The organism is Arhodomonas aquaeolei DSM 8974 (assembly GCF_000374645.1).
Lineage (GTDB): Bacteria > Pseudomonadota > Gammaproteobacteria > Nitrococcales > Nitrococcaceae > Arhodomonas > Arhodomonas aquaeolei.
Window position 1 is genome coordinate 453,246 of the sequence record NZ_KB894801.1, and the last position, 47,012, is coordinate 500,257.

41 protein-coding genes and 3 tRNA genes (1 of these 44 only partly in view) are annotated in these 47,012 nt (G+C 69.0%); 17 read left to right on the plus strand and 27 right to left on the minus strand.

The window, feature by feature from the left end; genetic code table 11:
• A protein-coding gene (gene cydB, locus C516_RS0104355) for a cytochrome d ubiquinol oxidase subunit II (RefSeq protein ID WP_018717149.1) crosses the window boundary here: on the minus strand, positions 1–126 show its 5' end (the start). Its footprint begins 876 nt before the window's first position; the window shows 126 of its 1,002 coding nt (coding positions 1–126); it begins with the start codon at positions 124–126; its stop codon lies off the left edge, out of view.
• Between the two features lie 6 nt (positions 127–132).
• Positions 133–1,533, minus strand: a complete 1,401-nt coding sequence (locus tag C516_RS0104360) for a cytochrome ubiquinol oxidase subunit I (RefSeq protein WP_026320937.1) — start codon at positions 1,531–1,533, stop codon at positions 133–135.
• A gap of 666 nt (positions 1,534–2,199) precedes the next feature.
• Between C516_RS0104360 and C516_RS0104365 the strand changes: the two genes are divergently transcribed.
• Complete coding sequence (locus tag C516_RS0104365) at positions 2,200–4,158, plus strand: CocE/NonD family hydrolase (RefSeq protein WP_040409230.1); 1,959 nt, start codon at positions 2,200–2,202, stop codon at positions 4,156–4,158.
• A gap of 13 nt (positions 4,159–4,171) precedes the next feature.
• On the opposite strand, the gene C516_RS0104370 is transcribed toward C516_RS0104365, so the two are convergent.
• Positions 4,172–4,612 carry a CBS domain-containing protein gene (locus tag C516_RS0104370; protein WP_018717152.1) on the minus strand — a complete coding sequence of 147 codons (441 nt, stop codon included), beginning with the start codon at positions 4,610–4,612 and terminating at the stop codon, positions 4,172–4,174.
• Positions 4,613–4,758: 146 nt separating this feature from the next.
• On the opposite strand from C516_RS0104370, the gene C516_RS18535 reads away from it, so the two are divergent.
• Positions 4,759–5,409: a phosphoribosyltransferase gene (locus tag C516_RS18535; RefSeq protein WP_018717153.1), complete on the plus strand. Its 651-nt coding sequence runs from the start codon at positions 4,759–4,761 to the stop codon at positions 5,407–5,409.
• Between the two features lie 8 nt (positions 5,410–5,417).
• Here C516_RS18535 and C516_RS0104380 read toward each other — a convergent pair whose 3' ends face one another.
• From C516_RS0104380 to C516_RS0104405, 6 genes are all read right to left on the minus strand, one after another.
• Complete coding sequence (locus C516_RS0104380) at positions 5,418–6,209, minus strand: SDR family NAD(P)-dependent oxidoreductase (protein WP_018717154.1); 792 nt, start codon at positions 6,207–6,209, stop codon at positions 5,418–5,420.
• Between the two features lie 126 nt (positions 6,210–6,335).
• Positions 6,336–6,761: a hypothetical protein gene (locus C516_RS0104385; RefSeq protein WP_018717155.1), complete on the minus strand. Its 426-nt coding sequence runs from the start codon at positions 6,759–6,761 to the stop codon at positions 6,336–6,338.
• A 91-nt stretch (positions 6,762–6,852) separates the two neighbouring features.
• Positions 6,853–7,533, minus strand: a complete 681-nt coding sequence (locus C516_RS18540; protein ID WP_245558735.1) for a cyclic nucleotide-binding domain-containing protein — start codon at positions 7,531–7,533, stop codon at positions 6,853–6,855.
• Between the two features lie 397 nt (positions 7,534–7,930).
• Entirely contained in the window at positions 7,931–8,236 is a 306-nt protein-coding gene (locus tag C516_RS0104395) for a hypothetical protein (RefSeq protein ID WP_018717157.1), read from the minus strand.
• A gap of 41 nt (positions 8,237–8,277) precedes the next feature.
• On the minus strand, positions 8,278–8,802 hold the full coding sequence (locus C516_RS0104400; protein ID WP_018717158.1) for a hypothetical protein: 525 nt from the start codon (positions 8,800–8,802) through the stop codon (positions 8,278–8,280).
• A 57-nt stretch (positions 8,803–8,859) separates the two neighbouring features.
• A complete protein-coding gene (locus tag C516_RS0104405) occupies positions 8,860–9,372 on the minus strand; it encodes an Hsp20/alpha crystallin family protein (RefSeq protein ID WP_018717159.1) in 513 nt (170 codons plus the stop codon).
• 392 nt (positions 9,373–9,764) lie between these two features.
• On the opposite strand from C516_RS0104405, the gene C516_RS0104410 reads away from it, so the two are divergent.
• A complete protein-coding gene (locus C516_RS0104410) occupies positions 9,765–11,372 on the plus strand; it encodes a methyl-accepting chemotaxis protein (protein ID WP_018717160.1) in 1,608 nt (535 codons plus the stop codon).
• A 23-nt stretch (positions 11,373–11,395) separates the two neighbouring features.
• Here the strand turns inward: C516_RS0104410 and C516_RS0104415 are convergent, their stop codons facing one another.
• From C516_RS0104415 to C516_RS0104425, 3 genes are all read right to left on the minus strand, one after another.
• Positions 11,396–11,695, minus strand: a complete 300-nt coding sequence (locus C516_RS0104415; protein WP_018717161.1) for a YrhK family protein — start codon at positions 11,693–11,695, stop codon at positions 11,396–11,398.
• Between the two features lie 115 nt (positions 11,696–11,810).
• On the minus strand, positions 11,811–12,014 hold the full coding sequence (locus tag C516_RS0104420; RefSeq protein ID WP_018717162.1) for a DUF2783 domain-containing protein: 204 nt from the start codon (positions 12,012–12,014) through the stop codon (positions 11,811–11,813).
• The gene (locus C516_RS0104425) at positions 12,014–13,705 is read right to left on the minus strand and encodes an FAD-dependent monooxygenase (RefSeq protein ID WP_018717163.1); all 1,692 of its coding nucleotides are present in this window, start codon (positions 13,703–13,705) and stop codon (positions 12,014–12,016) included. Before C516_RS0104425 ends, C516_RS0104420 begins: the two co-directional genes overlap by 1 nt.
• A gap of 123 nt (positions 13,706–13,828) precedes the next feature.
• Between C516_RS0104425 and C516_RS18545 the strand changes: the two genes are divergently transcribed.
• Complete coding sequence (locus tag C516_RS18545; protein WP_156831115.1) at positions 13,829–14,614, plus strand: helix-turn-helix transcriptional regulator; 786 nt, start codon at positions 13,829–13,831, stop codon at positions 14,612–14,614.
• 20 nt (positions 14,615–14,634) lie between these two features.
• Here C516_RS18545 and C516_RS0104435 read toward each other — a convergent pair whose 3' ends face one another.
• Genes C516_RS0104435 through C516_RS0104445 form a run of 3 tightly spaced genes read right to left on the minus strand, consistent with a single transcriptional unit; the run spans position 14,635 to position 18,249 of the window.
• Positions 14,635–16,383, minus strand: coding sequence for a putative bifunctional diguanylate cyclase/phosphodiesterase (locus tag C516_RS0104435; RefSeq protein ID WP_018717165.1), 1,749 nt, complete (start codon positions 16,381–16,383; stop codon positions 14,635–14,637).
• Positions 16,384–16,429: 46 nt separating this feature from the next.
• Positions 16,430–16,801, minus strand: coding sequence for an ANTAR domain-containing protein (locus C516_RS0104440; protein ID WP_018717166.1), 372 nt, complete (start codon positions 16,799–16,801; stop codon positions 16,430–16,432).
• Between the two features lie 2 nt (positions 16,802–16,803).
• Positions 16,804–18,249 (minus strand): ATPase domain-containing protein, encoded by a 1,446-nt coding sequence (locus tag C516_RS0104445; protein WP_018717167.1) that lies wholly within the window; start codon positions 18,247–18,249, stop codon positions 16,804–16,806.
• Between the two features lie 275 nt (positions 18,250–18,524).
• Here C516_RS0104445 and C516_RS0104450 point away from each other — a divergent pair, with 275 nt between their 5' ends.
• A complete protein-coding gene (locus C516_RS0104450; RefSeq protein WP_026320940.1) occupies positions 18,525–19,757 on the plus strand; it encodes an EAL and HDOD domain-containing protein in 1,233 nt (410 codons plus the stop codon).
• A gap of 91 nt (positions 19,758–19,848) precedes the next feature.
• On the opposite strand, the gene C516_RS0104455 is transcribed toward C516_RS0104450, so the two are convergent.
• The gene (locus C516_RS0104455; protein ID WP_018717169.1) at positions 19,849–20,769 is read right to left on the minus strand and encodes a LysR substrate-binding domain-containing protein; all 921 of its coding nucleotides are present in this window, start codon (positions 20,767–20,769) and stop codon (positions 19,849–19,851) included.
• A 111-nt stretch (positions 20,770–20,880) separates the two neighbouring features.
• Between C516_RS0104455 and C516_RS0104460 the strand changes: the two genes are divergently transcribed.
• On the plus strand, positions 20,881–21,789 hold the full coding sequence (locus C516_RS0104460) for a DMT family transporter (RefSeq protein WP_018717170.1): 909 nt from the start codon (positions 20,881–20,883) through the stop codon (positions 21,787–21,789).
• Here C516_RS0104460 and C516_RS0104465 read toward each other — a convergent pair.
• Positions 21,779–22,699, minus strand: a complete 921-nt coding sequence (locus C516_RS0104465; RefSeq protein ID WP_018717171.1) for a LysR family transcriptional regulator — start codon at positions 22,697–22,699, stop codon at positions 21,779–21,781. The genes C516_RS0104460 and C516_RS0104465 overlap by 11 nt on opposite strands.
• Positions 22,700–22,806: 107 nt before the next feature.
• Between C516_RS0104465 and C516_RS0104470 the strand changes: the two genes are divergently transcribed.
• Positions 22,807–23,859, plus strand: a complete 1,053-nt coding sequence (locus tag C516_RS0104470) for a YeiH family protein (protein WP_018717172.1) — start codon at positions 22,807–22,809, stop codon at positions 23,857–23,859.
• A gap of 139 nt (positions 23,860–23,998) precedes the next feature.
• On the opposite strand, the gene C516_RS0104475 is transcribed toward C516_RS0104470, so the two are convergent.
• Positions 23,999–24,075, minus strand: a tRNA-Glu gene (locus C516_RS0104475).
• Between the two features lie 160 nt (positions 24,076–24,235).
• On the opposite strand from C516_RS0104475, the gene C516_RS0104480 reads away from it, so the two are divergent.
• Positions 24,236–25,696: an SPOR domain-containing protein gene (locus C516_RS0104480; RefSeq protein WP_020608223.1), complete on the plus strand. Its 1,461-nt coding sequence runs from the start codon at positions 24,236–24,238 to the stop codon at positions 25,694–25,696.
• Positions 25,697–26,472: 776 nt separating this feature from the next.
• Here the strand turns inward: C516_RS0104480 and C516_RS0104485 are convergent.
• Together C516_RS0104485 and gltX are read right to left on the minus strand one after the other, a co-directional pair.
• Positions 26,473–26,548: transfer RNA gene (locus tag C516_RS0104485), tRNA-Ala, on the minus strand.
• Positions 26,549–26,589: 41 nt separating this feature from the next.
• The gene (gene gltX, locus C516_RS0104490; protein ID WP_018717173.1) at positions 26,590–28,020 is read right to left on the minus strand and encodes a glutamate--tRNA ligase; all 1,431 of its coding nucleotides are present in this window, start codon (positions 28,018–28,020) and stop codon (positions 26,590–26,592) included.
• A 167-nt stretch (positions 28,021–28,187) separates the two neighbouring features.
• Here gltX and C516_RS0104495 point away from each other — a divergent pair.
• The 3 genes from C516_RS0104495 (at position 28,188) to ftsH (ending at position 33,621) form a co-directional block, all read left to right on the plus strand.
• Positions 28,188–28,262 (plus strand) — tRNA-Val (locus C516_RS0104495).
• Positions 28,263–28,863: 601 nt separating this feature from the next.
• Positions 28,864–31,437, plus strand: coding sequence for a bifunctional lysylphosphatidylglycerol flippase/synthetase MprF (gene mprF / locus C516_RS0104500; protein WP_018717174.1), 2,574 nt, complete (start codon positions 28,864–28,866; stop codon positions 31,435–31,437).
• A gap of 339 nt (positions 31,438–31,776) precedes the next feature.
• Positions 31,777–33,621 carry an ATP-dependent zinc metalloprotease FtsH gene (gene ftsH, locus C516_RS18550; protein WP_018717175.1) on the plus strand — a complete coding sequence of 615 codons (1,845 nt, stop codon included), beginning with the start codon at positions 31,777–31,779 and terminating at the stop codon, positions 33,619–33,621.
• Between the two features lie 6 nt (positions 33,622–33,627).
• Here ftsH and C516_RS18555 read toward each other — a convergent pair whose 3' ends face one another.
• On the minus strand, positions 33,628–34,662 hold the full coding sequence (locus tag C516_RS18555; protein ID WP_018717176.1) for a S1C family serine protease: 1,035 nt from the start codon (positions 34,660–34,662) through the stop codon (positions 33,628–33,630).
• Positions 34,663–34,853: 191 nt separating this feature from the next.
• Here C516_RS18555 and C516_RS0104515 point away from each other — a divergent pair, with 191 nt between their 5' ends.
• Complete coding sequence (locus tag C516_RS0104515) at positions 34,854–36,077, plus strand: S1C family serine protease (protein WP_018717177.1); 1,224 nt, start codon at positions 34,854–34,856, stop codon at positions 36,075–36,077.
• 98 nt (positions 36,078–36,175) lie between these two features.
• The gene (locus tag C516_RS18560; protein ID WP_018717178.1) at positions 36,176–36,934 is read left to right on the plus strand and encodes a Crp/Fnr family transcriptional regulator; all 759 of its coding nucleotides are present in this window, start codon (positions 36,176–36,178) and stop codon (positions 36,932–36,934) included.
• 106 nt (positions 36,935–37,040) lie between these two features.
• Here C516_RS18560 and C516_RS0104525 read toward each other — a convergent pair whose 3' ends face one another.
• Positions 37,041–37,358: a hypothetical protein gene (locus tag C516_RS0104525; protein ID WP_156831116.1), complete on the minus strand. Its 318-nt coding sequence runs from the start codon at positions 37,356–37,358 to the stop codon at positions 37,041–37,043.
• 144 nt (positions 37,359–37,502) lie between these two features.
• Between C516_RS0104525 and C516_RS21605 the strand changes: the two genes are divergently transcribed.
• On the plus strand, positions 37,503–37,865 hold the full coding sequence (locus tag C516_RS21605) for a carboxymuconolactone decarboxylase family protein (protein WP_084594076.1): 363 nt from the start codon (positions 37,503–37,505) through the stop codon (positions 37,863–37,865).
• A 168-nt stretch (positions 37,866–38,033) separates the two neighbouring features.
• Here the strand turns inward: C516_RS21605 and C516_RS0104535 are convergent, their stop codons facing one another.
• Both C516_RS0104535 and C516_RS0104540 read right to left on the minus strand, forming a co-directional pair.
• Entirely contained in the window at positions 38,034–39,461 is a 1,428-nt protein-coding gene (locus C516_RS0104535; RefSeq protein ID WP_018717181.1) for a hypothetical protein, read from the minus strand.
• A gap of 91 nt (positions 39,462–39,552) precedes the next feature.
• On the minus strand, positions 39,553–40,797 hold the full coding sequence (locus C516_RS0104540; protein ID WP_018717182.1) for a TauD/TfdA family dioxygenase: 1,245 nt from the start codon (positions 40,795–40,797) through the stop codon (positions 39,553–39,555).
• Between the two features lie 340 nt (positions 40,798–41,137).
• Between C516_RS0104540 and C516_RS0104545 the strand changes: the two genes are divergently transcribed.
• From C516_RS0104545 to C516_RS0104555, 3 genes are read left to right on the plus strand one after another with little or no spacing between them, the layout of a single operon-like run.
• Positions 41,138–42,022, plus strand: a complete 885-nt coding sequence (locus C516_RS0104545; protein ID WP_018717183.1) for a beta-keto acid cleavage family enzyme — start codon at positions 41,138–41,140, stop codon at positions 42,020–42,022.
• A gap of 4 nt (positions 42,023–42,026) precedes the next feature.
• Positions 42,027–43,004, plus strand: coding sequence for an L-carnitine dehydrogenase (locus tag C516_RS0104550; protein WP_018717184.1), 978 nt, complete (start codon positions 42,027–42,029; stop codon positions 43,002–43,004).
• Positions 42,988–43,488, plus strand: coding sequence for a thioesterase family protein (locus tag C516_RS0104555; RefSeq protein ID WP_018717185.1), 501 nt, complete (start codon positions 42,988–42,990; stop codon positions 43,486–43,488). Before C516_RS0104550 ends, C516_RS0104555 begins: the two co-directional genes overlap by 17 nt.
• On the opposite strand, the gene C516_RS0104560 is transcribed toward C516_RS0104555, so the two are convergent.
• From C516_RS0104560 to gap, 3 genes are all read right to left on the minus strand, one after another.
• A complete protein-coding gene (locus C516_RS0104560; RefSeq protein ID WP_018717186.1) occupies positions 43,463–44,458 on the minus strand; it encodes a GlxA family transcriptional regulator in 996 nt (331 codons plus the stop codon). The two genes, C516_RS0104555 and C516_RS0104560, sit on opposite strands and share 26 nt — an antisense overlap.
• A 68-nt stretch (positions 44,459–44,526) precedes the next feature.
• The gene (gene pyk / locus C516_RS0104565; protein ID WP_018717187.1) at positions 44,527–45,978 is read right to left on the minus strand and encodes a pyruvate kinase; all 1,452 of its coding nucleotides are present in this window, start codon (positions 45,976–45,978) and stop codon (positions 44,527–44,529) included.
• Positions 45,979–46,078: 100 nt separating this feature from the next.
• Positions 46,079–47,012 (minus strand): type I glyceraldehyde-3-phosphate dehydrogenase (gene gap, locus C516_RS0104575; protein ID WP_018717189.1); only part of this gene is annotated, 934 nt, incomplete at its 5' end.

The window sequence follows — 47,012 nt, forward strand, 5'->3', positions numbered from 1 at the left end:
GCGCTCGTCGGGGGCAAAGGGGAAGAGCACCCCCACCCCCAGGTCGAAGCCGTCCATCAGCACGTACATCACCACGCCGAAGGCGATGATGACGGCCCAGATCATCGTGATATCGATCGTTCCCATGACTGCTTACCTCCCGGCCCGGGCCGTGTCCTCGTCGAATGGCGTGTGCGCTGCCGACAGCGGGCGTTTCGGCCGGTCGGACTCGTCCTCCGACTCCTCCGAGATGCCCTGGTGCACCACCCGGGTGAGGTAGTAGCCGCCCGAGACGAAAACCACGGCGTAGACGAGCACGTAGCCGATGAGGCTGAACAGGGCCATGCCGCCGGTGAGCGACGGCGTCACCCCCTCGGCCTGGGTCATCACGCCGTAGACCAGCCACGGCGCGCGGCCGATCTCGGTGGTAAACCACCCGGCCAGCACCGCCAGAAACGGGGCGAGCGCCATCAGCCGCAGCCCCTGAAGATAGCCCCTGGCGTCATACAACCGCCCCTTCCAGCGCAGCCATGCGCCCCAGAAGGCGAAGCCGATCATCAGCAGCCCGAGGCCGACCATCACGCGGAAGGACCAGAACACGATCGCCACCGGCGGCTGCTCGTCACGGGGCACCTCGGAGACCCCCGGGACCTCGCCGTTCCAGTCGTGGGTCAGGATCAGGCTCGCCAGGTTGGGGATGCCCACCTCGATGGCGTTGTCCTGGGCCTGCTGGTCCGGGAGCGCGAACAGCAGCATCGGCGCGCCGGCCTCGCGCTCCCAGTTGCCCTCCATGGCGGCCACCTTGGTCGGCTGGTGCTCCAGGGTCATCAGCCCGTGCAGATCCCCTACCAGGAGCTGCCCCGGGGCGATGAACAGGAGCAGCCACAGCGTCATCGACAGGGCGCGGCGGTTGGCCGGCACGTCGTGCCCGCGCAGGAGGTAGTACGCGCTCACACCGGTGACCACGAACCCGCCGGTGAGGAACGAGGCCAGCGCCATGTGGAAGAAGCGATACCAGAAGGAGGGATTGAAGATCGCCTCGCCCCAGGCGGTGACGTGAAAGACCCCGTCGCGCAGCTCCACGCCTGCCGGCGTCTGCATCCAGCTGTTCGCCGACAGGATCCAGAACGAGGAGATGAAAGTGCCGAGCGCGACCATCACCGCGGCGAACAGGTGGGTGCCCGGCGGGACCTTGTTGCGCCCGAACAGCAGCACCCCGAGGAACGCCGCCTCCAGGAAGAACGCGGTGACCACCTCGTAGGAGAGCACCGGCCCCATGAAGTTCGCCGTGGCCTGGGAGAAGTTGCTCCAGTTCGTGCCGAACTGGAACGACATCACGATGCCCGAGACCACGCCCATGCCGAACACGACGGCGAACACGCGGCTCCAGAAGCCCGACAGCCGTGCCCAGACCGGGTCCTCGGTGCGGTAGAACAGCCCTTCGAGGACCGCGATATAGGATGCGAGCCCGATCGTGAAGACGGGAAATATGGCGTGAAATGAGACAACGAACGCGAACTGTATTCGCGACAGGAGCAATGGGTCGAGTTCCATGACGATACCCCGGTTTCTAAAGAGACATTCCCTGGCGACAGGCCTTGTCAGGACGCCGCGCCCGCCCTCGGAGGTCCGTCGTACCGCTCCTCCCCCTCGATGACATCTATTGTTCTGTGACAATGCGAGCGAACACCCGTTCACTCACCATGGAGGTCATTGCCCGACCCCGCAGGCGGTGCCCTTGCTGCACCGCACCCCCCATGAGACTACGCCGGCTGCAACCGTGACTGTGACTAAGTCACGAACCACCACGTCCGGCGGACCCGCCACCCCGATCCGGCCGCGAGCGACAACGCGAACCCCCTACCCGTCCCGACCACGCACGATACACGCCGCCTGGCCCTTCCCATGATCGGGATGGCAACACCCGCGGCGTCAAGCCTGTCGACCAGACGGTGCCCGCGTTCATAACCGGGCAGGGCCGCCAGCCGGAGGTCCCTGCCGGGCGATTACGGCCTCCCGGGTCATCCTGTAAACCGGGACGCACCGGAGCGCCCACATCGTGAATCCGGGTCCCACAGCGCGGCCGGCGGTGACGACGCGGGCAGGCCTGCGCTACCGTTCCGCGCATAGAACGCACCGCAAGGGAGACCCGACGCCGTGTCTGATACCACTCCGTCCACCGCCGCCGGGGTCCGCAGCATCGAGCACACGAACATCCCCATGCCGGACGGCACCCGGCTCGCCGCCCGCATCTGGCTGCCGGCGGACGCCGGCGACGTGCCGGTGCCGGCGATCCTGGAGTACATCCCGTACCGCAAGCGCGACATCACCCGCGCCCGCGACGAGACCCTGCACCCCTGGTTCGCCGCGAACGGTTACGCGGCGATCCGGGTGGACCTGCGCGGCAGCGGCGACTCCGAAGGGGTGCTCACCGACGAATACCTGCCCATCGAGCAGGACGACGGCATCGCGGTGATCGAATGGCTTGCCAGCCAGCCCTGGTGCGACGGCAGCGTCGGCATGCTCGGCATCTCCTGGGGCGGCTTCAACGGCCTGCAGATCGCCGCCCGCCAGCCGCCGGCGCTCAAGGCGGTGGTGACCGTGTGCTCCACCGACGACCGCTACGCCGACGACGTCCACTACATGGGCGGCTGCCTCCTCGGCGACAACCTCTCCTGGGCCTCGGTGATGTTCGCGTTCAACGCCCTGCCACCGGACCCGGCACTGGTGGGCGACGACTGGCGCCGCATGTGGATGGAACGGCTGGAGGGCAGCGGCCTGTGGCTCGACACCTGGCTGCGCCATCCCCACCGGGACGATTACTGGCGCCACGGCTCGGTCTGCGAGGACTACACCGACGTGCGTTGCCCGGTCATGGCGGTCAGCGGCTGGGCGGACGGCTACACCAACACGGTATTCCGTCTGCTGGAGAACCTGCCCGGACCGCGCCTCGGGCTGGTGGGGCCGTGGAGCCACAAGTATCCCCACGAGGGCGTACCGGGCCCGGCGATCGGCTTCCAGCAGGAGGTCCTGCGCTTCTGGGACCGCTGGCTCAAGGGCCGGGATACCGGCATCGACGCCGAGCCCATGCTGCGGGCCTGGGTCCAGGACAGCACCGCACCCGCGGCCCAGTACGAGCATCGTCCCGGTCGCTGGGTGAGCGAGCGGCAATGGCCGTCACCGGACATCACGGCCACGCCGTACCACCTGAATCCCGGGTGCGACCTCGCTCGGACCGCGGCGCCGTCACCGGGCAGCGAGACCGTGCAGTCCCCCCTCAGCGTGGGCCTGTTCGCCGGCAAGTGGTGCTCCTATGCCGCCGGCCCGGATCTGCCTTACGACCAGCGCGAGGAGGATGGCGGTGCGCTGGTGTTCGACACCGCGCCGCTGGAGGCCCCCCTGGAGCTGCTCGGTGCGCCGGAGCTGGAGCTCGCCTTCTCCGTGGACCGGCCGGTGGCGATGGTCGCCGTGCGTCTCTCCGACGTCGCACCGGACGACAAGGCAACACGCACCACCTACGGCCTGCTGAACCTTACCCACCGCGACAGCCACGCCGAGCCGGAGCCGCTGACACCGGGGCGGCGTTACCGGGTCCGCGTCCCGCTCAACAACGTGGGCCACGCCTTCGCCACCGGCCACCGCGTGCGGCTCGCGATCTCCACCTCCTACTGGCCGCTGGCCTGGCCGTCCCCGGAACCCGTCCGGCTCACCGTGGACCTTGGGGACACGCGCCTGTGGCTGCCGGTGCGCAGCGCCCAGACGAACGCGCCGGCGGTACGCCTGCCTGCACCGGACTACCCGGCCCCGTCGCCGGTAACACGGCTGCACGAGGCGGAGTACCGCTGGCTGGTGCACCGCGACCTTGAAGGGGACTACGCGACCCTGGAGGTGATCAAGGACGAAGGCACCGTGCGCATCGAGGACGCCGACATCGAGCTGACCGACGAGACCCGGGAGTACTACCGCTACACGGGCGACGACTTCAGCTCGCCCAGCGGCGAAGTGGTCACCCGCCAGCGCCTGCGCCGCGAGGGCTGGGATATCGAGACCCGCGCCCGCACCCTGCTCACCGCGGACGGCGGGCACTTCCACGTGCACGCCGAGCTGGACGCCTACGAGAACGGCCGGCGCGTGTTCTCGCGCAACTGGAACCGCCGCATCCGCCGCCAGCTGCTGTGACCGGTGCGGCCCCTCAGGGCCGCTCGTCCACCTCGCGGTCACGCTGGCGCTCGACCACGGCGGCGAGGTCTTCGAGCACCTCCCCGAGCAGGCCGACAACGTCGTCCACAGCGATGATCCCGGCGAGATCGCCAGCCTCGTCCACCACCGGCACCCGCCGCACGCCGCGCCCGCGCATCACCTCCAGCGCGTCGAAGAGGCTGTCGCCCTCGTGCACGAAGAACGCGGAGTGGGTAACGATGTCACGCACCGCGAGCGTCTGAGGGTCGAGCCCCGGTGCCAGGACCTCGACCACCAGGTCCCGGTCGGTGATGATCGCCGCCGGCGGCCGGCCGGGTTCGAGCACGACGAGATCGCCCACGTGGTGACGCCGCATGAGCTCCGCCGCCGCACGCACTGACTCGTCGGCATCGATGGTGATCACGTTGCGGTTACAGTACTCGCCCACCGTCATGCCTCACTCCTCCCTGAGAACATTCCCAGGATGACCGCTCCGGAACCATACTGTTCGGCAGGGCGCGCGCCGACGGTGTCACGCCCACCGCTCAGGCAATAGCACACCACGAAGACAATGCCCAGCATCCGGGGAGGACGCCCGCCATGTTCAGGGATCGCACCGACGCCGCAGAACAGCTCGCCACACGACTCGGCCACCTCGCCGGGACCCATCCGCTGGTCCTCGGCATCCCGCGGGGCGGCGTCCCCATGGCCGCCGCGGTGGCCGACGCACTGGACGGCGAGCTGGACGTGGTGCTCGTGCACAAGCTCGGCGCCCCCGGCAACCCGGAGTACGCCATCGGTGCGGTGAGCGAGGACGGCACCACGGACCTCTCCGAGGACGCACGCCGCCACCTCGGCGCCGATTACGTGGATGCCGAGGTCTCCGCCCAGCTCGACACCCTGCGCGGGCGCCGCCGGCGATATACCCCTGTGCGCCCGCCGGTGGATCCGGCGGGACGCACCGTGGTGATCGTCGACGACGGCAGCGCCACCGGCGCCACGATGGCGGCCGCCCTGCGCGCGGTCCGGCGGCGGAAACCGGCGCGGCTGGTCGCCGCACTCGCCGTCGCGCCGCCGGAGGCGGTCGAGACCCTGGACGCGCTGGCGGACGAGGTCGTCTGCCTCGCCACACCCGGCGACTTCATGGCCGTGGGCCAGTACTTCCGCGATTTCGGCCAGGTCAGCGACGACGCCGTGATCCACTGCCTGGCGGGCCGCGCCGGCCCCCGGCACACCGACGGGCCGGGCTGAGACGGCGCTCAGGCGATGCTGTCCACCACCCCGCCGTCCACGCGCAGCGCCGCCCCGGTGGTAGCGGAGGACAGCGGCGAGGCCACGTAGACCACCATGTTCGCAACCTCCTCGACCGTCGCCGCACGCCGGATGATCGAACTCGGGCGCTCACGGCGCACGAACGAGGCCGCCGTCTCCTCCAGGGACTCCCCCGCCTGCTGCGCGTCCGCAAGCATCGCGCCCACCCCCTCGGAGAGCGTCGGCCCGGGCAGCACGGCGTTGACGGTGACACCGGTACCGGCCATGCGCTTGGCAAGCCCTCGGGAGAGCGACAGATCCGCCGTCTTGGTGACGCCGTAGTGGATCATGTCCGCGGGGATATTGAGCGCGGACTCGGAGGAGAGGAAGATCACACGCCCCCAGCCCCGCTCGGCCATGCCGGGGAGATAGGCCCGGGAGAGGCGCACGCCGGAGAGCACGTTCACCGCGAGAAAGTGCTCCCAGACGGCATCGTCGGTCTCGAAGAAGTCCTGCGGGCCGAAGATGCCCACGTTGTTGACCAGGATGTCCGCCGATGGGGCCTCGGCGACCAGGGCGTCGCAGCCCTCCGCGGTGCCGAGGTCAGCGGCCACACCGCGCACCTCGGCACCCGGGACCTCGTCGCGCAGGCGGGCGACGGCCGCGTCGACGGATTCGCTGCGCCGCCCGTTGACCACCACCGACGCCCCGGCGCCCGCCAGGCCGCGGGCGGTGGCGAACCCGATACCCGCGGTCGAGCCGGTGACGACGGCAATGCGGCCGGTAAGATCGATCTGCATGGCATTACTCCCGGTTGCTGAAAGGCGACCGCGACCCCGGCCAGGGCGGCACGGGGTCATCAGTTTGCAACCGGACTATCGCCTTTCGGACGGCGACCGATCAAGCGGCGATGCACGCCGAACCGGTCATTCGTCGCCGGCACCCATGCGGTTCTCGTACTCCCACATGTGGTTCATGAGGCGCTGCATGCGCTCCGTGCGGTTCTCCATGTAACGCAGCCGCTCGGCATCGCTGGCATTGGGGCCCGGCCCCTGCCCCCGGCGCATCATCTTGAAGTCCTGATCGATGCGCTGACGATAGGTCCGCATCAGGCGCTGGCGTTCAGCGGGATCGTTCGTATTGTGAATCCGGTCGCGAAGCTGATCCAGCTCACGCAGACGGTCCTGGTCCAGGCCGCGAACCCCGCCGCCGCCCTGCCCATCGGTCATCATCTGCCGGTGACCGGAACCGCCGCCACCACCCGCGGCCGCCACGTCCGGCATGGTTAACACCGCCCAGGTCACCGCTACCGCTACCGCGGCCACACGCATACCGCTGCTGACGGTCCTCATCCCGAATTCCTCCTGAAAAATCGTCCCTGCCCCAATCCTCACCGGTCAAAGGCGTTCCGCCCGCCGGGCCGTCACAGGCGGACACGCACGATCAGGAGCCGCCGCCGGAACGCCCCGCTCCGACAGCGCGCAAGGCTTCATCGCCGGAAGACCCTGACGGTACGCGGCGCTGACGCCGGGCCACTGCCCGGATCGCGCCGATATCGAGAAGCTCGCATTCCCGTCCGGTACCATCGAGCCAGCCCTGCTCGCGGAAGCGGCGGAACAGCCGGCTGACCGTCTCCGGAGCGAGTCCGAGATAGCTGCCGAGCTCAGCCTGGGACATGGCCAGACGCAGGGCGGTCGGTGACAGACCCCGGCCCGCGAAGCGCTCGGACAGGCTCACCAGACCCACGGCGAAACGCTCCTCCGCGGTACGCTTGAGCAGGGCCAGCCGCATCTCGTGCTCGGCGGCGATCTGGCGGCTCATCGCCTGAAGGAGGCGGTGCTGCAGGGCGGGCACCTCGCTGAGGAGCGGCTGCAGACGGGCGAAGGGGATGACACCGACACTCGCGGTCTCGAGCACGCAGGCATCCGTCAGGTAGGTGCTGCCGCCGATCGCATCAAGACCGACGATGTCACCGGGGAAACTGAAGCCGATGACGCGCTCCTCCCCGTCCTCGGTGACGGCGCAGGTTTTGACCGTACCCGCGCGGACCGTGTACAGCGCTGCGAACGGCGAGCCGGCGTGGTAGAGGTACTGCCCCCGGACCATCGGGCGTCCCACTTCCACGATCCGGCGGAGCGTCCTCGCCTCGGTACACTCATCCCTGCAGTGGAATACGCACGGTGAGCTGCCGCACAGGGGGCAGTCCGGGCGGAATTCGACAACGGCGTCTCTGCCCTGGCGTGTGTCCATACCGCGTCCCTCCCTAAACGCCACCCCCTCGATGGCGATGCCCTGTCGGCACCCGTGCTCGATCAGGCCCCATCCCTGGTCAAGAAGACACCATCGACGCGGGGACGCTGTCCACCGGCGCGCGCCGGTGGACAGCGTTTCACGGGGTTTCCCGGAAAATATAGACGCATCACGCCACAGGCAAAACGGAATAACTTCTCAGAAATTCAGATCATTGCCGGAATCGACGCGTTAGTGGACCGGTGGCCGGCATACGCCGACGAGCGTTGTATCAGCGCGCCGTCGGCGGCCACCGCATGCGCACGGCGTCCGTTCCATAGCCGCGCTTCAGGGCATACGCCCGGGCACGCTGCGGGGTACAGAAACGCAACGGTGCGCCGTCCTCATGATCAAGCAGGGTCCACTCGCATTCACCCTCCTGCTCCACCCAGGCCCAGAGCACGTAGCAACCACTGCCGTCCCAGGCGGGATGGATCTCGCAGCCGAAGCGCCGACGGCGTCGTGCCGCCAGAGCGGTACGGGCCGTGGGCGCCCGCCGCGGCCACGCAAACACCGCTGTCCGATCGATATCGGGCATGACTCTCTCCTCCCCGGCGATTCGGGGCTTCCGGGTCCCGACTAGCTCTGGGCCGCCGACTGTCCGCCGGTTTCCGACCCCGGTTGTCCACGGGACGCCGTGCGCCCGCCGCGGGTGGCCCGTGTCGACGATTTCGACGTCGTGGCCCCCCTTTCATCCGCCTCGCTCCGGGCGGCCCTGCCTGCCTCTCCCCACATAGCCGGCATCGCACCGGTCAACGCGTTCACGGACGCACCCTCGAGGGCGCGGAACCACGCCGTCCAGAGGCGTTCCCGGGTGTCGATACCCTGCTCAATGAGGCCAAGCGCGGATTCCCAGAGGGCGCCGCTTGCCGGCTGCTCACGGGCCTGGGCTCGCCAGGCGTGAACCATCGCACGCTCGAGCCCGATGGTCCGCTCCACCGCGTTGCGGGCCACGGCGACGCCCTCACGGTAGGCGCGCTCCGGACCGTCCGCCCCGTAACCGAGGCAGGCGGCGCTGCGCATCGCGCCCTCCGAGATATCGCGCCCGACATCCAGCATCTCGTGGTTGAACGTGTTCAGAGATCGTAACGATGATGTCGTCATCGTCCTTTCCTCCATGCGGTCCTCGCCCTAGGGGCGACACGGCGATCAAGCCCGCCCTCAGCGCACCTCGATACGCCGGCGGCGGGCTTCCTTCACCTTGGGCAGCGTGATCTCGAGGATGCCGTCCGCGAAGCGGGCATCCGCCTTGTCCGCGTCGACCTTGGCCGGCAGGGACACCGTTCGACTGAACGCCCCGCGGGCGATCTCGCTGCGAAAAAAGGCCCCTTCTTCCGTACGCTTCTCGCTCGCCGTTGCCCCCCGGATGGTGACCGTGGCGTCCGTCACCGAGACGTCGAGGTCCCTGCGCTGCACCCCCGGCAGCTCGGCGCGCAGCAGCACGTCGCTGTCGCGCTCGAGCAGGTCCACCCGCGGGATCCGGCCCTCGCCGCCCCCTGCGATGCGCTCCCACAGCGGATGTTCCCAGCGGAACGGGCGCATCCACCCGCGTTCGAACACCGTATCCAAGAACCGGTCGACATCGTCGAAGACACCCATCGTGCGACCCGTCGGCGCCGGCGTCTGCTCCGCCGGCACCGCCTTCGGCACGTCCGCCTTCATCTCCTTGGCCATCTCGCATTCCTCCCGGAATCACCCAACATCACGACCCCGGAGTTCCGACTCCGGCGCGCCCCGGTTATCCACCGGCGCGCACTGGGAATCACGTTATGCCCGGCCCTGGTGCGCCGGGGATGACGGCGGTCAATTACGGTGCCTGCGGCCGCGAAGCGCCGATGAGCGGAGACCGCGCCGCCGCCGGCCCCCATACGGCCGCAGCGCCCGCCGCAACCGGCCCGGTGGTATCGAACCGCCGGCGGCCTGTCTCCGAACAGCGACAGCCGCCAAGCTGATCCAGCTCAAGAGGCGGCGGTCCCGGCCCGGTAGAATCCGAAATGGACTAAACAAGGACCCCGACGTGCCGATAAGACCGGGGCAAAGGGACGAGGGGGCAGAAAGGACGGGGCATGCGACGTATATCCATCAAGCTGAAGATCCTGCCGGCGATTGCCGGCGTATTCCTGCTCGCGATGGCGCTGGTGACGGTCTACTCGGCACACCGCCAGCGCGCCCGGGTGCTCGACAACGCCGTGGCACAGGCCGACACCCTGATCTCCAGCCACCTGGACAGCCTCAATGCACTGATGCTGACCGGGCAGATGAAACGCCGCCGTATCCTCTTCCGTAAGCTCGAGTCCCACCAGAACGTAATCTCCGCGCGCACCCTGCGCGGCAAGCCTGTCCAGGCGCTCTACGGCCCCGGCATGGACGAGGAGCAGCCCCGGGACGCCATCGACCGTCGTGTCCTCTCCGGCGAGCGCGTCGTCTCGGTGGCACAGGGCGAGGACGGCCGCGCCCTCACCGTGGCCGTCCCCCACCTCAACCTCACCGACTATCACGGCACCAACTGCACCGGCTGCCATGCGAACGCCGACGAGGGCGCCGTGCTCGGCGCCACGCGCGTCCGTTTCTCCATGGCCGGCATGGACACAGCGGTCTGGCGGGACATCACCACCACGGTGGGCATCAACCTCGCCATTTTCCTCGCCGGACTGGCGGTGCTAAGCGCCGTTATCGGCCGGGTGGTGATCCGGCCGCTGCGGGCCCTGCGCGACACCACCGAGGCCGTCGCCTCCGAGGAAGACCTGCGTCCACGCATCGACGTGCGCGGCAACGACGAGTTCCGCAGCGTGGCCGATGCGGTCAACCGGCTGCTGGAGCACTTCCAGTCCACCGTGCGCAGCCTGGCCGGAGAAACGGAGCGCCTGCGCGACGCCGCCTCCACGCTCACCGAACAGACCCAGCGCACCCGCGAGGGCGCGAACACGGAGGCCGAGCGGATCGAGAGCCTGAATCAGGCGATGACCGAGGTACGCGAGGCCGCACGGGAAGTCGCCGACAACGCCGACGAGGCCAGCCGCGCCGCCGACGACGCCCGGGACCAGGCCAACAACGGCCACGCCCGCGTCGATGAGGTCTCCCGGGCGATCAGCCGGCTCGCGGACGGCGTCGCCGAGGCCGGCCGGATGGTGGAGTCGCTGGCGCAGGGCACGGAGAGCGCCAAGGAGGTCCTCGGGGTGATCGACAACATCGCCGAGCGCACCAACCTGCTCGCCCTCAACGCCGCCATCGAGGCGGCCCGCGCCGGCGAGCAGGGTCGCGGCTTCGCCGTGGTCGCCGAGGAAGTGCGCTCCCTCGCCGCCCGCACGCAGGAGGCCACCGGCGACGTGGCCGAGACCATCGAGAAGCTCGTCGCCTCATCCCGCGAGGCTGCACAGGCGATGGCACGCAGCCGTGACGACGCGGGGACCACGGTCAGTGCAGTCGACACGGCCGGCGAGGCCCTTCGCGCCATCAACGAGGCCGTGGACGCGATTACCGGGATAAACCACCGTATCGCCGACGCCGCGGGCCGCCAGAACGAGACGGTCACCGTCGCCGACGGCCACACCCGGGACATCGCCGAGGTCAGCGAGGAGACGGTGACCGGGGCGCAGCATACGGAACAGGCCGGTGGACAGGTGGCGCAGAGCGCCGAGGCACTGGAGCGGGTGGTCACACGCTTCCGCACCTGAAGGCGGCGGACGGCACGGCGGCGCTACATCTCCCAGCGGCTCGGCGGGACGTGGCGCAGATGAATACGGTGCGCGAGCCGGAGCGTCGGGCGCAGCATGAACTGCGCACTGCCGATAATGAACAGCCACACACCGACCGGCTCCCAGTCCGGGTAAAGGAAAAGGATACTGCCCACCAGGAACCAGCCGGCGACGAGGAAGTCGTTGAAGATGCTGGCCGCCTCGTAGCGCCGGCGGATCACCAGCTGCTCGGGGCCGAGGGTGAGGGTCATGGCGCTCGGATCGTCACCGTCGCCATAGCCGATGTGTCGTGCACGGGCCATGGGGCGCTCCTCTCTGCCGGGTGGGTACCGTGGCAGTCTCCCCTATCACCCGGCAACGCGCAAAGCCCCGCCCCTCGGCGGTGTTGTCCCGGCATACAACGCACGGCGCGGGCGCTCAGTCACCGATATCCCGGGCCGCCTCGTCGATGGCCGCACGGACCCGCTCGCCGTCGCCCACACGGTGGGCAAGCGCCAGGGAGAGCTTGGCCAGGAACAGCGACGTCTGCCGCTCCGGCAACCTATCCAACGTCTCCGCGATTCGCTCGTAGGCCGCCTCCAGCTCCGGGAACGGCAGGTGCTCTTCAGTATGCGACGCCATCAGGACATTCCTCCGGTAGCGGTGGCCAGGGCTCGGTACAGGGCGGCCGTGTCGAGGTCGCGCCAACGCGCGGCGACGTGCCGGTCCGGGCGCACGAGATAGCAGCTCCCGGCCCGCGCGCCGTAGGCAGCGGCGATACCGCGGTCGGGATCCGGAACCGGCGTCCACGGTGCGTGTTCGTCGACCCGCGCGCCCACGACGAGGCAGTGCAGCGGCATCGCCCCGCCGGCGAGTGCCTCCAGTGACTCCCGGTGTGCCGGCTCGACGTCCCCCGCGTCGCTGAAGTACAGCAGGTTGAAGCCCGGGCCGAGGTGATCCAGGAGGTAGTCGTCCTCACCGAGCCGGCGGTTCACCAGCGGTGCCCCCGGCGCAGGCCCCGCCGCGAACCCCGGCACCGTGTCCGGCGTGGTCAATGGGCTGTCGGCGTAGGTGTAGGGTGTGACCTGGCGGGGGTTGGCGAAACCGCCGGCATAGTCACAGCTCAGCGAGAGCGACAGCGCTGCATCGCGCATGAGCCGATAGCCCCGCGTCGGCGGGGTCATGAAGCGGGTGCTGCGCCCGGCGTTGGCGAAGACGTCCAGCGTCGCGCCGCGGCGCTCCGGGGTATAGCTCGCCAGCAGACCATCTCCACCCCAGCCCCGGATCCGCCAGGCGAGCTTCCAGCCCGCGTCCATGGCGTCGGCAAAGCCGTTGTTGAGACCGCGCACGCCGAATATCGGCACCAGGTGGGCGGCATCACCGATGAACATCACCCGGCCGTGGCGGTAATCATCCAGGGCCAGGGTGTAGGCCTTGTAAAGGCTCCACCACTCCAGCTCCCAGTCGTCGGCCTCGCCAAGCATCTCCACGACGGCACCCACGTTTCGCCGGATGCTCGCCTCCTTCAGCGCCTCGTCGGGGTCGTCATCGGGACCGAGCTGGTAGTCGATACGCCAGATGTCGTCCGGCTGACGGTGGACCAGCAGGGTCGAGTCCGGTAGCGCCGGCGGGTTGAAGAACGCCCGGCGTTCCGTGGGGAAGTCCGAGCGCATGCGTATGTCGGCGATGACATAGCGCCCCTCGTAGGCCTCGCCCTGGAGGCCGAGCCCTAACGCCCGCCGTACCCCGCTGCGCGCCCCGTCGGCAGCCAGGACGTAGTCGGCGTCCAGGCGATACCATCCCTCCGGCGTGTCCACGGACAGGCTCACGCCGTCGTCGCCGGCATCCACGTCACGCACCCGGCTGCGCCAGCGCAGCGCTACCAGCCCGGTCTCCTGTGCACGCTCGATGAGGAAGCGCTCGATGTACTGCTGCTGGATGTTGTACATCGGCATGAACCGCTCCTGCTCGGAGTGCGCCATTTCCAGACGGAACACCTCCCGCTCGCCGAAGTAGGTGCGCCCGTAACGCCAGCCCAGCGCCTTGTCGGTGAAGCGCCCGGCGACACCGAGCTGCTGGAGGATCTCCAGGCTGTGACGGGAGATGCAGATGGCTCGGGAGCCATCGTTGACGGTGTCCTTGTCGTCGAGCACCACGCTCGCCACCCCGTGGCGTGCCAGCTCCAGGGCGGCGGTCACACCCACCGGCCCGGCGCCGACGATGGCCACCGTGTGTCGCCGGTGGGTGCCGTCCAACTCCGGTGGACGCTCGAAGGCATAGTATGGATAGTCGAAATACAGCGAGTCGTACTCGCCGCGTCCGGCAGGCCGCATGGCTCTCCTCCCCTGGCTTGCGGTGACCGGGACGGTCGTTTACCAACCTTTCAGGACATATCGTGTCCATGCTAGAGGAGAGAGGGACTTCAGCCTGTCCCGTGAAATGCAGGACATCCCGTTATGGCGACGCTAACCGATAGAGACGACCGCATGGGCGCGACGGCGTTCCGGGCCGCCGGAGCATGCGTGGACGCCATCGGTCGCCCGGAGTTCGAGGACGCCCTGCTCGCGCTGCTGAGGCGCCAGACCGGCATTGAGCAGTGCATGCTCTTCGCCTACGGACACGGCGACCGCATGGGCTGCCTGCTCGCCGCAAACCCGCGCAAGCCGGCGCTCGCCCAGAGGCTCGCCCGGCGCTACGTCGGCGGCGGGTTCCGCAGCGACCCGAACTACCCACGGCTGCGCCAGCTGCTGACGCGCCCCACTGACGATGCCGCGCCGGAGGCGATGCGGACGACGGCGATGCCGGACGCCTATCGCGACGAGTTCTTTGCCCGACCCGCGCTGGTGGACAAGGTCTCGCTGCGGGTGCCCGGCGAGGGCGTGGCCTACTACCTCAACCTCTATCGCGGTCGCGGCGAAGGGGCCTTCACCGGCGACGAGGTCCACGAGATCTCGGCGCTCGCCCCCCTGCTGGCAAGCCTGATGCGCCGCCACTACAGCGACGGCCCACCGACGGAGGGCGCCGGCACGGCGGAGAGCCGGCTGCTGGAGACGCTCTCAACGCGCGAGCGCGAGCTGTGTACGCTGTTGCTACGCGGCCACACGCTCAAGAGCGCGGCGGCAGCGGCCGGGATGAACCCGGGCACCGCCGAGACCTACCGGCGCCGGGCCTATCACAAGCTCGGCGTGCACTCGCGCGCCGAACTCGCCCGGCGCTGCCACCCGCATCCGCCCGCCGGCTGAACCGGCCTCCCACCGGGGGATCACAGCCGCCAGCGCGCACTGCGCTGCTTCATCCAGCGAAGCAGATCCCGCGCCGGCATCGGACGACCGAAGAGAAACCCCTGAACGCTGTATACCTCAAGGGAGCGCAGGTAACGTGCCTCGTCCGGGGTCTCTATCCCTTCGGCGACGGTCTCGAGACCGAAATTGTGCGCGAGCCACAGGATGGTGCGGGTGATCGCGGCGTTGGTCTCGTCCCGGTGCACGTCGGTGATGAATGCGCGGTCGATCTTGAGCGTGGTGATGGGCAGGCGATGGAGGTAGCTCAATGAGGAGTAGCCGGTACCGAAGTCGTCCACGGCGATGCTGACGCCGAGGCCCCTGAGATCGTTGAGCTTCTGGAGGTTCTCGTCAGAGATGTCGAACAGCGCCGTCTCCGTGAGCTCGAGCTCCAGGGACGGCGGCGGCAGCTGGTAATGCTCCAGGGTGTCGCGGATCGTTGCGGCAAACCCGGGGGCACGCACGTCCTCGGCGGAGACGTTCACCGCAACCCGCTCGATCCCCACCCCCTGCCGACGCCATTCGCTCATGGTCGCGCACACGTTCACAAGCATGCAGTGATCGATTCGGGGCATGAGGCCGCACGTCTCGGCAACGGCAAGGAACTCCCCGGGCGGGACCAGCTCCCCGCTGGGCAGACGCCATCGCACCAGCGCCTCGACCCCCAGTATCCTGCCCGTCTCCAGACACAGCTGGGGCTGGAACCACTGCTCGAACTCGCCTTTCTCCAGCGCCTCCAGCAGCCGTGCCTCCGTGCGCACGAACCGTAACGCCTCCTGCTGGACCTGGCGGGAGTAAAATACCGGCCCGACATCGTCGGTCTCCGAGAGGGCGCTGGTCGCCCGGTCGAGGACCGTCGCGGCATCCGCCCCGTCCTCCGGGTAAAGGCCGACGCCGACCCGCGGGGTAATGCGCACGCGCTCGTCACCGATCTCCACCGGCGATTCCGCGATCTGGCGGATTCTCCCGCACACCTCCAGCACCTCGTTCACCGTGGTGCCCGGGCGATGCAGCAGCCCCCATTCGTCCGTGGACAGCCGCGCCAGCGAGGCGGTATCACCCAGTAACGTCTGCAGGCGCCGGGAACAGGCGGTCACCGCCCGTTCAAGCGCATGGTGGCCGAAGGACTTGAGCACCCGGCCCAGGGGGATACGGATCACGGTCACCGGCAGCTGCCGGTTGAGCACCGACGCCTCACGTATGGCGGCGACCAGGCGGTCGAGGAACAGGCTCTTGTTCGGCAGCCCGGTCACACTGTCGTAGTTGACCAGGTAAGCCAGGTGATCGCGCTGGGCGATGGCCATGGAACGGGCGCGTAACAGCATGGCCACGCGCTCGCTGAACTCGCGGCGCTCGATCGGTGTGACGATGAACTCGTCGGCCACATCCCATAACGCCGCCAGCCGGCGATCCAGCTCGGAGCGCGAGAGCAGCAGCACGACCGGCAGGAAGGTCGGCGCCTCGCGCCGCTTCGCCTCCTGTAGCCGGCGGCGCCAGTGCCGGAATCCGCCGACGTCGGCGATGGCCAGATCGAAGCCGTCCTCAGGCAACCCGCACTTGCCCGGCTCGAGCACCGTGCAGTGATCCTGTAGGTGGCCCTCGAGAAGGCGCCGGTTGCCGGAGGCGCCGAGCAGGAGCAGAACGCGGTCGGCAGGCACGGTATCGTCCACCGTGTCCGTCGCCACCCCGCGCCACGCTACCCCGTGGAGATCATCATACCGGTAGTTCAAGCCCTGCCTCCCCGTCGTCCGACGGTGTGCAAGTGGTTACACTGCTTCATCCCGGACCTGCCAGATCGCGGACGATTCGCAACAGGGCCACCTTGGCGACGGGTTTCTGCACCACGGTGCGGGCACCGCTCGCAACGGCACGACCACCGAGAGAGAGTTCCTCGGGCGCGGAGAGCACCACGAAAGGCACCTCGTTCGCCTGGAGGACCGCGCACATGGACCAGACCGAGGGGCCGAAGCCCGAGACGTCCACGAGCGCGAGCGCCGGCATCGGCGGCGCCGCCACCGCATCCGCGAGCGCGGTCTCGTCGTCGATGCCGATACCGCGATAACCGAGGCCCACCAGCGCCTCGCGGATCACGGCGACGTTGCCCGGGCGCTTCATCACGAGAAGGACGTCCTTGCCCCTGTCCGTCATGACTAAGGGTTCCGCTGTCGCGCCTGCGCGGTCATGAGGCCGTCTCCCAGACCACGCAGCGGTTCCCCCCGACGGATGCTGCCCTCGTTCAGCTCGAAGGCGTAGAGCGTGTGGTCGAAATCGCTAAGCCGCTTCTTGAGCACGCTGATCGACTTGCACATCTCACCATCCAGCTCGACATAGCGCAGACAGATCACGTTATCGGCCAGATAGCTGATACTGCGCTCGGAGATGCTGCTCTGCCCGCTCATGGCCTCGATCTCGTTGATCAGCAGCACCGTCACTCCGACACGCGCCAGGGATTTTGCCAGCGCGTGCAGTCGCGCCTTGATGCCCTCGCCGTCCAGGGCCAGCTCGAAGCCGGCGATGCTGTCGAGCACCACCAGCTCCACACCCTCCTTGTCGACGTGTTCGCGCACACGCAGGGCGAACTCGTCGGCCAGGTAGCGCATCGGCTCGATCTGCTCAATGGTGAGCCGTCCTTTACGCGCAGGCTCACGCAACTCGATACCGAACCCCTCGGCACGCGTCAGGTACGAGGCCATCTCCTCCTCGAAGAGATAGATTCCGGCACGCATCCCACGGCGCAGCGCCTGCGCGACGAACAGCGAGGCAAAGGTCGACTTGCCGATACCGGACGGACCCGTGACGAGCGAAACCGTCCCGGCCTCCAGCCCGCCGCTGAGCATGTCGTCGAACGCCGCGATCCCCGTCGACCAGATCCCCCGCTGCTGCTCGGTGAGCTTGCTCTCGGGCGGACTCGGGCGCGGAAACACCTCCAGCCCACGTGCGCTCACGCGCATCTGATGAGGCCCTTCCCGGAACCCGGAACCGCGGAATTTGGTAACGCTCAGGGACGCGCCGATATCGTCACGGCCCAGCGCGATCACACCGTCGGCCATAAACTGGAGGTCGTCGTCGGGCAGGTCCCGGCTGCTCTCCGAGGAGAACAGTACGGTGGCGCCCCGGTCGCGCAGAAAGCGCAGGAACGAAAGCACCTGCTTTCGATACTGGAAAACGTCGCTGGAGAGAAACCGCAGCTGGGTGAGCGAGTCGACGAACACGCGTGTCGGCGTCTCGGCCTCCACCGCGGAGACCACGAGCTCCGCCAGCGGCTGCTGCTCGACGTCCGACGAGGTGAACACATCGTAGCCCTGCTGGCCGGTGAAGAATTCCTCGTCCGGGGCCAGGCTGAGAAACCGGATGCCGTCTACATCGATACCCACCGAGGCGGCATTCGTGCGCAGCTGGTCCTCGGCCTCCTGAAAGCCGATGAACAGTGCGTTGCCCTCATCCCCGGCCGCTGCGAGAAAATTCAGGCCGAGCGTGGTTTTGCCAAGGCCCGGCCCGCCACGCACCAGATACGCCGAGCGCGGCAGCAGCCCGCCGTCGAGGATGGTATCCAGCCCACCAATCCCGGTGGACAGTCGGTCTCCGTCTCCACGCATGCCCCCTCCTTGAACCTGCCCATCGCACAGCTTGCCTTACGATGCCGGCACCTGTTTTTCGCGCTTCCCGCACCTGCAAATTAGTTCAGCACACGAATAGTGCAAATCATTATCGGAAAAGGCACTTAACGCCGAACGACGGTTTTTTCTGCAACCAGTTCAGCAGCGCCCCACCGGCGGCGTTTGCCCCATGCGTTGATTTCCGGATAACGCTCGTCAAAAATCGTCGCGGGGACGTTCACTGCCGCTCGATCGGCGACACAGCAGGGGCATCGATGACGGAGACAGCGACCCAGGTGCTCATGGCCCGCCAGCCTATCTTCGACACCGGGGTGAACGTCGTCGCCTACGAGCTCCTCTACCGCAGTCCGGACGGCCGCGGCCCATGCGGCCTGGTCGACGGCGACCGGGCGACGAGCGAGGTCCTGATCAGCCGCTACACCAGCCTGCACTGGTCCGGCGGCAGCAGTGTCGTGCCCGCCTTCGTCAATCTGCCGCAGGACATGCTCGAGGCCGAGTCTCTGCCCGCCGTTCCCCCGGCGGAGCTGGTCATCGAGGTCCTCGAGGACGCCTCGCCCACACCGGCACTGATCACCGCCCTGAAACGCTACCGCGAGACCGGCTACCGCATCGCACTGGACGATTTCGCCCATGCAGGACACCTCGAGCCCCTGATCGCCCTGGCGGACGTCGTGAAGCTCGATGTGCAGGCGCTCGGCGAACGCGGGCTGGCCGAACAGGTCCGGCTGCTCGCACCCCACAACGTAACGCTGCTCGCCGAGAAGGTGGAGACGCGCGAGGAGTTCGAGCACTGCCGCACGCTCGGCTGCACGCTCTTCCAGGGGTACTTCCTGCGCCGTCCGGAGCTGCTCACCGGGCGTGTGCCCGAGAGCAACCGCATCGTCCTGCTACAGCTGCTGGCCGCATTCGCTGACCCGGACGTGTCCACCCGGCAACTGATCGAGCTCATCGAACGCGACCCGCCGCTGACCTATCGCCTGCTGCGCGTGCTCAATTCCTGCGCCCTGGGTGTGCGTCATCCGGTAAGCAGCCTCAAGGACGCGCTGGTGCTGCTCGGGCGCCGGGAGGTACACAAGTGGGTCGCCCTGCTGGTGCTCGGCGCCCGGGACGGCACGCCCACGGAGCTCGTGCGCCAGGCACTCACCGTCTCGCGTATGTCCGAGTTGCTGGCCGGACGCAGCGGCCGCGCCGATCCCGACCAGGCGTTCTTCGCGGGTCTGCTCCGCCACATGGACGCCCTGCTCGACATCCCGCGGGAGACACTGTTTGCCGAGATCGATATCGGAACGGAGATTCGGGAGGCACTGGAAGGCGGACACAACGACGTCGGCGACGTCCTGGGCAAGGTATGCCTGTTCGTCGACGGCCGCTGGACCGAGCTGCCGCGCGGGGACGACCCGGCGATGCTGCAGGGCTGCTACGCGGACAGCCTGGACTGGACCAACGAGACCATGCAGAGCATGTTTTCGGTGGCATCCGATCCGTAGTCGCCGTCACCGTCACGACCCATTGTGCACCACCCGGCGGGCCTTCCCCGGGCATCCACGCGGAACCGGGCGAAAACACGGCATGGGCCGGCTAGTCGCCCGGATGCCCCTCCCGGAACCGGGCCACTTCCCCCATCAGCCAGTCGATGAAACGAACCGCCAACGGCGGCGGCTCGCCGGCCGCCGGTGTGATCAGGCTATAGCCGAACGGCGAAGGGAATGCATAGCGCTCGCCGAACGGGCGCACCAGTACCCCGCTGTCCAGGCGGTCCGCCGCCACGACCCGTCCCACCAGCGCAACACCGCGGCCGGCGATGGCCTGGTCCAGGGCATGACTGAATAGGGAATAGTGCCACTGCACCGGGGCCGGCACCCCGGCGGCCCCGACGTGGTCCAGCCAGTGCCGCCAGGTGGGAATCGCCGGCTCGGTGCAGGAGACATGAATCAACGTGTGCGCCGCCAGGTCAGCCGGCTCCTGCAGCGGCGGACCACGCTCCAGCAACGCCGGCGAACACACCGGAAACATGGGGTCGGAGAGCAGCGGCCGGTCCTCCACGCCGGGCCATGGCCCGGTACCGTAGCGGATGGCGAGACGGGCACGGCCGTCGTCCCATTCCGGCTGCGTGAGCACCTCGCTTGCCTCCAGCGCGACCTCCTCCCCGCGGGCATCAAAGCCCGCCAGCCGGGGCAGCAGCCAGTGCTGCACGAACGAGGGTGGAGCGGAGATCGACAGGCCGGCGCGCGGCAAGCGCTGGGCCTCCCGGTAGGCCTCGGCGAGCCGGTCCAGCCCTGCCCCGGCACTCTCCGCGAGACGCCGGCCCGCCGCGTTGAGACGCACGCCGTGGGCGTTGCGCTCGAACACCGGAAAGGCCAGCCGGGACTCCAGCTCCTTGACCTGCCGGCTCACCGCACCGGCGGTGACGTGCAGCTCCGCAGCGGCCTGCTGGAAACTCTCATGGCGCGCGGCAACAACGAACGCACGCAACGCATTGAGTGGCAGGCGCTCGATCATAGGTTGAGTATTCCTGACCCTCGTGCGGTGAATATATCGTTCGTCCGGCCGTCGGGCCAGTGCTAGCCTTCCCCGGACAATGGTCGAACCCAACAGAGGAGAATCGGCATCGTGGCGGAGCAGGCTGGCGGAGGTGTCGCGATAAGGCAGGGACTGGACGGTCAGGCCATCGCGCTGATGACGGTCTTCTGCATCGCCCTGGGTCTGCAGCAGGTCGCCATCAAGGCCGTGGCCGGGGACGTCGCGCCCCTCGCCCAGATTGCGCTGCGCTCAACCGCTGCCATGGTTCTGGTATGGATTCTCGCCCGCCTGCGCGGCCTGACACTGTTCGATCCCTCGCGCTTTGGCCCCGGCGTGCTGGTAGGGCTCGGCTTCACCAGCGAATTCGCCTTCGTCGCGATCGGACTGAACTACACGCTGGCCTCGCACATGGTCGTCTTTCTCTATACTGCGCCGGTGTTCGCGGCACTCGGACTGCACCTGCTCGTTCCCGGCGAACAACTCGCGCCGCGCCACTGGCTCGCGGTCGCGCTCGCCTTCATCGGCCTGGTCATCGCGATAGCACCTACTGCCTCCGACGGCGACGGCACGAGCGCCATCGCCTTCGGCGACTTCCTCGGGGTCCTCGCCGGGCTCTGCTGGGCCGCCACGACCCTCGTGGTCCGCCGCAGCGGGCTCTCCGAGGCGCCGGCGCTACAGACGCTGTTCTACCAGCTCCTGACCGCCGCCACACTGCTTATCCCCGCGGCCTGGATCGCCGGCGACCTCGCCGGGGCACGCCTGACCGGCGAAGCCATGGCGAGCCTGGGCTACCAGACGCTCATCGTCTCCTTCGCCGCCCTGCTCATGTGGTTCGCCCTGCTGCGGCGCTACCTCGCCTCCCGGCTCGGCGTGCTCTCCTTCCTCTCGCCCCTGTTCGGCGTGGCCTTTGGCGCGCTGCTGCTCGGCGAACCGCTGAGCATGAACTTCATGGTCGGCGGCGCGGCGATCCTCGCCGGCGTGGTCTGCATCAACCTGTAGGCGGCCCCCCATCGCCTGTATCGAGCGCGGCATCCAGCGCCCGCAGAAAGCGCTCGACCACCGGCGAATGGGCCGGCACGGCACGCCGGACACACCACAGGGGGCGTCGCAGCGAGAGCTCCGGCACGTCGACGAAGCGCACCCCGCCCCGGACACTCGCCTGGGCCGCGGCCAGCCGGCTCACACAGGCCAGCCCCGCGCCGGACGCCACCGCACGCACGATCGCGCCGCTGTCGTCCATCACCAGGCCACCCCGGGGCACCGGGTGCCCGGCAAGTGCCAGGCTCTGCTCGAACACCGCCCGGGTCCCGGACCCGGGCTCGCGCACGACCCAGGGATGCTCGGCCAGCGTCGCCGCCGACAGCCCCTCCACCGGATAGTCGGCCGGCGCGATCACCTGCAGCGCATCGGTACGCCAGGCGGAGACGTCGACATCGTCCCGCTGGGCCGGTCCCTCGATGAAACCCACGTCCGCCTCCAGTGCAGCGACGCGCGCCTCCACCGCCGCGCTGTTGCCCGAGAGCACCGTAATCCGCAGGCCCGGGTGCTGCTGGCCGAGCCGTGCCAGCGCGGCGGGCAGAACGTAGCGGGCAATGGTGTTGGAGGCGGCAACCTGCACCTCCCCGCTCAGCTCTGCCGCGGCATCCCCCGGCGCGAGCTGCGCGGGGACGTCCTCCAGCGCCGCCATCGGGGCCGCCACGAGTTCCAGCAGCTGACGCGCCGCCGCCGTGGGCACGATCTCCCGGCCGCGACGCTCGAACAGCGTGATCCCGAGGGCGTCGGCGAGCTCGTGCACGGCCTGGCTGACCGCCGCCTGACTGAGGTGCAGCGTCGACGCCGCACGCTTGACCTGGCCGGTGCGCACGACCGTCGCGAATATCTCGAGCTGGCGCAGGGTGAAGCGGTTCATCGGCACAACAATTCGGCGTCACCTAAGTTATAAATAAATAATAATCGATTTTGCGAAATGATTCCCGCCGGTACCGTCTCGCCATCCTTTACCGACGGAGACTGGACATGCCCGCCGACACCACTACCGCCCGCCGGCCGTCCCCGGCGCTGGATCGCTTTGCCGCCGTCGCCCCGGGGCTCGCCCTGTGCGCCGTGCTCGCCGGCCTGTCCTACGCCATCGCCGCCTGGCCGGCGCTCAACCAGGCCGTCCCCCTGAGCGCGTTGACCGTGGGCATCCTCGCCGGTGTGCTCGTGCGCCTGTGCGTGCCGATCCCGGCGTCCATGGAACCCGGGATCCGCTGGACGCTGCACTACGTGCTGCGCACCGGCATCGTACTGCTGGGCTTCCGGCTGGTGCTGCAGGACATGCTCTCGGTCGGCATGGGCGGGCTCGCACTGGTGGTGCTCGCGGTGGGCAGCACCCTGACCCTGGCGGTGGTGCTCGGACGGGCGCTCCGGCTGCCGGACACCCTGAGCGTGCTCGTCGGCTCCGGCACCGGGATCTGCGGCGCCTCCGCCGTGGTGGCGGTGGACGGCGTGGTCCGCGGCCGGGAGGAGGATGTCGCCTGCGCCATTGCCATCGTCACCGTCTTCGGCACCATCGCGATGTTCCTATACCCGGCCCTGGCGCCGTCGCTGGGGCTCAACGAGGCCACGTACTCCGCCTGGGCCGGCAGCTCCATCCACGAGGTCGCCCAGGTCGTGGCCGCCGGCTTCGCCTTCAACGACCAGGCCGGCGTCGACGCGAGCCTGTACAAGCTCTCCCGCGTCGCCATGCTGGCCCCGGCCTGCGCCGCCCTGGCGATATGGTGGCGCCGCCGGGAGCGGGACACGACGAAGGACACCACCACGGCCCGGCGCGCGCCGGTACCGCTGTTCGTCGCCCTGTTCGTCGTGATGGTGGGCGTGAACTCCTTCGCCCCGGTTCCCGCACAGCTCCATGACACCCTCGTGACCGTCGACTCCGGCCTGCTCGCCGCCGCCATGGTCGCCATGGGCCTGCACACCCGGCTGGTGGCCGTCGCGCGTCTCGGCTGGCGGCCCCTCGCCCTGGGCCTGGCCATGGCGATATGGATCAGCCTGCTGGCACTGGCAGGTGCCGTGCTCACAACCGGGTGAGACCACCGGAATGGCAATAAAGGCCGCATGACCATGCGGTCTTTGAATTCCGTCACTTAAGTGCTGAATCCCCGGGGGAGCGGAGGTTCGCGACGCTCGCCCTCGCGGCATTAGGATCGCGATCACGGAAGGAGGGAAATGGCGTCCCCAACGGGATTCGAACCCGTGTCGCCACCTTGAAAGGGTGGTGTCCTAGGCCGGCTAGACGATGGGGACGCTGCCGTGCAAGCGGGCGAAATACTAGGCGGGCGACCCCACGGTGTCAAGCGACGCCGGACCGCAGTGCCCGGCGCTGTCGAGGGGTGCGACCTGCCCCACGGAAACGCCCCGTTGCCCTGCTACACTCGTCGCCGCAATACCGCGACAGAGGACCACCATGCAGGACGCTGACAGTCTCCTCCAGGAAAACGGCGACATCGCCGCACGTCTCGACCTGGCGTGTTACCTGCTGCGGTGCACGAGCAATGTCGTCATCGTCACCCTGGACGGCGAACTGACCGCCAGCGGAGTGGCTGCCCAGCTGGCCCGGGCCCTTGCCGGCGGGAGTGAAACAGCGGCCGCGATCATCGACGTGACGACGGCGCACAACAACGACCACCTGGCCGAACGCCTGCTCCTCGACCCGGGCACGGACCCGGGGGAACCGGCAGCGGCGGATCAGCTCTCGCGCCGGCTCAGGAGCCGTAATCTCTCCCTGGCCGTGGTCGTGGAGGATGCGCACGGGCTCTCGGCACGCATCCTCCAGTCCCTGCTCACCCTGAGCCGACTCGTCAGCCAGCGCGACGCGAACATGCCCATCGCCCTGCTCTGTCCCGAGGCGGAGGCGGACCGGCTGGAGGTCCTCGCCCAGGAGGCCGGACGGGCGGCGGACCAGATCCAGCGCATCCGCCTGGCGCCGCCGGAATCAGAAGCAACCGCAGCCGCGGCAGCACCCGTGACGCGGCGCCGCCGTATTCATCCCGTCTGGCTCGCGCCGCCGCTCGGCGCGGTGGCGGTCGCCGTCCTCACCTACGCACTCCTCGCCGGCGGACCGGACACCGGGGACACCAGGACCACCTCGCTCGATATCGAGCCGGAGCCGGCGTCCAACACCGCGAGCGCAACGGTCGCGGACGACTCAACTACCGACGGAGACCAGGGCTCCGCCGATCCGGTAGCCGGCGCCGATACGAAGCGCGTCGACGTCCCCGACACGGGTGACACGCCGCCCTCGGTGAGCCTCCCGCCGGAGATCGCCGCGGGCAGCGCCCTGCTCAACCGGCCCATCCCGGCGCTGCCCGACGCACTGATTGAGACGATCGAACGCAACGAGACCGACACAACCGACAACGGCGAGGGGGAGACCGCCACCGAAATCGCGAGCGCGGACGCCGCCGCACCGCCAGCCAGCGGCGCGGGTTCGAGTGACGGCGAGACCGGGACGTCCGCAGGTGAGCCCACGCCGGCCGCCGAGGAGAACGGGACACCGGAGACGCAGACCGCCTCCACCGACACGGCGGCAGAGCCCGCGCCGGAGACGGCGAAGGAAGAGCCTGACGAGGAGGCACCCGCCGAGCAGCCCCGGACAGGCGAGGACTGGCTGGCCAGCCGCGACGGCGGACGCTACACGCTGCAGCTCATCGCCGGACGGAAGAAGCAGACCACCGCGAACTTCCTGGACGCCCACCCGGAGGTCCGCGACTCGGCCCGGGTGGTCACGGTGAGCGGCGACAACGGCACGTGGCATCTCGTACTGCTCGGCGACTACCCTTCCCGATCGGCGGCGATGCGGGACGTCCCCGCAAGCATCGGGGCCGACAACGTCTATCCCCGGCGCTTCTCGTCAGTGCGCAACTGAGCGCCCACGACGGACGCCATGACCAGACAGGGACGTCGCGCACGGCCTAACCTGCTTCGCAGCCACGAGCAGGTCGGTTGCCAGGGGCAGCCGACCCACGGACGTGCCACGCCCCTCTCCCCCTGCGGGAGAGGGGCCGGGCGAGAGGGGGTCTCCCAGGGCCGACGGGTCTTGTGAACCCCGTGCCCGTGAACGGCCGGTGCGGTAGGTTGACTGCTCCTGGCAGCCAACATCCCGTCCCGCGTGCGCGGGCAACATCGGCAGCCTTGAGCGGCCGGCCTTATAACCCTGATGTCCGCGCGTTCCTCCAGCGTCTAAGCAGGCGGGGCGAAGCCAGCATGGCCGCGTTGGGGCGGCCATGCGCAAGCCCGTCCACATATGTTCCGGCGTCATCAGGGACAGACCCTCTATACTCCGCAAATCGCCTGATCCGCGAGACAGTCCCTACCTGAACGTCGGGATCACGAGCAGGCCGATTGCCCGCAGGCAACCGACTTCATGTAACGGCCTTACCGGCCACCCCCGCGGGTCGGGCGCTGAAGGCGCGCGACCCCGCCGAGCGGTTTACGGGAAACGTCGCACGCGGCCTGAACCGCCGTGCACGACCCCGCCGGATACACCGTCCCGGGCACCATGACGGCCCGCTGCCTCGCCATCCTGAATGAAGGGGAAAGGTAATGATTCCGGAGGTCCAAAACAAAACGGGCGGATCCGAGGATCCGCCCGTCTTAAAGTAGAAACGCCCTGAGGTTCAGGGCGTAACCACCGGTTTTGTTTGGTGGAGCCAGGCGGGATCGAACCGCCGACCTCCTGCATGCCATGCAGGCGCTCTCCCAGCTGAGCTATGGCCCCGTGCGTTGGAGTGCGTATCCTATCGACCGGCCCGGGGGTCGTCAACCCTCCTGGGGCTGATCGACCACATTCTCCGCGATCCACGCCTCCGCGGCCTCGATACGGCGCAGCGTGGCCTCGCGACCGAGCAGGGCCAGGGTCTCGTCGATCGGCGGCGAGACGGGGCCGCCGGAGACCGCGACGCGCAGGGGCTGCGCCACCTTGCCGAGCTTGAGCTCCTGGCCCTCCGCCACCCCGCTGACCGTCTCGTGGATCGCCTCGGTCTGCCACTGACCGAGCCCGGACAGGGCCTCGCGCAACGCCGCGAGGACGGGTGCCGCCCCGGCCTTGAGGTTCTTGCGTGCCGCCTTCTCGTCGTAGCCCTCCGGCTCACGGAAGAAGAACAGGCTGTTCTGCGCCATCTCCCGCAGGGTCTTTGTACGCTCGGCCTGCGCACTGACCAGGGCCTCCAGCGACGGTCCCCCGGCCGGATCGACACCCATCTCGCCCAGGTGCCAGGCCAGGTGGCGTGCCACGTGGGCCGGGTCGCCGGTCTTCATGTAGTGCTGGTTCAGCCACTGGAGCTTGGAGCTGTTGAGGCTGGAAGCGGAGTGGTTGATGTCGTCGATGTCGAAGAGCTGGATGAGCTCATCCAGGGTGAAGATCTCCTGGTCCCCGTGGGACCATCCCAGCCGCGCGAGATAGTTCAGCACCGCCTCGGGCAGGTAGCCCTGATCGCGGTAGTCCATGACGCTCGCCGCGCCGGTGCGCTTGGACAGCTTCTTGCCGTCCTCGTCCAGGATCATCGGCACGTGGGCGTACACCGGCGGCTCCACGCCCAGGGCCTGGAGGATGTTCACCTGGCGCGCGGTATTGTTGACGTGGTCGTCGCCGCGGATGACATGGCTGATGCCCATGTCCATGTCGTCCACCACCACGACGAAGTTGTACGTCGGCGAGCCGTCGGCACGGGCGATGATGAGGTCGTCGAGCTCGCGGTTGGCGAACACGATGCGGCCCTTCACCCGGTCGTTGACCACCGTCTCCCCCTCCAGCGGGGTCCGGAAACGGATCACCGGGTCTCCACTCGCGTCCGCCGGCGGCTCGGTGAGGTGACGGCAGCGCCCGTCGTAGCGGGGCTTCTCCTTGCGCGCCATCTGCGCCTCGCGCAGCGACTCCAGCCGCTCGCGGGAGCAGTAGCAGCGATACGCCCTGCCCTCCTCCAGGAGGCGGTCGATCACCTCCGCGTAGCGGTCGAAGCGCTCGGTCTGGTAGAACGGCCCCTCGTCGTAGTCGAGTCCGAGCCAGGCCATGCCCTCGAGGATCGCATTGATCGCCTCGGGGGTGGAGCGCTCACGGTCGGTATCCTCGATGCGCAGCACGAAGTGGCCGCCGTGCCGCCGGGCATACAGCCAGGAGAACAGCGCCGTGCGTGCACCACCGATATGGAGATAGCCGGTGGGACTGGGGGCGAAACGGGTCTTTACGGTCATGTGCGCCTTCCGGAAAAGGGGGTTCGAACTCGGGCCCGCTCGGCAGGGCCCGCCGCCGCTGAAAGGCCCGTTATGCTAGCAACTCACGGAGCAAAGGCGAAGCGCGAACGCGCACCCGAGCGTTGACAGCGCGGCGGCGGCCGAAGTACTCTACGCCCCGCGCTTTCGGGCGGTTAGCTCAGCGGGAGAGCACTGCCTTCACACGGCAGGGGTCGCTGGTTCGAACCCAGCACCGCCCACCAGAATATCAAGGGCTTGGGAATCAACACCCAAGCCCTTTTTTATTGCCCGCTCTCACCGGAGACGCGGGGCGCCTACTCGGGGCCGGCCGCAGACGGCACAGGGCTGCGGCTCCGTGGTGACAGGATAAGCTCCGGCGACACCTCTTCCCATCGGCCGGGGCCGCTACCCGGACACCGGCATGCGACGACAATGCGGCTACCGGTGAAAACGTCATCCCCGCCGCGGCGCCCCCGAGCGCACAGCGGGACGAGGCCTACCTGTCTCACGTCACGGGTAAAACCACCAACTCGCCGGCCCAGAACCTCCACGACCCGGATTCCTCCGCGCCACCATCCCCGGGCGCACCGTCAGTCCCCCGGTTTCGACCCTTCGCGGCATTGCCTTCCCGTTACCCCGGCATACGGACGGATAAGCGCAACGGCCTGTCGCGATTTCCGATAAGCTGTCATGCACGCCACAGGGACGTCGCCGTGGGCCCTTCCGCCGCACACTTGGCGAAGGGCCGCCGGCACCGGACCGGCACGGGCAGGCCAGCCGCTGAGCCGTGACGCAAACAGGCCCGGAAGCGGGCAACAGGGGGAGGCCACTGGAGGGCAGCCAATGCCAGCTGGGTCCGCCGGCCAGAACGTGAACCGGCATCACCTCGTATGGAGTGGCATCTCCCTCGTGCTGTTCCTGGCTGCCCTGGCGGCACTGCATCATCTGCTTGCCGAGGTCCGGATTCGGGACATAGGTGCCGCCCTCAAGAACGTGCGACCGCTTCTTCTCGGCATGGCGCTGGCAGCGACAGTGGCCTCTTACTGCGTCCTCACGGTGTACGAGGTGCTGTCTCTCCATTACGTACGAAAGCCCCTGCCGTACCGGCAGCTCGCGGTCACGGCCTTTATCAGCTACGCATTCAGCCACAATATCGGGCTACCATTGCTCACCGGAGGCTCGATCCGCTACCGGATCTACTCCGCTGCCGGCCTTTCGGGGGCCGAAATCGCGACCGTCACGGGCTTCTCCACGCTCACCTTCGGCCTGGGTGCGATACTCCTCCTGGCCGTGGCGCTCACGTTCGAACCAGCCACCCTTGCGCAGATCCTGCCCCTCCCTGCGGCCGTGGCCCGGCTGGCAGGCATCACCCTGCTCGGCGTCACCGTGTCTTACACGCTCTGGACCGCGCTGCGCCGATCACCGATACGACTGCACCGTTGGCAACTGGCTGTACCCGCCGTGCCGGTCACCCTTACCCAGTTCGCCCTTGGGGTGCTGGACATCGGGTTCGCCGCAACCGCCCTCTACATACTCCTCCCTGCTGACGCCACCCCGACCCTGCCCGCTTTCGTCGGGATATATACCGGCGCGATGGTGATCGCCATCCTCAGCCACAGCCCCGGCGGCGTGGGTGTGTTCGAGGCACTGATGCTGATCGCGCTGCCCGACGGCGACAGCGCCGCCGTCGTGGCCGCATTGCTGGTGTACCGGGTCATTTACTACCTGCTGCCTTTCGCGTTGGCGGCGATCCTGTTGGCTAGCCGGGAAGTCACGCTGCGCTGGCCGCGTGCGGCGGAGCGCCCGTCATGGCCACTCGGTGCAATCGACGCACTGGTACCTCCGGTCATGGCGGCCGCCGTATTTCTTGGTGGACTGGTTCTCCTCATATCCTCGGCAACACCGACGCTCGGTGGCCGGCTGGCAATGCTCCGGGACGTGCTGCCCCTGCCCTTCGTCGAGGCGTCCCACCTGCTGAGCAGTATCGTCGGCCTGTGGCTGCTGCTTCTCGCACACGGCCTTCTCCGGCGGCTCGATTCCGCCTGGCAGCTCACGGTGCTGCTGCTCACCGCCGCGATCCCGTTCTCGCTACTAAAGGGTCTCGACTGGGAGGAGGCGCTGATTGCGGGCGTGGTCCTGACATGCCTGGTGATGGCCCGAAGCGCGTTTTTCCGCAAAGGCTCCCTGACCGGACACGCCTACACCCGGGGCTGGCTGGCCCTGGTACTGGGCGCGATCGCCCTCACGGGCTTCGTCAGTGTCCTCGCGCTGCGCCACGTCCCTTACGAGGACTCGCTTTGGTGGCAATTCGCCTTTCACGCGGACGCCTCGCGCATACTCCGCACTCAGCTGGTCGTGGTGGTCCTGACCAGCACCTGGGTCCTGCGCGAGCTGATACGCCCCGCACCACCCTTTGATACCGGGAAGGTCGGGGAGACAGCAGATGTCGCCCGGCTGGTGGCCTCTGCCACGCGAACCGGCGCGGCCCTGGCCCTGACCGGAGACAAGCGCTTTCTTCTAAACCCGGATCGCAACGCCTTCATCATGTACCGGATACAGGGGCGCAGCTGGATCTCACTCGGCGATCCCGTCGGCCCTGACTCGGCATGGCCCGATATCGTCTGGCGATTCCGGGAACTGTGTGACCTCCACGCTGGCAGACCCGTGTTCTACCAGGTGCCGCCGACAACCCTGCCCCTGTACCTCGACCTCGGCCTCGCACCGCTCAAGCTCGGCGAAGAGGCCCGTGTCGACCTCGCGGACTTCTCCCTCCAGGGGCACCGACGCAGCGATCTGCGACACTCCGCGCGGCGGGCGGAACGCGAGGGTGCCGAGTTCGCGATCGCGCCCCGCGGGACAATTGACGAGCGCCTGATCGGGGAAATGGGCGAGGTCTCCCGCCAATGGCTGGACCGCCGCGGGACACGGGAGAAGGGGTTTTCGCTGGGCCACTTCTCGCCCGCCTATCTCCGGCTATTCGACTGCGCCACGGTCCGGCGCAACGGGCGGCTGGTCGCCTTTGCCAACCTGCTGACGGCCCCGGCGGGCGGGGAACTGTCCGTCGACCTGATGCGTCACGGCGACGACGCCCCATATGGCGTCATGGACTACCTGTTTACGCACCTGATGCTATGGGGTCAGGAAGCGGGCTACCGGTGGTTCAACCTCGGAATGGCCCCTTTGTCCGGCCTCGACGATCAGTCCCTCGGCCCGACCTGGCAACGGCTGGGCACGCTGCTGTTCGAGCATGGGGAGCATTTCTACAACTTCCGCGGGCTGCGCCGCTACAAGGAAAAGTATGCACCGGTCTGGGAACCACGCTACCTGATCGCCCCCAGCGGCCTGGCGTTACCCCGGGCGCTGATCGACGTGGCGACGCTGATCGCCGGAGGCAACCGCGGGCTGGTCCTGCGATAGCCAGTGCGGATGCCGGAACGGCCGGAACCGTTCAGGCGGATGCCAGCTCGCGCAGCAGCGCCAATACCACCCGGACCTTCTTTCCCGGTCCGGACCCCCGGGTCACGCGTCCGGCGATGATTCCAGCGGTAATGACGCGCCGGCAACCGATGTCCGGGCACGTCCGCCGTCCCGACATGCCGCGAACGTCGACGAACCCCGTCCACGCGGCTGCTCCGGGGGTCGCAGGCCGTGTGCCGTGGCTATTGCCGGAAACCCCGCCCGCGCCGGCGCTCGTGTTACACGCCCCTCCCGGGAGACTAAGCTAGCCTTAGGAGTCGTTAGGGCAGGGCGAGCGACATGGACAGGAAGGCCCGGATCAATGCTGTCTACGTGGCGATCGCGGTGTTTCTGCTGCTCGCGTTCCAGAGCTGGTGGAATGCCTATCGCCTGGTGGAAACCGTCCCCTACAGCGAATTCGAAACGCTCCTCAAGGACGGCCGCATAAGCGAAGTGAGGGTGCACCAGGACTACCTGGAAGGCCGTTTGAAGAGCCCGACACCTGACGGGCACACATTCGTCGCAACCACCCGCGTGGAGCCGGCCATGGCGGCGCAGTTGCAGCGCTACGGGGTCAGCTTCAGCGGGGTGGTTGAGAGCACCTTCCTGCGGGACCTGCTCTCCTGGGTCGTTCCGGCACTTGTATTCGTCGCGATCTGGATGTTTTTCATCCGGCGCATGGCCGAAAAGCAGGGCCTTGGCGGTCTGACATCCGTCGGCAGATCCCGGGCCAAAATCTACGTCGAGACGGATACCCGTGTGACTTTCGCCGACGTGGCCGGTGTCGACGAGGCCAAGGCGGAGCTCGCGGAGGTGGTCAACTTCCTGAGCGATCCCGCGTCCTACGGACGGCTCGGCGCCCACGTCCCCAAAGGCGTTCTGCTCGTGGGGCCGCCGGGCACCGGCAAGACGCTACTGGCACGGGCGGTGGCCGGCGAGGCCGGGGTGCCGTTCTACTCCATATCGGGCTCCGAGTTCGTGGAGATGTTCGTGGGCGTGGGTGCCGCGCGGGTACGCGACCTCTTCGAGCAGGCCCGCAAGACGGCGCCGTGCATCATCTTCATCGACGAGCTGGATGCGCTCGGCCGGGCCCGGGGGCTTTCCCCCGTTGGCGGGCACGACGAGAAGGAGCAGACCCTCAATCAGCTTCTCACCGAGCTGGACGGCTTCGATCCGAGCCAGGGCATCGTACTGCTCGCCGCGACCAACCGCCCGGAGATCCTGGATCCCGCACTCCTGCGCGCCGGACGCTTCGACCGGCAGGTCCTGGTCGACCGCCCCGATCGAACCGGCCGCCTCGCCATCCTCAGGGTACACGCAGCGAGGATCCGGTTGGCGGAAAACGTGCGTCTGGAGGACGTTGCCGCATTGACCCCCGGTTTCACCGGCGCCGACCTCGCCAACCTGGTGAACGAAGCGGCCATCCTGGCCACACGCCGGGGCGGCGACGCGGTGACCGGCGACGACTTCAGTAACGGTGTCGAGCGCATCGTGGCCGGACTGGAGAAGCGCAGCCGGCTGCTCAATGCCCTCGAACGACGGGTCGTCGCCTACCACGAAATGGGCCACGCGCTGGTCGCCGCATCGCTGCCGGGCATGGACCCGGTGCACAAGGTCTCGATCATTCCCCGCGGCATCGGGGCGCTCGGCTACACCATCCAGCGCCCCACCGAGGACCGCTTCCTCATGACGCGCACGGAACTGCGCGACAAGATGGCAGTGCTGCTCGGTGGCCGCGCGTGCGAGGCGCTCGTGTTCGGGGAGATATCCACCGGCGCCTCCGACGATCTGGACAAGGCGACGGATATCGCCCGCAACATGGTCACCCGCTACGGGATGTCCACGAAAGCGGGTCAGATGGTCTACGAACCCCGCCGGACGAGCTTTCTCGGCGACGCGGGCACCGGCTCCCCGGCGCCGGAGTACAGCGAGGCGAGCGCGCACGTGATCGACACCGAGGTACGCGCACTGGTGGACGAGGCGTTCGAACGGGCGACGGACATACTCACCCGCCGGCGCCAGGAGCTGGAACGGGGTGCGGCGCTGCTGCTGGAACGGGAAACCCTGACAGCGGACGAATTCCCGCCACTCCAGGGCTCCGCTACGGCGCAGACACCGGCCTCGGGCACCGCGACACCCCGGTGAATACCTTCAGGACGCCGCCCCGGCGACGCCCGGCGCCTCCCGCAGCGCCAGGGAGATCGTCAGCCGCGTGGTTCGTCGCAGGATGTCCAGTTGCAGGATGCCGTCGGGCACCGCGCCGCTCAGCACCCGGAAGAGCGCGTCCATCCCGGGGGTGGCGGTCCCGTCGGCGGCGAGAATATAGTCACCCGTACGCAGCCCTGCTCCCGCTGCCGGCCCGCCGGCGGTCACTTCCGCCACCTCGACCGCCGAATCCGCGGGAAGCCCCAGCGTACGTACCAGGCGCCGGTCCAGCCGACGGACACGCCCGGCAATACCGAGGTGGGCACGGCGCACGCGCCCGAACGCCAGGATCTGGGCGAGGACGACCCGGGCCGTCGTGGCGGGAATGGCGAAACCGATGGCCTGCGCCGGTGCGACGATCGCCGTATTGATGCCTATCAGCCGGCCGTGACTGTCGAGCAGTGCCCCGCCGGAGTTGCCCGGATTCAGCGGCGCCGTGTGCTGTATGACGTTGTCGATAAGCCGCCCGTCCACGCCGCGCAGGACCCGGCCGAGGGCGCTGATCACACCGGTGGAGACGCTGGCGTCATAACCGTAGGGGTTGCCGATGGCGATGGCGAGCTGGCCGGGCTTTAGCGGCGGTGTCTCCTCCAGCGCCAGACAGGGCATCCGTCCGCCACGGGTCCATACCACCGCCAGGTCCGTGGACGGGTCGTTCCCGATGACATCCCCCGTTCGCGTGGCGCCATCATTCATACGCACTTCCACCGCCCTGGCACCGGTCACCACATGACTGTTGGTGAGAACGTGCCCATCGGGTGTCAGCACCACGCCGGAGCCACTGCCGGACACCGCGCCGCCATCACGCCCGCCCGTTACGGCAAGGCTCACCACCGCCGGTGCGACCGCGTCCACGACCGCGGTGACGGCACGGGAGTATGCGTCGAGCAACACCGCATCGGCGCGGCACCCGACGTCCTCACCGCCGCCGCGACTGCACCGCGGGGCGTCGTTTACAGGGACCGGCCAACGGTCGGGCATGGAGAACCTCCGGGACGGAACGGGTAATACATGGGGGCGGGATGCGGCATGCGCTGCGCCACTCGTCGGCCCGGCGACGTTCGCGTTGACCGCCGTCAATCGCCCCGTCCCCCCGGTCTCCGATATTCGATGCAGATGCCGGGGCAGAGCTCGACGGCGTGTTGCCACCGCCCCAAGCAGGAGGATGCGCGATGACAGTGTCACTCTGGCCTTCGGCCCGCGCGCATCACTGGATCCTGTCCGTCGGGAGCGCCGCCCTCCTCGTACTCGCGGTACCCGCCTCGGCGGAACACGCACTCGACGAGCAGAACACGATCGATATAGTGCGCCGGTTCGGTCCGAGCGTGGTGGCGGTGACGGTCACGATCGAAGGCCAACCGGTGGATCCTCTGCAGAACGTGCCACCGGAGCTGCGGCCCTTCTTCCCGCGTTTCGGCGTGCCCGGCGGGACGGACGAACCCGGAACCTACACCGAGCGGGCAGCGGGGAGCGGGTTCGTCGCGACCGATGAGGGCCTGCTGGTGACGAATTTCCACGTCGTGAGCGAGGCCCTGGAGCCGGGGAAGGTCACGCTCAGACAAGGCGCGACAATAACGGTGCGCTTTCCCGGTGACGAACTGGACCGGCCCGTGACGGTGCTTGGCGCCGACCAGTCCTACGACCTCGCGCTATTGCGTCTGCAGGACCCCGAGAGCCGTCCGGCGAACGCCATCGCGATACCTGTCGGCGACTCTGACACCGTCGAGGTGGGCCAGAAGGCCATCGCGATCGGCAACCCCTTCGGCCTCCAGTCCACGGTGACCAGTGGCATCGTCTCCGCGGTGAACCGTCGCGCGCCGAGCGCCGGCAGCGGTATTCCGATCGACTTCGTGCAGACTGACGCCGCAGTGAATCCCGGCAACTCCGGCGGGCCACTGCTTGACTCTTCGGGCAGGCTGATTGGCGTCAACGACGCCATTCTCGCGCCCAATGGGACCTTCGTCGGCGTCGGCCTCGCGATCCCGAGCAACCTCCTGAAGATCCGCCTCGCCGACCTGCAGGCCGGCGGCTACCTCGCAAAGGCACAGCTCGGGGTCCAGGTCCTGGATATGGCCGCCTATCCCGCGGAAGTTCGAACGCTGCTAAAACTGCCGGAAAACGGGGTGATGATCGTCTCCGTCGCCGAAAACGGCCCGGCGGAGAGTGCCGGTCTGCATGGTGCCGAATACACGCTGACCGCCTCGGGACAACAGTGGCCGGCGGGTGGCGACATCGTCATCGAGGCGGACGGCACCCGTATCGCCAGCGGCGGTGATCTCCAGGACGTGGTCCTCGCGACAAAGAAGGACCAGACCGTGCGGCTGGTCTACCTGCGGGACGGACAGCGACGCCAGGCTACCGTGCGGCCGGACATCCTTGTCCCTGCGGACGACTGAGGCGCCGGGGCTGAGGCGCCCGGCCGGTATCGCGGCCGGCCCCCCCGGAACGGCACGGGAGGATCGACGGCATTGCCCGGGCGGAGGGAGACATCGCCATGACCGATATTCGTGCCTCCGCGACGCGGTCCCCCACCGGGGACGACGCGACGGGAGACAACGACCTCGCAGCATTTGCGTTGCTTCCGGCGTTCCGACGACGGCAGTTCCAGCCGGACCAGGAGGTCATCCGGGAGGGCGATCCGGCACCCCACGCCTACGCCCTCGTCAGCGGCTGGGCGTTCTCCTACAGGCTGCTGGCCGACGGCACCCGCCAGGTACTCGCGTTCCACATTCCCGGGGATATGCCGGGCCTTGCCGACGCGCTGCTCGGCCGCTCCAGCGCCGGGTGCAAGGCCGCGACGCCGATCGTGGCGAACAGTCTTCCGGCGTACCAGCTCCGCGCCGCTCTGACTCACGACCCGGGCCTCGCCGCCCCGGTACTGCGGGCATTGTCGCGCGAGGCGGTCGCCGCGCAAGAACGCATGGTGGACCTGGGGCGCCGCAGCGCCGTGGCCCGCACCGTCCACATGCTGCTGGAGCTGGGAGAACGGCTGCAACGCGCAGGAATGGCCGTGGGAAACGGCTATGCGTGTCCGATATCGCAGATCCTCCTGGCCGACGCCCTGGGATTGAGCGCCATCCACCTGAACCGCGTGCTGCGGCGGCTACGCGAGGACGGTGTGCTCCGGTTTCGCGCCGGCCACGTCGTGTTCGACGATCCCGCCCGGGCCCGCCGTCTGGCGCTGTCCAGCCGCCAGGACACGCCTGAACCGTATCCGGGTCGACCCCGGCACTCCACTCTGCCGGGTCCCTGACCTTCCCGGGGACGCACGGCGCCAGCGCCGCCCCCGGGCGGCGCCGGATCACGCGAGCGCCGGAGACCGGAGGCGTCGCACAGCCGCGGTAACCGACGGTGCCTGTTTACGACTCGTCGTCCATTCCGGACCCGCCGCCCTTGTGAGAGCCCTCGCCCGTCTCACGCATAAGCGACTGGCGTGCCTTGGCTACTTCGTCCCGGCAGGTCTTCTCCTCATTCGCCTCCATCGCCTTTTGTGCCGCGTCGTAGTGACTCTGGACAGCGTTCCTGTGCATCCCCTCCGGCATGACATCCAGGCGCTTGTTGAGCATCTTCAGATCATCGGCACAGCCCATGGATTCCCCGGCAAGCGCGACGCCACTCATCATGGTCACCGTGGTCACGGCAGCGAGGGTCAGGGCGATTGCGTAACGACTCTTCATGATGTCGAACCTCACGACTATCACGGACAAACATCCAACCCACGGTTGGCAGAACAACGCTATGCCTCTTCCGCGGACTTGGCATTAGCCCAGGTTAATCGGACGGATACACCGTCCTGAAACCCGTTAAAGTCCCCCCGCGAGATGCAGCCCGGATCCCGGGGGCGGCAGACGGGACCTGACCGCAGCGCCTTATCCGGAGCAGCTGGAGCGGATCCAATCCTGTATGGGCCGTTTCAGGGGGACGCAGCCGGCGACCATGGAGACGTTCAATGCCCTGCACGCCGCCGGCGGCTACGACGGTGCGCTCAGCGCCAGGCACAAGGACTCATCGCGCTGGCCATCCCGGCCAGCGACGGCTGGATCTCGTTCCACACCCACGATTCGGTGAAGGCCGGGGCGTCGCCGGAGGGGCTCGCGGAGGCCCTGAGCGTTGCGGACCTCATGGGGGGCGGACCGGCGATGCTCTACGCGACCCGCGTGCCCATGATGGAGGCGATGGCGTAGTGTCGGTCCACCGGAGGCTGAGCCGGCGTCCACAAACGGAACACGGAAGAAGACGGGGCCGCCGGACGGCGACCCCGCTGCAGATAAGACCGTCGGCCGGGCCCGCAACCCGGAGACGGACGTGCCGCCAGCCCTGCCCGCGCACGGCCCCCGGGCCGTCCCGACGGGTCAGTCCGCCTCGACCCCCTCGCGGGTGATGCCCTCGGCGATGGTCGAGCGGCGCACGCGCAGGCTGCCGGCGCCGTCGTCCTCCTGGACGGCCTCGATGCCGGTGTCCTCGCCGTCGTCGTTGCCGGCGGTGGTGGCGTGCGAGACGGTGGCGAACAGGCTGCCCGCGCTCTCTTCCTCCAGGACGATGCCGTTGCCGCCGTTGCCCACGGCCCTCACGCGATCCAGCATCCCGGTCACGCCGCCGGCGTCCTCCTCGGAGAGCTTGAAGCCGTCGTCGTGATTGCCGCTGGCGTCGGTCGCGATGAAACGCACCCGGGCGTCGCCGTCGCCGCCCTCGTCGAAGTCCACGCCCTCGTCGAGGTTGCCGCGCACGATCGAGCCGTTCATGGTCGCCGTCAGCGAACCCTCGCCGGCCTCGTCGAAGTCGATGCCGTCGTCCAGGTCGATCCCGAACTCGTAGGCCGCGACGCTGCCGGACGCGTATGTCGAGACCTCGCGCTCGAAGCAGCTGTCGTCCAGCGTGCCGGTCACGACGGGTGGGACGTCGTCCCCGACGGTCGCGCCGTCGGCCTCGTTGAACTCGCGCTCCGCCGGCTCCGGCAGGTGACCGGCCAGCAGCCCAGGGTCGCAGTAGCCGCCGTTGTCACGGAACTCGCTGGCGTTGACCTCGGCATAGACATCGCCGCTGTCGCCCTCATCGAGCTCGAGCCCGTCGGCACCGATATTGGTGAACGAGGAATCGTCGACGAACAGGTAGATGCCGCCTGGACCGCGGTCGTCCACGCGCACGCCGTCGGCGTCGAAGCCGCCGTAGCCCACATGGTCGACGCGCACGCCGTTGAGCGTGAGGGAGACCGAGGCGTCCGAGCCCTGGCCGCCGCCCCCGCTGCCGGCGCCGCAGTCGTCGGCGAGGCTGCAGTCGGATATGTGCACCCCGTGCCCCGCGACACCGGCCACGGAGACCCGGTCCAGCTCGACGCTGACCATGCCGGTCTGATCGTCGCGCACGTCGACGAAGATGCCCTTGCCGGCCTCGCCGTCGATGTCGCCGCGGTTCTCGATGCTGTAGTCCCCGCGGCCCTCGAACGCGAGGTCGGAGACGGTGAGATCGGCGCCCTCGGTCACCGCGAGCAGGGTGACGTTGCGCCCGGTGCGCACCGTCTGCCCGCTGCCCTCGAGGGTCAGCGCCGCGCGTGCCGAGTAGGTGAGCGGGCTCTCGATAGTGACGGTGGTCACCGACGGCGCGATGAACACGTGGCTCGCCTGCTGACGCTCGAGGGCGTCGCGCAGCGAGCCCTTGCCGGAGTCGTTGCCGTTGGTCACGAGGGCGGTCCCGTCGGCCGCCGCCGTCGCGGGGGAGAGGATGGCGCCGGCGAGCACCAGCGCTGCCGCCAGCGCGCCGCCGTTGCGGATTGCCGTTTTCATTCCGTTCTGCTCCTGTGTACGCCATGGTGCAAAGGCACCGGTGACCATGGCAGAACGGTGTTCCAGTCCCGTTACACTGGCGGTGGCGGCATCAGCCCCCGGACCCCGAATCGATCCGCTGCCAGCGCTCGGCACGCCAGACCATGCGCAGCCGCGAGCGCACCTCGTCGCGCTCCTGGTAGGCGCCCTGCAGCCAGCGTGCACCGGAGCCGCCCTCGAAGGCGTCGCGGGCGTGGAGCAGCCGGCGGTTGTCGAAGATCACCAGGTCCCCGGGCTCATAGTCGAAGCGCATGGCCAGGTCCGGTTCGCGCAGCAGTCGCTGCAACGCCATCAGCGCCTCGTAGGCAGGCTCCACCTCCTCGAACGCCGTCATCAGCGGACCACGGAGAAAGTCGGCAATGCGCACCTCCTGCAGCCTGCCCCGCGCGTCGACGCGGATCACCGGACTGTGCCAGACGTAATCTGTGGTCCGGGCGGTGTTCGCAAAGCACCAGGACACGCGGGTCAGGGTCTCGTAGGCCGCCGGCTCGGTCTCGCGCAGGCGCTCGGCGACCGCGAAGCCGTCCACCATCACCGCCTGGCCGCCAACGGCAGTGTTCTCCAGGCAGTGCAGCATCTGCAGTCCCGGCTGGTACTCCCGGGTGGGCAGATCGACGTGCAGCGGCAGGGCAATGGACGTGTAGGCGTTGCTGTCCGGCTCCGGCTTGGCGCGCACGTTGAAGATCTCACCGAAGTTCGTCGGCCGCAGCGGTCCGATGCGCGCGGCGACCCGCCGGACCGTATCCGGCTCGGCCGGCAGCCGGCGCAGGCGGACGACGCCGTCGCCGAGCAGCACCTCGAGCGCGCGGCCGAGCAGGCCCTCCGCCTCGGCGCTGTCCTCCGCCTGGCCCAGCCAGTCGCCCGCGTCCAGGGTCACCGGGGCGGTCCGTTCGCGGCCCGTCCAGGTCGTGACCGGCACCAGCGGCGCCTCGGGGTCGCCGGCGTTGGAGTAGTCGTTGGCACGGAGCCAGCCGGGATGGAAACGCAGGGTCCGGCCTTCGGGGCGGAACGTCACCCACAGCGCGCCGGCGTCGTCCAGGCCGGCGGCCTCGACGGTCGGCCATGCGCCCAGGCCCGAGAGATCCAGGATGCGCTCGCGGGTGTCCGGGTTGACGGTGCTCTCGTCCGCGGCGTTCTCGCGCAGCCACACGCTGTGGTAGCGGCTCACCCGGCCGTCTGTCCAGCGCAGGGTCAGGACGCGGTCGTCGTGATCCACCGAGTGGAGGGCGACCTCCACCGGCCAGGCGTCGTAATCCGGCGTCGGCGGCAGGCTCGTCTTCGCCAGCGCATCCGTCATCGGTGATGCTCCTGTATCAACGTGTCCAGCGAACAGGATGCCCGCGGGATTCATACACAGTTTGCCTTGATTCGCCGGGAAATTTGCGCCATTCGCCGTCGCCGTGCATTCCGGTATACCCCGCCGCATTGACGGCTCAATACAAAAACACGGCGAATACAATCAACATCCCCGCACAGCGGCCACGGACACTATTGTGTCAGCGGACACCGGCATGCCGTCGTTCACGAGCGAACCGGGGCCGGCGCGGCCCCGTCGTCATCCGGCGTGGCGCCGTGATGGCCGTGACGGCCCGCCCCGCCAAGGCGGTCCGCGATGCGTAGACCACACAGGAGTAGTCATGAACCGCGATGTGATCATCAGTTGCGCCGTCACCGGTGCCGGTGACACCCCGGGCAAACACCCCGGGGTGCCGGTCACCCCGGCCGCGATCGCCAAGGCCGCCGTCGAGGCGGCCCGCGCCGGCGCCGCCATCGCCCACATCCACGTGCGTGACCCGGACACGGGCGCCCCCAGCCACGACCCGGCCCTCTACCGGGAGGTGGTCGAGCGGGTCCGCGCCGCCGACACGGACGTGGTCCTCAACATCACCGCCGGTGGCGGCGGCGACTGGGTCCCCAGCGCGGAGGACCCGAGCCGCGGCGGGCCCGGCACCAGCCTGCAGACCCCGGCGGAGCGGCACGCCCCGGTCGCCGAGCTGCGCCCGGAGATCTGCACGCTGGACTGCGGCACGTACAACGCCGGGGACGCCGTATACCTGAGTACCGCACCCTGGCTTCGCGAGCAGGCGGGACTCATCCAGGCGAGCGGCGTGAAGCCGGAGCTGGAGTGCTTCGACCTGGGCCAGGTCCGCTTCGCCCGGCAGCTCGTCTCCGAGGGGCTCATCGACGGCGATCCCCTGTTCCAGCTCTGCCTGGGCATTCCCTGGGGCGCCGAGGCGGACCCGGAGACCATGCTGGCGATGCGCAACAAGCTCCCGGCCAACGCGAGCTGGACGGCGTTCGGGATCGGCCGGATGCAGATGCCCATGGCCGCGCAGTCCGTGCTCCTGGGCGGACACGTGCGTGTCGGCCTGGAAGACAATCTCTACCTCGACAAGGGCGTATTCGCCAGCAACGCCCAGCTCGTCGAGCGCGCCGCCGGCATCATCACGCGCCTGGGCGCCCGGGCGGTCACACCGATGGACGCCCGCCGCATGCTCGGCCTTCGCAACCCCCATGAGTGAGGCAATGACGGACACTGCACAGACTCCCGCCATCGACCGGGTGGCCATCGTCGGCGCCGGCGTCATCGGCGCCGGCTGGGCCGCCCGCTTTCTCGCCAACGGCCTGGACGTCACGGTGACCGACCCGGACCCGGACGCCGAGGCACGGCTCAACGCCGCCGTCGACACCGCCTGGGCCACGCTGGCCGGGCGCGGCCTCGCCCCCGGCGCGAGCCGCGAGCGGCTGCACTTCACCACCGATCTGGAGGCGGCCGTCGCCGGCGCGGGGCTCATCCAGGAGAACGCCCCGGAGCGCGAGGCCCTCAAGCGGGAGCTTCTCGCCCGCATCGACGCGGCCGCGGAGCCGAACGCGCTGATCGCCTCCAGCACCTCCGGGCTGAAGCCGAGCACCCTGCAGGCGGACTGCGTCCACCCGCAGCGCGTGCTGGTCGCACACCCCTTCAACCCGGTATACCTGCTGCCGCTGGTGGAGCTGGTGGGTGGCGAGCGCACCGACCCCGCCGCAGTGGAGCGCGCCACCGCCGTCTACCGCGCCGCCGGGATGCGGCCGCTGGTGGTACGTCGCGAGATCGAGGGCCACGTCGCCGACCGCCTCATGGAGGCGCTGTGGCGCGAGGCGCTGCATCTGGTCAACGACGGCGTGGCGACCACCGAGGAGGTGGACGCCGCGGTGGTCTACGGCGCGGGCCTGCGCTGGTCGCTGATGGGTACCTTCCTCACATTCCACCTCGCCGGCGGCGACGCGGGCATGCGCCACATGCTCCACCAGTTCGGTCCGGCCCTTAAGCTGCCGTGGACCCGGCTGGAGGCCCCCGAGCTCACCGACTCGCTCATCGAACGCGTGGTCGAGGGCTGCGAGCATCAGGCCGCCGGGCGTTCCGTCGCCGAGCTGGCCTCGCGGCGCGACGAGTTCCTCTCCCGCCTCATCGACCTGGTGAGCGAGTACTGGCCGGAGGCCGAGGGCATTGAAGGCAGGATCTGAGGCGCCCGCCGGCGCGGCGCTGACCGTCCTGGAGACCGCCGTCGCGCCGGCCTGGGTGGATTACAACGGCCACATGAACGATGTCGCCTACGCCGGCGTGTTCAGCCAGGCCACGGACGCGCTGATGGAGTGGCTCGGCATGGACGCCGCCTTCCGGTCCGCCGCAGGCTACACGATCTACACCCTGGAGAGCCACATCCGCTACCGGCAGGAGGCCCACGAAGGCGATGGCCTGCGCGTCGAGGCCTGGCTGGCGGACCACGACGCCAAACGGTTGCAGGTGCTGATGCGGCTGTGCGATGCCGCCGACGGCACCGTGCTCGCCACGGGCGAACAGATGCTCATGGGCATCGACACGGGGAGCGCACGACCGGCGCCCTTTCCCGCCCCGGTGGCCGCAAACGTGGACCGGTTGTGGCAGGGCCATGCCCTGCCCGCCGGGCACGACTACGGTCCGCTCACGACGCGGATCCGTCGTCGTTGACCGCACCCCCGACCGGCGCCGCCAGGCCACTGCGGTCCCGGCTCGGGGGCGCCCCGAAGCGACGGCGGTAGGCCCGGGAGAAGCTCGCCGTGGAGCCGAAACCGCAGGCCAGTGCCACCTCGAGCACGCTGCGGTCCGTCTCCTGCAGGAGCTGGCGGGCGTGCGCCAGGCGCAGCTGCAGGTAGTACCCCACCGGGCTGGTCCCGAGCCGCTCGGCGAACAGCCGCTCCAGCTGTCGCTGGGAGATGCAGCAGTGGGCCGCAATGTCCGCCACGGCAACGGGCTGGGCCACGTTCACGCTCATGTACTCGATCGCGTTGACCAGGATCGGGTTGTGCACGCCCAGCCGTGCGGCGACGCTCATGCGCTGGTGATCGGAGCGCTCGCGGATGCGCTGGTAGATGAGCTGCTCCGAGACGGCCATCGCCAGCCCCGGCCCGTGATCGGCGGCGATGAAGCGCAGCGCGAGGTCCATGGTCGCGGTCCCCCCGGAACAGGTGACCCGGCGGCCGTCGATCTCGTACAGCGCGGTGGTGGTCTCGATGCCCGGGAACAGCTCCTCGAATGCGGGGATGCTCTCCCAGTGAAGGGTCACCCGGCGCCCCTCCAGCAGCCCGGCACGGGCGAGTACGAATGCGCCCGTATCCACGCCGCCGAGGGTCCCGCCCTGCCCGGCCAGCCATTTCAGCCACTGCAGGACCGCCGCCGAGGTGTGGCGCTCGTGGTTGAAACCGCTGCACACGAACACGGTCGGCTCGCTGGCGTCCTCGCCAATGGACGCGTCGGTGAGCAGGGTCATGCCGTTGCTTGCCGCCACGGGCATGCCGTCGACGGAGTACAGCGACCACTCGTAGAGCGGCTCGCCGGCGCAGCGGTTGGCGATGCGGAAGGGCTCGACGGCGGCGACGAAGGCCATCATCGAGAATTCCGGGAGCAGCAGAAAGCCGAGGCGCCGGGGCCCGGCGGTCATCGCCCCTCCCCGGCGTAGCCCCTGCGGGTCAACGGCGCTGTCGCCTCGCCAGACACGGTGAGACCCGCTCAGCGCCGCGCGGCAGGCACGATCTTGAGGGTGTTCGTGCCACCCCGTTCACCGGCGCGATCGCCCTTGGTGATGATCACCAGCTCGCCCTCGGTCACGGCGCCGATCTCCAGTAGCTGACCGACCGCCTCGCCGTCCAGCACGTCCCGGCCCGGCACCGTCGGGTCGAAGCTCACCGGGTGCACACCGCGGTAGAGCGTCACCCGCCCGCGTGTGCGCTCGTGTTCGGAGAGCGCGAATATGGGGATACGCGTGCTCAGCCGTGACATCCACATCACCGTCGCCCCCGACTCCGTCATCGCCGCGATCGCCCCCACGTCCAGCCGGTTCGCCGCGTCGATCGCCGTCTTCGCGATGGTCTCGTCGATGCGCCGGCACGGCGTGCTCAGCGCGTGCGCGTCCGGGTCCAGCGGACCGTCGTCCGAGGAGTGCTCGGCACCCACGCACACCTCGGACATCGCCGTCACCGTCTCCACCGGGTAGTGCCCCACCGCTGTCTCGTCGGAGAGCATCACCGCGTCCGTGCCGTCGATCACGGCGTTCGCCACGTCGAGCACCTCCGCGCGCGTTGGCACCGGGCTGTCGACCATGGACTGCATCATCTGCGTCGCCGTGATCACCACGCACTCGCGGCGCCGCGCCAGCCGCATGATCCGCTTCTGCACCCCGGGCAGCTCGGCGTGTCCGATCTCCACCGCCAGGTCACCGCGGGCGATCATCACCGCGTCCGCACTGTCCATGATCGATTCCAGCGACTCCAGCGCCTCGCGGCGCTCGATCTTGGCGACGATACCCGCCTCGCCGCCGGCGCGCCGCAGCAGCTCGCGCGCCTCGTCGATATCGTGGCCGTCCCGCGGGAACGAGACCGCCAGGTAATCCGCATCCAGCCGCGCGGCGAGCTCGATGTCGCGGCGGTCCTTGTCGGTGAGCGCGCGCACGGACAGGCCGCCACCCAGGCGGTTGATGCCCTTGCGCGCCGAGAGCGTACCGCCCACTTCCACGCGGGTGTGGATTCGCCGGCCCTCGATACCCGTCACCCTCAGGCGGATCAGCCCGTCGGCGAGGAGCAGGATGTCGCCGGCGGCCACGTCGTCCGGCAGCCCGGCGTAGCCCACGCCGACGCCTTCCGCGGTGCCGTCTTCGGCACCCAGCGTCGGGTCCAGGAAGAAGGCGTCACCGCTCTCCAGTGCCACCGGCCCGTCCCGGAACGCCTCCACGCGGATCTTCGGCCCCTGGAGGTCGCAGAGCACGCCGACGACGCGTCCGGCCTCACGGGCAGCGGCGCGCAGGGTGGCGGCGTTGGTGGAATGGTCGTCGGCGCTGCCGTGGGAGAGGTTGAGACGGACAACGTCCACACCGGCGTCGACGATCCCCCTCATCGCGGCCTCGCCGGCCGTGGCGGGCCCCAGGGTGGCAACGATCTTCGTCTGGCGTACCTGTTTTTTTGTCATGGCTACCGAGCCTGCATCAACGCGGCGATCCTGTCGAGCGCACCGGAGGTGCACCGGACGCCGTCATGGAGGAAGACCGCAGGCATCGCCTCGTGTCCCGTCACCGCCCGGCGTTCATGAGCGCGACGGTGGTGTCGAGCATCCGCGAGGAGAAGCCCCACTCGTTGTCGTACCATGCGCACGCCTTCAGCAGCGTCCCGCCCGTGACCTTCGTGAGCGTGGCGTCGAACACCGACGAGCGCGCGTCGTGGTTGAAGTCCACCGACACCAGCGGCGCCTCGTTATACCCCACAACCCCCGCGAGATCGCCCTCGGCCGCCTCGCGCATCAGCGCGTTCACCGCCTCGACACTGCTCTCGCGCGAGAGCACGCAGGTCAGGTCCACCATCGAGACGTTGATCGTCGGCACCCGGATCGCATAGCCGTCCAGCCGCCCCGCCAGCGACGGGATCACCTGCCCGATCATCGCCGCCGCCCCCGTCTTGGTCGGGATCTGCGAGGACGTCGCGCTGCGCGCCCGCCGCGGGTCCTTGTGGTAGACGTCGGTGAGCACCTGGTCGTTGGTGTAGGCGTGCACCGTGGTCATCAGCCCGTGCTCGATGCCGATACGATCGTTCAACACCTTCACCACCGGCGCCAGGCAGTTGGTGGTGCACGAGGCGTTGGAGACAATCGCGTGGTCCTCGCGCAGGTCGCTGTGGTTGACCCCGTAGACCACCGTGGCGTCCACGTCGCTGCCCGCCGGCGCCGAGATCACCACCTTGCGCGCGCCGGCCGCCAGGTGCGCGGACGCCTTCTCGCCGCTCGCGAACAGCCCCGTGCACTCCAGCACCACGTCCACACCAAGCTCGCCCCAGGGCAGTTTCGCCGGGTCGCGCTCGCTGAGCATCTCGATGCGATCGCCGTTCACCTCCAGCGCCCCCTCGCTCACCGCCACCTCGCCGGGGAAGCGGCCGTGCGTGGTGTCGTGGCGCGTGAGATGGGCGTTCGTCTCCACGTCGCCAAGGTCGTTGACCGCCACCACGCGGAGCTCG

What these genes read in the sequence shown, in the direction of transcription:
- C516_RS0104360 (WP_026320937.1), bottom strand. Translation starts at nt 1,533, where the DNA reads ATGGAACTCGACCCATTGCTCCTGTCGCGAATACAGTTCGCGTTCGTT.
- C516_RS0104365 (WP_040409230.1), top strand. Translation starts at nt 2,200, where the DNA reads ATGCCGGACGGCACCCGGCTCGCCGCCCGCATCTGGCTGCCGGCGGAC.
- C516_RS0104370 (WP_018717152.1), bottom strand. Translation starts at nt 4,612, where the DNA reads ATGACGGTGGGCGAGTACTGTAACCGCAACGTGATCACCATCGATGCC.
- C516_RS18535 (WP_018717153.1), top strand. Translation starts at nt 4,759, where the DNA reads ATGTTCAGGGATCGCACCGACGCCGCAGAACAGCTCGCCACACGACTC.
- C516_RS0104380 (WP_018717154.1), bottom strand. Translation starts at nt 6,209, where the DNA reads ATGCAGATCGATCTTACCGGCCGCATTGCCGTCGTCACCGGCTCGACC.
- C516_RS0104385 (WP_018717155.1), bottom strand. Translation starts at nt 6,761, where the DNA reads ATGAGGACCGTCAGCAGCGGTATGCGTGTGGCCGCGGTAGCGGTAGCG.
- C516_RS0104395 (WP_018717157.1), bottom strand. Translation starts at nt 8,236, where the DNA reads ATGCCCGATATCGATCGGACAGCGGTGTTTGCGTGGCCGCGGCGGGCG.
- C516_RS0104400 (WP_018717158.1), bottom strand. Translation starts at nt 8,802, where the DNA reads ATGACGACATCATCGTTACGATCTCTGAACACGTTCAACCACGAGATG.
- C516_RS0104405 (WP_018717159.1), bottom strand. Translation starts at nt 9,372, where the DNA reads ATGGCCAAGGAGATGAAGGCGGACGTGCCGAAGGCGGTGCCGGCGGAG.
- C516_RS0104410 (WP_018717160.1), top strand. Translation starts at nt 9,765, where the DNA reads ATGCGACGTATATCCATCAAGCTGAAGATCCTGCCGGCGATTGCCGGC.
- C516_RS0104415 (WP_018717161.1), bottom strand. Translation starts at nt 11,695, where the DNA reads ATGGCCCGTGCACGACACATCGGCTATGGCGACGGTGACGATCCGAGC.
- C516_RS0104420 (WP_018717162.1), bottom strand. Translation starts at nt 12,014, where the DNA reads ATGGCGTCGCATACTGAAGAGCACCTGCCGTTCCCGGAGCTGGAGGCG.
- C516_RS0104425 (WP_018717163.1), bottom strand. Translation starts at nt 13,705, where the DNA reads ATGCGGCCTGCCGGACGCGGCGAGTACGACTCGCTGTATTTCGACTAT.
- C516_RS18545 (WP_156831115.1), top strand. Translation starts at nt 13,829, where the DNA reads ATGGCGACGCTAACCGATAGAGACGACCGCATGGGCGCGACGGCGTTC.
- C516_RS0104440 (WP_018717166.1), bottom strand. Translation starts at nt 16,801, where the DNA reads ATGACGGACAGGGGCAAGGACGTCCTTCTCGTGATGAAGCGCCCGGGC.
- C516_RS0104445 (WP_018717167.1), bottom strand. Translation starts at nt 18,249, where the DNA reads ATGCGTGGAGACGGAGACCGACTGTCCACCGGGATTGGTGGGCTGGAT.
- C516_RS0104450 (WP_026320940.1), top strand. Translation starts at nt 18,525, where the DNA reads ATGACGGAGACAGCGACCCAGGTGCTCATGGCCCGCCAGCCTATCTTC.
- C516_RS0104455 (WP_018717169.1), bottom strand. Translation starts at nt 20,769, where the DNA reads ATGATCGAGCGCCTGCCACTCAATGCGTTGCGTGCGTTCGTTGTTGCC.
- C516_RS0104465 (WP_018717171.1), bottom strand. Translation starts at nt 22,699, where the DNA reads ATGAACCGCTTCACCCTGCGCCAGCTCGAGATATTCGCGACGGTCGTG.
- C516_RS0104470 (WP_018717172.1), top strand. Translation starts at nt 22,807, where the DNA reads ATGCCCGCCGACACCACTACCGCCCGCCGGCCGTCCCCGGCGCTGGAT.
- C516_RS0104480 (WP_020608223.1), top strand. Translation starts at nt 24,236, where the DNA reads ATGCAGGACGCTGACAGTCTCCTCCAGGAAAACGGCGACATCGCCGCA.
- gltX (WP_018717173.1), bottom strand. Translation starts at nt 28,020, where the DNA reads ATGACCGTAAAGACCCGTTTCGCCCCCAGTCCCACCGGCTATCTCCAT.
- mprF (WP_018717174.1), top strand. Translation starts at nt 28,864, where the DNA reads ATGCCAGCTGGGTCCGCCGGCCAGAACGTGAACCGGCATCACCTCGTA.
- ftsH (WP_018717175.1), top strand. Translation starts at nt 31,777, where the DNA reads ATGGACAGGAAGGCCCGGATCAATGCTGTCTACGTGGCGATCGCGGTG.
- C516_RS18555 (WP_018717176.1), bottom strand. Translation starts at nt 34,662, where the DNA reads ATGCCCGACCGTTGGCCGGTCCCTGTAAACGACGCCCCGCGGTGCAGT.
- C516_RS0104515 (WP_018717177.1), top strand. Translation starts at nt 34,854, where the DNA reads ATGACAGTGTCACTCTGGCCTTCGGCCCGCGCGCATCACTGGATCCTG.
- C516_RS18560 (WP_018717178.1), top strand. Translation starts at nt 36,176, where the DNA reads ATGACCGATATTCGTGCCTCCGCGACGCGGTCCCCCACCGGGGACGAC.
- C516_RS0104525 (WP_156831116.1), bottom strand. Translation starts at nt 37,358, where the DNA reads ATGAAGAGTCGTTACGCAATCGCCCTGACCCTCGCTGCCGTGACCACG.
- C516_RS21605 (WP_084594076.1), top strand. Translation starts at nt 37,503, where the DNA reads ATGCAGCCCGGATCCCGGGGGCGGCAGACGGGACCTGACCGCAGCGCC.
- C516_RS0104535 (WP_018717181.1), bottom strand. Translation starts at nt 39,461, where the DNA reads ATGAAAACGGCAATCCGCAACGGCGGCGCGCTGGCGGCAGCGCTGGTG.
- C516_RS0104540 (WP_018717182.1), bottom strand. Translation starts at nt 40,797, where the DNA reads ATGACGGATGCGCTGGCGAAGACGAGCCTGCCGCCGACGCCGGATTAC.
- C516_RS0104545 (WP_018717183.1), top strand. Translation starts at nt 41,138, where the DNA reads ATGAACCGCGATGTGATCATCAGTTGCGCCGTCACCGGTGCCGGTGAC.
- C516_RS0104550 (WP_018717184.1), top strand. Translation starts at nt 42,027, where the DNA reads ATGACGGACACTGCACAGACTCCCGCCATCGACCGGGTGGCCATCGTC.
- C516_RS0104560 (WP_018717186.1), bottom strand. Translation starts at nt 44,458, where the DNA reads ATGACCGCCGGGCCCCGGCGCCTCGGCTTTCTGCTGCTCCCGGAATTC.
- pyk (WP_018717187.1), bottom strand. Translation starts at nt 45,978, where the DNA reads ATGACAAAAAAACAGGTACGCCAGACGAAGATCGTTGCCACCCTGGGG.